Annotated in this window: 49 protein-coding genes and 2 pseudogenes (1 of these 51 only partly in view); 24 read left to right on the top strand and 27 right to left on the bottom strand. The window is 71.6% G+C overall.

Features of this window, described 5'->3' with window-relative positions:
* Together AB0A95_RS27455 and AB0A95_RS27450 are read right to left on the bottom strand one after the other, a co-directional pair.
* On the bottom strand, positions 1-471 hold the beginning of the coding sequence (locus AB0A95_RS27455) for a bifunctional FO biosynthesis protein CofGH (protein ID WP_357558622.1). Its footprint begins 2,073 nt before the window's first position; only the first 471 of its 2,544 coding nucleotides appear in the window; the start codon lies at positions 469-471; the stop codon falls past the left edge of the window.
* Positions 472-647: 176 nt separating this feature from the next.
* Positions 648-1,694 carry a hypothetical protein gene (locus tag AB0A95_RS27450; RefSeq protein ID WP_357558621.1) on the bottom strand — a complete coding sequence of 349 codons (1,047 nt, stop codon included), beginning with the start codon at positions 1,692-1,694 and terminating at the stop codon, positions 648-650.
* 98 nt (positions 1,695-1,792) lie between these two features.
* Here AB0A95_RS27450 and cofD point away from each other — a divergent pair, with 98 nt between their 5' ends.
* Both cofD and AB0A95_RS27440 read left to right on the top strand, forming a co-directional pair.
* Positions 1,793-2,794: a 2-phospho-L-lactate transferase gene (gene cofD / locus AB0A95_RS27445; RefSeq protein ID WP_357558620.1), complete on the top strand. Its 1,002-nt coding sequence runs from the start codon at positions 1,793-1,795 to the stop codon at positions 2,792-2,794.
* Positions 2,791-3,876 carry a coenzyme F420-0:L-glutamate ligase gene (locus AB0A95_RS27440; RefSeq protein WP_357558619.1) on the top strand — a complete coding sequence of 362 codons (1,086 nt, stop codon included), beginning with the start codon at positions 2,791-2,793 and terminating at the stop codon, positions 3,874-3,876. Before cofD ends, AB0A95_RS27440 begins: the two co-directional genes overlap by 4 nt.
* A gap of 206 nt (positions 3,877-4,082) precedes the next feature.
* On the opposite strand, the gene AB0A95_RS27435 is transcribed toward AB0A95_RS27440, so the two are convergent.
* Together AB0A95_RS27435 and AB0A95_RS27430 are read right to left on the bottom strand one after the other, a co-directional pair.
* A complete protein-coding gene (locus tag AB0A95_RS27435; protein WP_357558618.1) occupies positions 4,083-5,081 on the bottom strand; it encodes a winged helix-turn-helix domain-containing protein in 999 nt (332 codons plus the stop codon).
* 285 nt (positions 5,082-5,366) lie between these two features.
* Entirely contained in the window at positions 5,367-6,413 is a 1,047-nt protein-coding gene (locus tag AB0A95_RS27430) for a hypothetical protein (protein ID WP_357558617.1), read from the bottom strand.
* Positions 6,414-6,452: 39 nt separating this feature from the next.
* Here AB0A95_RS27430 and AB0A95_RS27425 point away from each other — a divergent pair, with 39 nt between their 5' ends.
* Entirely contained in the window at positions 6,453-7,061 is a 609-nt protein-coding gene (locus AB0A95_RS27425; protein WP_357558616.1) for an NUDIX domain-containing protein, read from the top strand.
* Here the strand turns inward: AB0A95_RS27425 and AB0A95_RS27420 are convergent.
* Both AB0A95_RS27420 and AB0A95_RS27415 read right to left on the bottom strand, forming a co-directional pair.
* Positions 7,030-8,121, bottom strand: a complete 1,092-nt coding sequence (locus AB0A95_RS27420; RefSeq protein ID WP_357558615.1) for a sugar phosphate nucleotidyltransferase — start codon at positions 8,119-8,121, stop codon at positions 7,030-7,032. The genes AB0A95_RS27425 and AB0A95_RS27420 overlap by 32 nt on opposite strands.
* A 61-nt stretch (positions 8,122-8,182) precedes the next feature.
* The gene (locus tag AB0A95_RS27415) at positions 8,183-9,328 is read right to left on the bottom strand and encodes a glycosyltransferase family 1 protein (protein WP_357558614.1); all 1,146 of its coding nucleotides are present in this window, start codon (positions 9,326-9,328) and stop codon (positions 8,183-8,185) included.
* 154 nt (positions 9,329-9,482) lie between these two features.
* On the opposite strand from AB0A95_RS27415, the gene AB0A95_RS27410 reads away from it, so the two are divergent.
* A complete protein-coding gene (locus AB0A95_RS27410) occupies positions 9,483-10,172 on the top strand; it encodes a TIGR03089 family protein (RefSeq protein ID WP_357558613.1) in 690 nt (229 codons plus the stop codon).
* Positions 10,173-10,387: 215 nt separating this feature from the next.
* Here the strand turns inward: AB0A95_RS27410 and AB0A95_RS27405 are convergent, their stop codons facing one another.
* Together AB0A95_RS27405 and AB0A95_RS27400 are read right to left on the bottom strand one after the other, a co-directional pair.
* Positions 10,388-12,388 (bottom strand): acetoacetate--CoA ligase, encoded by a 2,001-nt coding sequence (locus AB0A95_RS27405; protein WP_357558612.1) that lies wholly within the window; start codon positions 12,386-12,388, stop codon positions 10,388-10,390.
* Between the two features lie 141 nt (positions 12,389-12,529).
* Positions 12,530-13,048 carry a hotdog domain-containing protein gene (locus tag AB0A95_RS27400; RefSeq protein ID WP_357558611.1) on the bottom strand — a complete coding sequence of 173 codons (519 nt, stop codon included), beginning with the start codon at positions 13,046-13,048 and terminating at the stop codon, positions 12,530-12,532.
* 23 nt (positions 13,049-13,071) lie between these two features.
* Between AB0A95_RS27400 and AB0A95_RS27395 the strand changes: the two genes are divergently transcribed.
* Positions 13,072-13,746 carry a hypothetical protein gene (locus AB0A95_RS27395; protein ID WP_357558610.1) on the top strand — a complete coding sequence of 225 codons (675 nt, stop codon included), beginning with the start codon at positions 13,072-13,074 and terminating at the stop codon, positions 13,744-13,746.
* Positions 13,747-13,815: 69 nt separating this feature from the next.
* Here the strand turns inward: AB0A95_RS27395 and AB0A95_RS27390 are convergent, their stop codons facing one another.
* Complete coding sequence (locus AB0A95_RS27390) at positions 13,816-15,036, bottom strand: multidrug effflux MFS transporter (protein WP_357558636.1); 1,221 nt, start codon at positions 15,034-15,036, stop codon at positions 13,816-13,818.
* 317 nt (positions 15,037-15,353) lie between these two features.
* On the opposite strand from AB0A95_RS27390, the gene AB0A95_RS27385 reads away from it, so the two are divergent.
* From AB0A95_RS27385 to AB0A95_RS27360, 6 genes are all read left to right on the top strand, one after another.
* A complete protein-coding gene (locus AB0A95_RS27385) occupies positions 15,354-15,932 on the top strand; it encodes an RNA polymerase sigma factor (RefSeq protein ID WP_357558609.1) in 579 nt (192 codons plus the stop codon).
* The gene (locus AB0A95_RS27380; RefSeq protein ID WP_357558608.1) at positions 15,929-16,726 is read left to right on the top strand and encodes a hypothetical protein; all 798 of its coding nucleotides are present in this window, start codon (positions 15,929-15,931) and stop codon (positions 16,724-16,726) included. The genes AB0A95_RS27385 and AB0A95_RS27380 overlap by 4 nt, the downstream gene beginning before the upstream one ends.
* 40 nt (positions 16,727-16,766) lie before the next feature.
* Positions 16,767-17,567: an ABC transporter ATP-binding protein gene (locus tag AB0A95_RS27375; protein WP_357558635.1), complete on the top strand. Its 801-nt coding sequence runs from the start codon at positions 16,767-16,769 to the stop codon at positions 17,565-17,567.
* Positions 17,564-18,946, top strand: a complete 1,383-nt coding sequence (locus AB0A95_RS27370) for a hypothetical protein (protein WP_357558607.1) — start codon at positions 17,564-17,566, stop codon at positions 18,944-18,946. The genes AB0A95_RS27375 and AB0A95_RS27370 overlap by 4 nt, the downstream gene beginning before the upstream one ends.
* Positions 18,943-19,557 carry a hypothetical protein gene (locus tag AB0A95_RS27365; protein ID WP_357558606.1) on the top strand — a complete coding sequence of 205 codons (615 nt, stop codon included), beginning with the start codon at positions 18,943-18,945 and terminating at the stop codon, positions 19,555-19,557. The genes AB0A95_RS27370 and AB0A95_RS27365 overlap by 4 nt, the downstream gene beginning before the upstream one ends.
* Positions 19,558-19,944: 387 nt before the next feature.
* Positions 19,945-22,806, top strand: coding sequence for a BTAD domain-containing putative transcriptional regulator (locus AB0A95_RS27360; protein WP_357558605.1), 2,862 nt, complete (start codon positions 19,945-19,947; stop codon positions 22,804-22,806).
* A 79-nt stretch (positions 22,807-22,885) separates the two neighbouring features.
* On the opposite strand, the gene AB0A95_RS27355 is transcribed toward AB0A95_RS27360, so the two are convergent.
* Both AB0A95_RS27355 and AB0A95_RS27350 read right to left on the bottom strand, forming a co-directional pair.
* A complete protein-coding gene (locus tag AB0A95_RS27355) occupies positions 22,886-23,053 on the bottom strand; it encodes a hypothetical protein (protein ID WP_357558604.1) in 168 nt (55 codons plus the stop codon).
* Between the two features lie 47 nt (positions 23,054-23,100).
* The gene (locus tag AB0A95_RS27350; protein WP_357558603.1) at positions 23,101-24,978 is read right to left on the bottom strand and encodes a S9 family peptidase; all 1,878 of its coding nucleotides are present in this window, start codon (positions 24,976-24,978) and stop codon (positions 23,101-23,103) included.
* A 95-nt stretch (positions 24,979-25,073) separates the two neighbouring features.
* Between AB0A95_RS27350 and AB0A95_RS27345 the strand changes: the two genes are divergently transcribed.
* On the top strand, positions 25,074-26,054 hold the full coding sequence (locus AB0A95_RS27345) for a GNAT family N-acetyltransferase (protein ID WP_357558602.1): 981 nt from the start codon (positions 25,074-25,076) through the stop codon (positions 26,052-26,054).
* A gap of 171 nt (positions 26,055-26,225) precedes the next feature.
* A complete protein-coding gene (locus AB0A95_RS27340) occupies positions 26,226-27,176 on the top strand; it encodes a DUF5954 family protein (RefSeq protein ID WP_357558601.1) in 951 nt (316 codons plus the stop codon).
* 36 nt (positions 27,177-27,212) lie between these two features.
* Here the strand turns inward: AB0A95_RS27340 and AB0A95_RS27335 are convergent, their stop codons facing one another.
* Positions 27,213-28,031 (bottom strand): hypothetical protein, encoded by an 819-nt coding sequence (locus AB0A95_RS27335; protein ID WP_357558600.1) that lies wholly within the window; start codon positions 28,029-28,031, stop codon positions 27,213-27,215.
* 15 nt (positions 28,032-28,046) lie between these two features.
* The gene (locus AB0A95_RS27330; protein ID WP_357558599.1) at positions 28,047-28,454 is read right to left on the bottom strand and encodes a RidA family protein; all 408 of its coding nucleotides are present in this window, start codon (positions 28,452-28,454) and stop codon (positions 28,047-28,049) included.
* A 173-nt stretch (positions 28,455-28,627) separates the two neighbouring features.
* On the opposite strand from AB0A95_RS27330, the gene AB0A95_RS27325 reads away from it, so the two are divergent.
* Together AB0A95_RS27325 and AB0A95_RS27320 are read left to right on the top strand one after the other, a co-directional pair.
* Positions 28,628-29,482: an NAD(P)-dependent oxidoreductase gene (locus AB0A95_RS27325; RefSeq protein ID WP_357558598.1), complete on the top strand. Its 855-nt coding sequence runs from the start codon at positions 28,628-28,630 to the stop codon at positions 29,480-29,482.
* A 16-nt stretch (positions 29,483-29,498) separates the two neighbouring features.
* On the top strand, positions 29,499-30,452 hold the full coding sequence (locus AB0A95_RS27320) for a 3-oxoacyl-[acyl-carrier-protein] synthase III C-terminal domain-containing protein (RefSeq protein ID WP_357558597.1): 954 nt from the start codon (positions 29,499-29,501) through the stop codon (positions 30,450-30,452).
* Positions 30,453-31,075: 623 nt separating this feature from the next.
* Here AB0A95_RS27320 and AB0A95_RS27315 read toward each other — a convergent pair.
* The 13 genes and pseudogenes from AB0A95_RS27315 to AB0A95_RS27255 form a co-directional block, all read right to left on the bottom strand.
* Positions 31,076-31,459, bottom strand: a pseudogene (locus tag AB0A95_RS27315) (helix-turn-helix domain-containing protein); the annotation flags it as partial.
* Positions 31,460-31,464: 5 nt separating this feature from the next.
* Positions 31,465-32,517: a MupA/Atu3671 family FMN-dependent luciferase-like monooxygenase gene (locus tag AB0A95_RS27310; protein ID WP_357558596.1), complete on the bottom strand. Its 1,053-nt coding sequence runs from the start codon at positions 32,515-32,517 to the stop codon at positions 31,465-31,467.
* Between the two features lie 4 nt (positions 32,518-32,521).
* Complete coding sequence (locus AB0A95_RS27305) at positions 32,522-33,871, bottom strand: MFS transporter (RefSeq protein WP_357558595.1); 1,350 nt, start codon at positions 33,869-33,871, stop codon at positions 32,522-32,524.
* Complete coding sequence (locus AB0A95_RS27300) at positions 33,868-35,427, bottom strand: AMP-binding protein (protein WP_357558594.1); 1,560 nt, start codon at positions 35,425-35,427, stop codon at positions 33,868-33,870. The genes AB0A95_RS27305 and AB0A95_RS27300 overlap by 4 nt, the downstream gene beginning before the upstream one ends.
* Entirely contained in the window at positions 35,424-36,539 is a 1,116-nt protein-coding gene (locus AB0A95_RS27295; protein WP_357558593.1) for an HAD-IIIC family phosphatase, read from the bottom strand. Before AB0A95_RS27295 ends, AB0A95_RS27300 begins: the two co-directional genes overlap by 4 nt.
* Before the next feature lie 14 nt (positions 36,540-36,553).
* Positions 36,554-37,516, bottom strand: coding sequence for a 3-oxoacyl-[acyl-carrier-protein] synthase III C-terminal domain-containing protein (locus tag AB0A95_RS27290; RefSeq protein WP_357558592.1), 963 nt, complete (start codon positions 37,514-37,516; stop codon positions 36,554-36,556).
* The gene (locus tag AB0A95_RS27285; protein ID WP_357558591.1) at positions 37,513-38,622 is read right to left on the bottom strand and encodes an acyl-CoA dehydrogenase family protein; all 1,110 of its coding nucleotides are present in this window, start codon (positions 38,620-38,622) and stop codon (positions 37,513-37,515) included. Before AB0A95_RS27285 ends, AB0A95_RS27290 begins: the two co-directional genes overlap by 4 nt.
* Positions 38,615-38,896: an acyl carrier protein gene (locus AB0A95_RS27280; protein WP_357558590.1), complete on the bottom strand. Its 282-nt coding sequence runs from the start codon at positions 38,894-38,896 to the stop codon at positions 38,615-38,617. The genes AB0A95_RS27285 and AB0A95_RS27280 overlap by 8 nt, the downstream gene beginning before the upstream one ends.
* The gene (locus tag AB0A95_RS27275; protein WP_357558589.1) at positions 38,893-39,741 is read right to left on the bottom strand and encodes a 3-hydroxyacyl-CoA dehydrogenase family protein; all 849 of its coding nucleotides are present in this window, start codon (positions 39,739-39,741) and stop codon (positions 38,893-38,895) included. Before AB0A95_RS27275 ends, AB0A95_RS27280 begins: the two co-directional genes overlap by 4 nt.
* Positions 39,738-43,160, bottom strand: coding sequence for a thioester reductase domain-containing protein (locus AB0A95_RS27270; protein WP_357558588.1), 3,423 nt, complete (start codon positions 43,158-43,160; stop codon positions 39,738-39,740). Before AB0A95_RS27270 ends, AB0A95_RS27275 begins: the two co-directional genes overlap by 4 nt.
* Entirely contained in the window at positions 43,157-43,492 is a 336-nt protein-coding gene (locus tag AB0A95_RS27265; RefSeq protein ID WP_357558587.1) for an acyl carrier protein, read from the bottom strand. Before AB0A95_RS27265 ends, AB0A95_RS27270 begins: the two co-directional genes overlap by 4 nt.
* Positions 43,489-46,509, bottom strand: coding sequence for a condensation domain-containing protein (locus tag AB0A95_RS27260; protein WP_357558586.1), 3,021 nt, complete (start codon positions 46,507-46,509; stop codon positions 43,489-43,491). Before AB0A95_RS27260 ends, AB0A95_RS27265 begins: the two co-directional genes overlap by 4 nt.
* A gap of 80 nt (positions 46,510-46,589) precedes the next feature.
* Complete coding sequence (locus tag AB0A95_RS27255) at positions 46,590-48,467, bottom strand: non-ribosomal peptide synthetase (RefSeq protein WP_357558634.1); 1,878 nt, start codon at positions 48,465-48,467, stop codon at positions 46,590-46,592.
* Positions 48,468-48,946: 479 nt separating this feature from the next.
* Between AB0A95_RS27255 and AB0A95_RS27250 the strand changes: the two genes are divergently transcribed.
* The 4 genes and pseudogenes from AB0A95_RS27250 (at position 48,947) to AB0A95_RS27235 (ending at position 51,442) form a co-directional block, all read left to right on the top strand.
* Positions 48,947-49,444 (top strand): flavin reductase family protein, encoded by a 498-nt coding sequence (locus AB0A95_RS27250; protein WP_357558585.1) that lies wholly within the window; start codon positions 48,947-48,949, stop codon positions 49,442-49,444.
* A 194-nt stretch (positions 49,445-49,638) separates the two neighbouring features.
* Positions 49,639-50,640: a hypothetical protein gene (locus AB0A95_RS27245; protein WP_357558584.1), complete on the top strand. Its 1,002-nt coding sequence runs from the start codon at positions 49,639-49,641 to the stop codon at positions 50,638-50,640.
* Positions 50,641-51,061: 421 nt separating this feature from the next.
* Positions 51,062-51,268, top strand: a pseudogene (locus AB0A95_RS27240) (SAM-dependent methyltransferase); the annotation flags it as partial.
* Positions 51,245-51,442 carry an SAM-dependent methyltransferase gene (locus tag AB0A95_RS27235; protein WP_357558633.1) on the top strand — a complete coding sequence of 66 codons (198 nt, stop codon included), beginning with the start codon at positions 51,245-51,247 and terminating at the stop codon, positions 51,440-51,442. The pseudogene AB0A95_RS27240 and the gene AB0A95_RS27235, both read left to right, overlap by 24 nt.
* 311 nt (positions 51,443-51,753) lie before the next feature.
* On the opposite strand, the gene AB0A95_RS27230 is transcribed toward AB0A95_RS27235, so the two are convergent.
* A complete protein-coding gene (locus AB0A95_RS27230; RefSeq protein WP_357558583.1) occupies positions 51,754-52,728 on the bottom strand; it encodes a helix-turn-helix domain-containing protein in 975 nt (324 codons plus the stop codon).
* 70 nt (positions 52,729-52,798) lie between these two features.
* Between AB0A95_RS27230 and AB0A95_RS27225 the strand changes: the two genes are divergently transcribed.
* From AB0A95_RS27225 to AB0A95_RS27205, 5 genes are all read left to right on the top strand, one after another.
* Complete coding sequence (locus tag AB0A95_RS27225; RefSeq protein ID WP_357558582.1) at positions 52,799-53,779, top strand: NADP-dependent oxidoreductase; 981 nt, start codon at positions 52,799-52,801, stop codon at positions 53,777-53,779.
* Positions 53,780-54,121: 342 nt separating this feature from the next.
* A complete protein-coding gene (locus AB0A95_RS27220; RefSeq protein ID WP_357558632.1) occupies positions 54,122-54,958 on the top strand; it encodes an alpha/beta hydrolase in 837 nt (278 codons plus the stop codon).
* The gene (locus AB0A95_RS27215) at positions 54,951-55,541 is read left to right on the top strand and encodes a TetR/AcrR family transcriptional regulator (protein ID WP_357558581.1); all 591 of its coding nucleotides are present in this window, start codon (positions 54,951-54,953) and stop codon (positions 55,539-55,541) included. Before AB0A95_RS27220 ends, AB0A95_RS27215 begins: the two co-directional genes overlap by 8 nt.
* A 203-nt stretch (positions 55,542-55,744) precedes the next feature.
* Positions 55,745-56,644: a low temperature requirement protein A gene (locus AB0A95_RS27210; RefSeq protein ID WP_357558580.1), complete on the top strand. Its 900-nt coding sequence runs from the start codon at positions 55,745-55,747 to the stop codon at positions 56,642-56,644.
* A 272-nt stretch (positions 56,645-56,916) separates the two neighbouring features.
* Entirely contained in the window at positions 56,917-57,333 is a 417-nt protein-coding gene (locus AB0A95_RS27205; RefSeq protein WP_357558579.1) for a DUF998 domain-containing protein, read from the top strand.
* The last annotated feature ends 72 nt before the right edge of the window (positions 57,334-57,405 follow it).

Here is a 57,405-nt window from a genome sequence, read left to right as displayed (position 1 = left end):
CGCACAGGCCCGCAGGTAGTCCAGTGTGGAGTCGTAGCCACGCTCGTCCAACCAGCTCCGCGCCGCCGGCCAGCGCTCCTCCGGCCGGTCACCGAGCGTGAAGAGGGCCTCCTTGCAACCCTGGGCGGCGCCGGCCCGCGCGATGGCGAGCACCTCGTCGCGGTCCAGGAACGGCGCCGGCAGCCGGTGTGGCACTGTGGCGAACGTGCAGTAGTGGCAGCGGTCCCGGCAGAGCCGGGTCAGCGGGATGAAGACCTTCTTCGAGTACGTGACCACGCCCGGCCGCCCGACTTCGCGTAGCCCGGCGTCACGAATCCCACCGGCCACCCGGAGCAGTTCGTCGAGGGCGTCACCACGGGCGGACAGCAGCGCGGTCGCCTCGTCGACGTCCAGCGCCCGCCCGGTCGCGGCCCGGCCCAGGGCCCGCCGCACGCTAGCGTCGCTCGGACCGGATTGGGTGCGATCAACCATCCGCTCAGCCTATGCGCAGCGCGAGCCCGCTCGACCGACCAGTGCCCGCCCCGCGCAAAAGGGCCCACCTCGATTTTCCCCGTGGGCGCGATGATCAGGTGATGAAAAGTAGGTGGTAGGACCGCTTTTCGGCCTACTTTTCATCACCTGATCATGAAGTCAGCCCGGAGGCCGACTCAGCGGGGCTGGTCGGGCTGCTCGCCGGGCGTGATGTGCTGGGTGCGGTCGTCGTCCGGGTTGGCGGGCCGGGGAATCGCCTGGGTCGGATCGGCCGACGGACGCGGAATCGCCTCGGTCGGGTCCGCCGACGGACGCGGAATCGCCTCGGTCGGGTCCGCCGAGGGGCGTGGGATGGCCTGGGTTGGTTCGGCCGACGGGCGCGGGATGGCCTGGGTCGGGTCCGCCGACGGCGGCTGCCCGAACGGCGGCGCGGCGGGCGACGGCGGGGCCGACAGCGGGAACGGCGGCGCGGACTGCTGGTGCGGCGGCGCGGACTGCGGGGCCTGGAACGGCGGCGCTGACTGCTGGTGCGGCGGGGCCGACTGTGGGAACGGCGGCGCGGACTGCGGGTGGGACGGGGCCGACTGTGGGGCCTGGAACGGCGGGGACGGCTGGGCGTACTGGCCGGGAGCCGGCCACCCGCCCTGCGGCTGGCCACCAGGCTGCCCCGGGGCCGGCCAACCACCCTGCTGCTGCGGCCAACCTGCCTGCGGCTGGCCGTAGACGCCCGGCTGGGGCTTGGGCCGCGGCACGTAGTAGCGGGCACGCCAGATGGTGTAGACCACCCAGGCGGCGACCGCGAAGATCACCATCCAGGCGATCTGATCGAGCACACCGAGGAGCGCGTCGAGCACCCTGGCATCGGCCAGGCGGCCCACCGTCGAGATCAGCATGGTCAGCGTGCCGATCACCGCGCTGGCCGCGTACTCACCGAGGGCCACCTGCGTGATCAGCTTGGCCTTCGGCACCACCGGCGAGATGTGCGTGGCCAGCAGTACGGCCAGCAGCGGGAGGCCCACCGCCTCCAGCCCGACGAACGTGCCGAAGGCACCGCCCGCACGTTCGGTGAAGGAGCCGTTCGGGGCGATCAACCGGAGCAGACCCACGAAGAGGAACACGGCATTGGCGCCGAGCAACGCGAGCGCGGCGAGTTCGCGTAGTGGCTTGGTCAGCTGACGGGCCTGCGTCGCGTCGGAGGACGCGGGCTCGGCGGGGCTGGTCACGAGTTCCCCCTCGGGGCCGGAACGGACAGGGCGCACGTGAGCCTAGTCTCGTGGGCCACCGGCGGATCGGAGGCGTCACGTGCGCGAGGATGGTCGACATGCACATCGTGGTTCTGGCCGGCGGCATCGGCGGCGCCCGGTTCCTGCTCGGCGTCCGGGCGTACGCCCGCGAGGTCGGCGCGGACGTCACCGCCGTTGTCAACGTCGGCGACGACCTGTGGCTGCACGGGTTGAAGATCTGCCCCGACCTGGACAGCGTCATGTACACGCTCGGCGGTGGCGCGGACCCGGAGCGGGGCTGGGGCCGGGTCGGCGAGAGTTGGACGGTCAAGGGCGAGTTGGCCGCGTACGGGGCACAGCCGGACTGGTTCGGCCTCGGCGACAAGGACATCGCCACCCACCTGGTACGAAGCACCATGCTCAACGGCGGTTACCCGTTGAGCGCTGTCACCGAGGCGCTGTCCACCCGCTGGGAGCCGGGTGTGCGTCTGCTGCCGGCCACCGACGACCGCCTGGAAACCCACGCTGTCGTGAGCGGGAGGAGTGAGCTTGCGAGCCCCGCACCCGCGAACAGCGCCAGCACTGTCGAGGACGAGCAGGGCCAGCGGGCGATCCACTTCCAGGAGTGGTGGGTGCGCTACCGGGCCGACATCCGCACCCACCGCTTCGTCTTCGTCGGTGCGGAGACGGCGAAGCCGGCACCCGGTGTGCTGGACGCGATCGGCTCCGCCGACCTGGTGCTTGTCGCCCCCAGCAATCCGGTGGTGAGCGTCGCGCCGGTGCTGGCCGTACCGGGGCTGCGGGAGGCGGTGGCGGACGGTCCGGCGCCGGTGGTGGGTGTCTCGCCGATCATCGGCGGTGCTCCGGTGCGGGGGATGGCCGACCGCTGTCTCGACGTGCTGGGTGTCGAGTGCAGCGCCGCCGGGGTGGGCCGCCTCTACGGGGGCCGGTCGGAGGGCGGCCTGCTCGATGGCTGGCTGGTCGCCGAGGAGGACGCTGACACTGTGGTGCCCGGGGTGACGGTCCGCGCGGTGCCGCTGCGGATGACCGACGAGGCGGCGACGGCGGCCATGGTCCGCGCCGCGGTGGAGTTGACGTGAGGCTGGAGATCCTGCCGGTGCTCGGCATCGGCCACGTGACCGAGGGTGACGACCTGGCCGCGATGATCGCGACCGCTGCGCCGTGGCTGCGCAACGGCGACGTGCTCGTGGTCACCAGCAAGATCGTCTCGAAGTCGGAGGGGCGGCTGGTCGACGTCCCGGCGGACGGGCCCGAGCGGCTGGCCGCACGGGACGAGGTCCTGGCCGGCGAGACCGCCCGGGTGGTCGCCAGTCGGGGGCCCACCCGGATCGTGCAGACCCATCACGGTTTCGTGATGGCGTCCGCGGGGATCGACGCGTCGAACGTTGACAAGACCCAACTGGTGCTGCTGCCGGTCGACCCGGACGCATCGGCACTGGCGCTTCGCGACGCGTTACGGGAGCGCTACGACCTGGACGTGGCCGTGATCGTCAGTGACACCATGGGCCGACCCTGGCGCAACGGGCTCACCGACGTGGCGCTGGGCGTGGCCGGGATGCCCGCCATCCGCGACCACCGGGGCGAGGTCGACCCGTACGGCAACGAGCTTCAGTTGACCCAGATGGCCGTGGTGGACGAGCTGGCCGGTGCCGGCGAGCTGATCAAGGGCAAGTGCGATCAGGTCCCCGTCGCGGTCGTGCGCGGCTACCTCACCGCCACCACCCCGGACGACGCCGGCGGCGCGCGGGCGCTGATCCGCGACGCCGCACAGGATCTCTTCGCCCTCGGTACCGCCGAAGCCCGCGCCGCCGGGCTGGTCGACGCCGCCACCCTGGCCGACGGTCCCGGCCCCACGCCGGCCGACCTGACCGCGGTGCGACGGGCGATCGACGCGGTCGCCGAGGTGGTCGCCCCCGGCACGGTCTTCACCCTTGTCGACGAGGCCGAGGTACGCGCCGGACTGGTCGCCGAGATGCCCGGCTGGCCGGAGGGGGCCACCCTGCTGCTCGGCTCGGCCCCGACCCCCGTCGAGCCGATCGGCCTGGTGCGCTTCGGTGCCGACCTGCACCGACTGCGCGTCGCCCTGGCCGCCCAGGGCGTCGGCTCGACCCTGTTGCCGCCGCCGCCCGGCAGCCCGGCGAGCGCCGCGCTCGCGCTCTGAGAGCCAGCCGGGTCCCTCGGCCGGCGGGTACGGCGCTCGGAGAGACAGCCGGGTCACCCGGCCCGGCGAGCGCGGCGCACGCCCCGGAGGGACGGCCGGGTCACCCGGCCCGGCGAGCGCGGCGCACGCCCCGGAGGGACGGCCGGCGCACCCGCCCGACCGGCCCGGCACTCGCCCGACCGGCCCGGCACTCGCCCGGCGACGGGTCAGGCGTCCAGCATGGCCCGGCCGAGCGGAGTCAGCGTGTGCAGCACGCTGTTGCGGTCCCGGTGGCTGACCAGCAGGCCGGCGTTGCGCAGCACCGTGGCATGTTGGCTCGCCGCCGCCGGTGAGATGTTGAGCTGGCGGGCGACCTCACCGGTGGTGCAGCCCTCGTCGCTGGCCTCCAACACCGCAGCCCTGGTGCGGCCGAGCAGCGCGGCGAGCGACTCACGGGCAGCGGCGGAGCGGCTCGCTCCGGTGTCGTCGACCGACAGCAGCCCGCCGAGGCGATCCACCCGGTAGACCAGCACCGGCGGCAGGGCCGGGTCGAGCAGGGCGACAGGTGTGTCCGCACAGAAGAACGACGGCACCAGCAGCAGCCCCCGGCCGTCGAGGTGCAGCTCCCGGCTGTGCGGGTAGTTGCGGATTTCGAGCACCCCGCCGTCCCAGCGCATGGCCGGTCGGAGGCTGGTGAGCAGGCTCTCGACGCCGCCGTCGAGCAGCGCCCTGGCCCGACGCGCCCGGTCCGCCGCGACTGCCGCCTGAATCCGGCTCCAGTAGGGGTTGATCGCCAATGATCGATATTGCACCATCGAGTCCGCGAGGTGGTGCAGCACCGCCACCTCACCCCGGGCCAGCGCGGCGGCCGAGGGTGGCAGGTGGTTCTCGGCGGCGAGCACGCTCAGGTCTCGCCGGAGCATCCCGGTGGGGGTGCTGCGGAGCGCGTCCAGCCCGGCCTCGAAGCCGTCGACACTGGCGTACGGGGTGAGGAAGTCGGGAAAGTAGCCGCGCGGCGGGCTCAGCGCGAAGAGCAACCGGAGCTGCTCGGAGGCGACGTCCTGACGCAGCCCCTGGGACACGGTGCGCCGCCAGTGTGCCGTCAACGGGTCGCGGTTGCGGCCCTGCAACGCGTGCAGGCTGAGGACCAGCTCCCAGACCGGGTCCGCCGCCGGCGCCACCCGAGTCCGGAGAATGTCCTCCCCGGAAAAGTGGATCTTCAGCATGGAGCGCTCCAGTGTCGCCAGCAGGGGGATGCCGGGTGACCGTTCGACTCTACCCGGCCGGCACTAATCTCCATCTTTAAGCCTGGACTGAAAAACCTCGACGCCACCGAAGCGTTTCGACATGCTTCCAGTGCCCGAACACCGCGCCGGCGCGTCCTCGACGTGCCGGCCCGAGGGCACCGGGCCTGGGGAGGCCCCGGTGATCGGGCGGCACCACGAGGGTCTGCGGCCCTTGCTCCGCAGAGGTGCCGTCCGGTCATCCCGCCCCAGCGTCACCCATCCGACTCAACCGGCCCAGAGCGCGACCCGGTGATCCTCGTCCGTGACGTAGAACGGTCGCCCGTCCAACTCGGCCAGCCCCTCCACGTGGTGAAACGGCGCCAGATCCGCCACCGTCTCCCCGACCAGCCGGCACGCGTCGTCCGACCCGCCGCGCGGCAGCCGGAAGCGGACCTGCCGAGACGTGACGTCACCGCCGCCCGGATGGTCGTCGAGCAGCACGGATCCCTTGCCCAGCGCGTCGATCGAGCCGATCACTGCCGCGTACCCGCCGTCCGACGTCGGGGTGATCGCACGAAACCCGGTCAGCTTGCCCGCGGGGGTGACCCCGGTCAACGCGTACACCCGCAACGCCCGCGGCCACGCCGGCTCCGCCGTGAACATGTCCGGCACACCAGCCACCTCCACCAGGATCGGCTCGCCGGCCTCGGTGACCGGGAACCGCAGCCCGAGCAGCACCGTCGCGTCCGGGGTGAAGGCCGCAGCCTCCACGTTCACCGGCAGGTCGTCCGGGGCCAGCCGGCTCACCCAGCGCTTCTCCCGGGCGGTCCCCCTCGCCACCGTCTCGACGATGAACCGCGCCCGCACCCGTTTCCCCGGCGGCAACAGGGTCAGCGGCGAGCCGGCGAGAGCGTCGTTCACCGCCCGGTGCAGCCGGAACGAGTTGCGCACCACGTGCACCGGCACCGGGCTGGCCGCCGCGTCGTCCTCCCGGAAGCGGGCCACGAAGGCCCGCCGGGGGCGCAACGGGCCAGCCTTCGAGCCGAAGTGGGAGCCGAAGACGTACACCCAACCGTCGTGGTGGGCGAGCGCCTCACCATCCTCGGTCCGCCCGTTCTCCACGCCCGCGTCCGCCCGCACGTGCTCGGCCGTCCACTCGCCGTCGTCGCGTTCCAGCAGCAACACCAGGCACCGCTCCACCGGCCCCTCGTCCAGCACCGTCCAGAAGCCCCGCCGCGCACCGTACGCGCGCAGCAGCGCCGCCGACCGCACCGGCAGCAGATCACTGGCCTCGTTGCCGGCCACCACGAATTCGACGAGTCGCAGGGTCACCGCGCCAGCGTACGGAGCGCACGCTCGTACAGTGACAGGGTGCCCGACACCTCGCTCACCGCCCACCCGACCGACCCCGAGACGTACGCGCCGCTGCACTCCGACGCCGTCGCACTCCTCGAAGGCTGGCGGCCCACCAGCCCGGCGGCGGCCGCGGCGAGGGACCGGACCCTCGCGTTGCTCGACGCCGGGCCGATCGCGATGAGCCGGCAACACCGCCCCGGGCACATCACCGCGAGCACGCTGGTGCTGGACGCCACCGGCACACGGGTGTTGCTCTGTCTGCACATCAAGTTCGGGCGTTGGGTGCAGCTCGGCGGGCACTGCGAGCCGGTCGACCAGACCCTGGTGGCCGCCGCGCTTCGCGAGGCCACCGAGGAGTCCGGGATCGCCGACCTGCGCATCGACCCGGTGCCGATCGATGTCGACGTGCACGAGGTGCTCTGTCAGGGCGGCTCGCGTCACCACGACGTCCGGTTCGCCGTGGTGGCGCCGCCCGGTGCGGTGGAGCAGGTCAGCGACGAGGCCGAGGAGTTGGGCTGGTTCCCACCGGATCAGCTGCCCGAGCCGCTGGCCGGCGGGACCGCACACCTTGTCGCACCGGCCCTCGCAGCCCTCAGACGTAGCCCTCTTCGCCTCGCGCCTTGAGCTCGTCGACCAGGGCCTTGACGCCCTGGGCCCGGTCGCGTGGGCAGACCAGCACCGCGTCCGGGGTGTCCACCACGATCAGGTCACGCAGCCCGAGGACGGCCACCAGCCGACCGGACTGCGGCACCACCACCAGGTTGGCGCTGTCCCGCAGGAGCACACCGGGCTTGGCGTCGGTGCCGAGCACCACGTTGCCCGCCTCGTCGGCCGGCAGCACCTCACCGAGGGTGTGGAAGTCGCCGACGTCGTTCCAGCCGAAGTCACCAGGCACCGTCGCGACCCGACCCGCGGTGGCCGCGCCCTCCATCACCGCGTAGTCGACGGAGATCTTCGGCAGCGTCGGCCAGATCGCGCCGAGCACCTCGTCCTGCTCCGGGGTGCCCCAGGCGGCGGCGATCGCGGTGACGCCAGCGTGCAACGCCGGCTGCTGGCGGGCCAGCTCGGCGAGGAAGACGTCCACCCGCCACACGAACATGCTCGCGTTCCACAGGTACCGGCCCGAACGGACGTACGCCTCGGCCACCTCGGCGTCGGGCTTCTCCTTGAACTCGGTCACCGACCGCCACGGGGCGTCGCCGGTCTCCGCACCGGTCTCCAGGTAGCCGTAGCCGGTCTCCGCACGGGTCGGGGTGATCCCGACCGTCATCAGCTTCCCCTGCTCGGCCCCCCGGACCGCCTCCTGGACGGTACGAACCCAGCTCCCCGGGTCGCCGATCAGGTGGTCGGCCGCGAAGCTGCCCATCACCGCGTCCGGGTCGCGTACCGCGATCACCGCGGCGGCCAGCGCGATCGCCGCGCAGGAATCCCGTGGGGACGGCTCGACCAGGATGTTCTCCTCGGGCAGACCGGTCAGCTGCCGAGCCACCGCCGCGACGTGCGCCGCACCGGTGACCACAAGGGTCCGATCCGGTGTGGTCAGCGGCGCGAGCCGCTCCACGGTCGCCTGGAGGAGGGAGGAGCTGGTGCCGGTCAGCGGGTGGAGGAACTTGGGATGGCCGGCGCGGGACAACGGCCACAACCTCGTGCCGCTGCCACCTGCCGGAATGACCGCATAAAGCATCCGCACATCATGCCCGACGCACCTGCTGGCAGTGGCACGGGTCACCACCAGGGGCCCGGGGTCACGAACGGGCGCGACTCCAGGCGGTGATGTGCACCTCGGCGCTGGACTCCCAGGTGAACTCCTTGGCCCTGTCGAAACCGGCCTTCGCCAGCGACAACCGCCGCTGCTCGTCGTCGAGCAGCGCGGCCAGGTCGATGCCGATCTGCTCCGCGTCCTCCGAGGTGTACGCGACCGCGTCGCCGCCCACCTCGGGCAGCGAGAGCCGGGGCGTGGTCAGCACCGGGGCGGCGCACGCCATGGCCTCCAGGATCGGCAGCCCGAACCCCTCGCCGTAGGACGGATAGGCGGCGACGAGCGCGCCGCCGAGGAAACCGGGCAGGTCGGCGTAGCGCAGGTAGCCGGGGCGCAGCAGGCGCAGGTGCGACGGGACCTCGGCCACCGCCCGGTCGATGTCGTCGTCGTGCCCCTGGCCACCGGCGATCACCAGGGCCGGCGGGTCGACGCGGTCGGCCACCGCACGGGCCCAACCGCGGATCAGGTTGGGTACGTTCTTCCGCGGCTCCTTGGCCCCGAGGAACGCGACGTAGCTGCTGTTGCCCAGCCCCAGCCGGGCACGGACCCGGGCCTTCTCCTCCTCGGTGGGGGCGTGGAAGGCGGCCTGGTCGACACCGTGGTAGGCCACGTCGATCCGCGTCGGATCGGCGTCGAGCAGCCGGATCAGCTCGTCCCGGGTGGCCTTGCTGGGCACGATCACGCGGTCGGCGCGGCGCAGCGAGGTCTTGATGGCGCTGCGGAAGAACGTGCGGCGGGACTTGTCGTAGTGCTCCGGCTCGGTGAAGAACGTCGCGTCGTGCACTGTGACCGTGACCGGGCACCCGGCCCGCAGCGGGCAGGTGTAGAAGGGCGAGTGCAGCACGTCGGCGCCCACCTGCTGGGCGAGCAGCGGCAGGCCGGTCTGCTCCCACGCGAGCCGGGCCGGGCGGTGCGCCACGGCGGCCGGCGCCGGGATGATCTCCGCGCCGGGCAGCATCCGGGTGTAACGCTCCAGGTCGGTGCGGAGGCTGACCACCGCCAGATCCACCCCCGACCCGCACACCTTGCCGAGGGCACCGAGCAGACCATCGACATATCGACCGACACCACCACGGTCGGTGGGGACACTCGTGGCGTCGATGAGCACGCGGGGCGGGCGACCGGCGGTCACGGGGCGACTCCTTGCACTGGCGGGTCTGTGGGGAACAACACTCCGGGGGTCAAGCCTACGCCGGGACGCGGGGCCGACGCTGACTGCGACCCGACGGTACGCCGAGTTGTCATCGACATTCAGTACGGCCCGCACTGGCGTATCGTTCGCGCCGATGGCCGACAACATTGCCCGGGTGTTCGCCGACGCGATCGCGACCGACCCGACCCGACCGCTGCTCACCTGGTACGACGACGCCAGCGGTGACCGCACCGAACTCTCCGGCGCCACCCTGGCGAACTGGGTGGCGAAGACCGCCAACCTGCTCGTCGACGAGGTCGGCCTCGCACCCGGCACGCCGGCCGGTGTGCTGCTGCCGCCGCACTGGCAGACCGCGGCGGTGTTGCTGGGCTGCTGGTCGGCCAAGCTGAGCGTCGTCGACACACCGGCTGACGTGGACGTGCTCTTCGCCGCCGTCGACCGGCTGGACGAGGCCCAGTCCTGGCCGGCCGACGAACGTTACGCCCTCGGGTTGGCCCCGCTCGCCGTCCCGCTCCGGCAGGTGCCGCCCGGGTTCGCCGACTACGTGCTCGAGGTACGCCGGCACGGCGACCACTTCCACCCGCAGCCCGGTCCGGGCCCCACCGACGCGCACCTGCTGGCCCGCGCCGAGGCCCGCGCCACCGAGTTGGGCATCGAGCCTGGCGCGCGCGTTCTCATCGACGCCGGCCGCTACCCCGACCCGGTCGACTGGCTGCTGGCCCCCCTGACCCAAGCCGCGACAGTGGTCCTCAACGCCAACCTCGACCCGACCCGCCTAACCAACCGCCAAGCCAGCGAAAAGATCACCCAAACCCTCCAGTAACCCCCACCCCACCCCGCCCGCTGCCCGCCCCGCCCCGCCCCGCCCGCCCCGTCGATCATGGAGTTGTGGTGGGCAACTGCTGCGCCTATGCCCCTTTTGCGAGGCACCACAACTCCTTGATCGACGGGGCGGGGCGGACGGGCGGGGCGGGGCGGACGGGCCGGAGGGTGGGAGGGTGGGAGGGCGGGCGGCGGGGTTGGCGGGAGGGCGGGGTGTTAGGGGGTGGGGGTTCGGGACTTCGCCAGGGCCGCGAAGGCGGTCAGGGACTCGGGGTTGGCCAGAGCGCCCTTGGCCGCTGCCTCGTCGACCGGGGTGCCCGTCAGGATCTTCTTGACCGGGACCTCCAGCTTCTTCGCCGAGAGGGTGCGGGGCACCGCGCGTACCCGGTGGATCTCGTCGGGCACGTGCCGGGGGGACAGAGCGGTGCGCAGTTCACGGCTGATCTTGGCGCGCATCGGGTCGTCCAGTTCCAGGCCGTCCGCCAGCACCACGAAGAGCAGCAGCTCGCCGGCGCCGCCCTCGTCGTCCTCCAGGTGGACGACGACCGAGTCGAGCACCTCCTCCAGCCCCTCGACGACCGAGTAGAACTCGGCGGTGCCCAGCCGCACCCCGCCGCGGTTGAGGGTGGCGTCGGAGCGGCCGGTGATCACGCAGCCGCCCCGCTCGTTGATGGTGATCCAGTCGCCGTGCCGCCAGACGCCCGGGTAGACGTCGAAGTACGCCTCGAAGTAGCGGGAGCCGTCCGGGTCGTTCCAGAAGCCCACCGGCATGCTCGGCATCGGCTCGGTGATCACCAGCTCGCCCAGCTCGCCGATGACCGGCGTGCCGTCGGCGGAGCGGGCCTCCACCTTCGCGCCCAACGCGCGGCAGGCGATCTCACCCGCGTACACCGGCAGGAGCGGCACCCCGCCGACGAACCCGGTGCACACGTCGGTGCCGCCGGACAGCGACTGGAGCTGCACCTGGTCGCCGACGGTGTCGTACACCCAGTGAAAGCCCTCGGCGGGCAGCGGCGCGCCGGTGGAACCGACGCCGCGCAACGCGGACAGGTCGGCGATCTCGCGGGGCACCAGGCCAGCCTTGCGGCAGGCCAGCAGGAACGGCGCGGAGGTGCCGAAGTACGTGGTGCCGGTCTCGGCCGCCAGCCGCCACAGCTCACCCAGGTCGGGCTCGGCCGGCCGGCCGGGCTCCGCCCGAACCGCCGGGTTGCCGTCGAAGAGCACTATTGTCGCGCCCACGGCCGGACCGGAGACCAGGAAGTTCCACATCATCCAGCCGGTGGTGGTGAACCAGAAGAACCGGTCGGCCGGGCCCAGGTCGTGGTGCAGGGCGAGCATCTTCAGGTGCTCCAGCAGGATGCCCCCGTGGCCGTGCACGATCGGCTTGGGCAACCCGGTGGTGCCCGAGGAGTAGAGCACGTACAGCGGGTGGTCGAACGGCACCGGCGTGAACGTCAACGGCTCGTCGGTGGGCGCGGCCAACTCGGCCCAGCCCAGCGCGCCATCGGGCGCCGGGCCGGTCGGGTCGAGGTAGCCGATGGTGACGGTGTGCCGCAGCGACGGCAGGGCGGCCCGGATCGCGGCGACCTCGGCGCGCCGGTCCACCGCCTTGTCGCCGTACCGGTAGCCGTCGACGGCGACCAGGACTGTCGGCTCGATCTGCTGCCAGCGGTCGGTGACACTGCGGGTGCCGAACTCCGGCGCGCAGGACGAGAAGATCGCCCCCAGGCTGGCAGTGGCCAGCAGCAGGACGTACGTCTCGGCGATGTTCGGGGCGTACGCCGCCACCCGGTCACCTGCGGTGACGCCGAGCCGACGCAGCCCGGCCGACACCCGGCGGACCTGCTCGCGCAGCTCCCCCGCGGTCAGCGTGACCGGCGCGCGGGTCTGCCCGTGCGCGAGCACCACGGGGTCGTCGTCGGCGTGCCCCGGCATCCGCAGCACGTTCTGCGCGTAGTTGAGCGTGGCTCCGGGGAACCAGCGCGCCCCGGGCATCCCCCGCTCGGCGAGGGTGGCGGTCGGCGGGGTGTGCGCGACCACCTCGAAGTGGTCCCAGATCGAGCGCCAGAACCCGTCCAGGTCGGTGACCGACCAGCGCCACAGCGCGTCGTAGTCGGCGAAGTCCAGCCCGCGGTGCTCCCGCAGCCAGCGCAGGTAGCCGCCGATCCGGGACCGCTCGCGTACGTCCGCCGGCGGCGTCCACAGCACGTCACCCACTGTTCCACCCTCCCCCGGCCCGGCACGACACTGTGCGTGGCCGTGGCGCCATCTTGCCCTACCTCGAAGCGCCATTCTGCGCACCGGGTACGGCAACCGATGCGTGCCCGCCCCACACTCCAGCCCGGTACCTCGTGTGGGTCAGCCGGCGCGGTGGGCCTGGATGGCGCGACGGCGGGCGAGGCGGTGCGCGCGACGGATCTCGGCCTCCCGGTACCGGCGCTCGTCCTCCGCCGTCTCCGGCAGCACCGGACGGACCACCCGCGGGGCCCCGCCGACGTCCACACCGACGAAGACCAGGTACGCGGTAGCCACCCGGACCGGCGCGTCCTCGGCCGAGTCCCAGCGTTCGGCGACCACCCGCACGCCCACCTCCATCGAGGTCTGGCCGGTCCAGTTCACCTGCGCGTGCGCGTGCACCAGGTCGCCGACCCGGACCGCCTCGGAGAAGACGATCTCGTCGATCGCCGCGGTCACTGCCGTCCCGCCGCTGTGCCGGGCGGCCGCGGCCCCCGCCACGTCGTCGACGAACTTCATCAGAACCCCGCCGTGCACCGTGCCGTAGAGGTTCACGTCCACGGCAGTCATGATCTTGCTCAGCGTGACGCGCGAGTACGACGTCGGCTTGCCGATCGGTGCGGCGGAGAGGTGCTCAGTCATGTCGAAAACGGTACGGTGCGCGGATGCGACATCTCTGGAGCTTCCTCGCCGGGTTGGTGGTGGCGCCCATCACCTGGGTGCTCGTCACACTGGGGCAGGACGGGTCGAGCCGGACGGTCGACCGCTGGGTGGAGACCGGCACGTTCAACACCGCCAACCTGATCGAGCCAGCCGTGTACCTCGGTGTCGGCGGCGTCCTGCTGGGCCTGCTCGGCACGCTGCGCTTCTCGCCGCTCGGTCCGCTGGTGGCCGGGTTGCTGCTGGTCACCCCGTACGTCGGGATGTTCGTGGCGCCCTTCACCGTCCGGGACGCGATCCCGCACGGGTGGAAGGTGGCCGGCGATCCGTTGCCGTTGCGGCTGCCCGTGGAGAACGGCACCCTCTTCCTGATCGGCCTGCTGTTGCTGATGGCCACCTTCAGCGTGCAGCGGTGGCGGCAGTGGCCGCGCCCGGCCACCGAGTCGGCCGTGACGCCGGTCCCCGCGCCGGAGACCGCTCCCCGCAACGACGACTTCACGTTGACCGACTGGCCGTCCCCCGCGCCCGCGGAACGCGACACCGCGCCGCTCACTCTGGGTTACCCGGCCGACTCGACGCCGACCGAGCCGTTGCCGCGCCGGGTGGGTGGCGAGTCACCCTGGTCCGCCCCGCCGCGCGGCCAACCGCGCCCGGAGGACAACACCACGGAGATCCGCTGATCGCCGGGCGGGCCGGGCAACCGGCCCGCCCGCTCGTCTAGTACAGGGCGACCGGCCGCCCGCTCGTCTCTAGTGCAGGGCGACCGCCAGGTCGGGGTCGACAGCGGCGAGGCCGGCGCGGGGCACGACGAGGAGCATGACCGTCAGCGCGGCGGCCATGCCACCGGCGATGACGACAGCCATCGGTACGCTCCCGGTGCCGAACAGGCCCGCCAGGGGTGCCGAGAGCGCGCCGACACCGAACTGCACCGCGCCGAGCAGCGCCGCGGCGGTGCCCGCGGCCTCGCTGTGTCGGCTCATGGCCAGCGCCGGCGCGTTGGGCAGGGCCAGGCCCGCCGCGGCCAGCACCAGCCACAGTGCCGCGAGCAGGGTGCCCAGGCCACCGAAGCCGGTCGCCGCGAACAGGACGAGCAGCAGCCCCGCCGCAGTGCCGGCGAGCAGGGCGCTGACCAGGATCCGCTGCGGGCTGTAGCGGCGCAGCAACCGGACGTTGAACTGGGTGGCCCCGATCAGCCCGACGGCCCCGGCACCGAAGGCCAGGCCGAACTGCTGCTCGTCGAGGCCGTACTCCCGCTGGAGCACGAACGACGACCCGGAGACGTACGCGAACAGGGCCGCCATCGCCAGCCCGGCGACAAGCACCAGACCGACGAACGCCCGGTCGTTGAGCAGCCCCCGGTAGTCGCGCAGGGTGGCAGCGACTCCCCCGTGTCGACGACGCGTCACCGGGAGGGTCTCCGGGAGCCGGAGCGCGGCCACGACGATCAGCAACGCGCCGAGCACCGCCAGCGCCGCGAAGACACCCCGCCAGTCGGTCCAGCTCAGCAGGCCGCTGCCCAGGGTCGGCGCGAGGATGGGCGCCAGGCCCATGACGAGCATCAGCCGGGAGAAGATCCGGGCGAAGGAGGCACCGCTGAACAGGTCGCGGACGACGGCGGTCGCGACGACCGTGGCGGCCGCGACGCCCAGCCCCTGTAGGACGCGCAGCGCGCCGAGCACGGCGATGGTGGGTGCGAAGACGCACAGCACGGATGCCACGATGTGCGCGGCCAGCCCGGCCAGCAGCGGCAGACGCCGGCCGACCACGTCGGAGAGCGGCCCGACCAGCAACTGACCCAACGCGAGGCCGACGAGCGTGCCGGTCAGTGTCAACTGCACAGCCGTCTCGGTGGTCTGCAACCCTGCCGTGATGGCGGGCAGCGCGGGCAGGTACATGTCGATGGTCAACGGCCCGATGGCGATCAACGCGCCCAGCACGAGGACGAGTTGCGCCCGCTGACGGTTGGTCATCAGGTCACCGGGCAGCATGTCCTCGGTCGTACCCGGGTTGTCCGCGCGGGTGCCGGCTCCGGTCTTGTCCACCAACTGCGTCATCATCTCGATCTCTCTGCGGAAGCCTGTGCGTCGTCACGTCGTTCAGCGCGTCCACAGGTGCGGGGCACGATGTCCGGGGTGGCCGGACGAGTCGCTCACCCGGTGGTGATCCCGTCGCTCGCCAACGTCCGGAAGCCGTACGACGTTCCCGCTGTGGGGGGAGTCACGCCGGGTTGGTCCGCCCCGGACGCGGGTCGTGTAGTGACCGGGGTCACAGTCGCGGCAGAACCGGGATGGAGGTCCGCGTCGTCTTGCCTGTCGTGAGACGAAGTCTGGACGGCCTCGACGAGGCCGAGTTGCTCCGCCGCGTCGGCCGCGGCGACAGGCGTGCCTTCGACGCCCTGTACCGGCGTACCGCGCCGTGGTTGACCGCGCGGCTGCGGCGGCGCTGCGCCGACGAGGACGTGGTGGCCGAGGTGTTGCAGGAGACGTACCTGGCGGTGTGGCGGTCGGCCGGCAGCCAGGCGCAGTCCGCAGGCTCCGGCAGCGCGGTGGGCTGGTTGTGGACGATCGCCGCCCACCGGCTGATCGACGCGTTCCGCCACCGGGCCCGAAGAGAACGGATCCCGTCGGTGCAGACCTACGAGACAGTGGCTCCGGCGGCCGAGGAAGAGGCGCTGGCCGCCGGGTTGGACGCCAACCTGGAGCGGGCCCTACAGGCCCTGCCGGCGGAGTTGCGTCAGGTGCTGCGCGCGATGGTCCTCGACGGACTGACAGTGCGGGAGACCTCACTGCTGCTCGGCATGCCGGAAGGAACAGTGAAGACCCGCGCGCGGCGGGCCCGAATCGCGCTGCGGGAGGCGCTGTCATGACCACTCATCCCACCCCCACTCTGATCTCCGCGTACGCCTCGGGCGGGCACGGCGTCGACGACACGACCATCTGGGCGGTCGAGGCGCATCTGGAGTCCTGCGCCGCCTGCCGGGCGGTCCTGGCCGACACCGCCGACACCGCCACCCGCGACCTGCTGGACCGGGTGGCCGACGTCGTCGCCACCGGAATCGCCACCGGCCCCGCTCCGGTGCGTCGGCGGCGACTGCGGCGGACCGGGGTCGCCGCCCGGATCCTGCCGTGGCTGGCCACCGCCGCCGGCATGATGCTGGCCGCGGTGCTCTTCGAGACGACCTTCGACAACCTGCCGTCGCTGGTGCTGCTCGTCGCGCCGATGGCGCCGCTGCTGCCGGTGGCCGCGCTCTGGAGCCGGCGACTCGACCCGGCCTGGGAGCTGACGGCCACCATGCCGCGTGCCGGGTTGGCGCTGCTGCTGCGCCGCACGTTGGCGGTCCTGGTGTCGGTCATCCCGGTGCTGGCCGTGGCGGGCTGGGGCACCGGGCACTCCCCGGGTCTCTGGCTGCTGCCAGCGCTCGGCTTCACCGCCGGCGCCCTGGCGCTGGGCGGGCTGGTGGGGGTGGACCGCGCCGCCGCCGTACTGGCCCTCATCTGGTCCGCGGGTGTCGTGGCGCCGAGTCTGGCCGGCGGGCGACTCCCGGCCGTCCTCGCGGACAGCAGCTCGCCCTGGTGGGCCGCGAGCACCGTGGCGCTGGTGGCCGTGCTGCTCGTCCGGGCCCGACGGCGTCCGTTCGGAGGACTTTCCCGCACCTCGTGACGGATGACAACACGAACCACGAACCGAAGGAGAAGTAATGATGCGTATGGTCAGCGTGGCGGAGACCACGCCGTCCACCCATCCGTGGGCGGTACACACCGAGAAGTTGCAGGTCCGCGCCGGCAGGCACCTGGCGGTCAACGGGCTGGACCTGGCGTTGGGCACCGGCGTGCACGGGTTGCTCGGCCCCAACGGCGCCGGCAAGACGACGTTGATGCGCGCACTCGCCACAGTGGTGAAACCCGCCGACGGCCGGCTGCGCCTGCTCGGCGAGGACATCACCGCCAAAGCGGACCTCCGTCGGGTACGCCGTGGCCTGGGCTACCTGCCGCAGCACTTCGGCTTCTACCCGCGCTTCACGGTCCGGGAGTTCGTCGAATACATGGCCTGGCTCAAGGAGATGCCGAAGACGGTCATCCCGGGGGCTGTGCAACGGGCTGTCGAACGGGTCGGCCTCGCCGATCGCGCCGACTCCCGGATGAAGACGCTCTCCGGCGGGATGCTGCGCCGTGCCGGCATCGCCCAGGCGATCGTCAACGACCCGGAGGTGCTGCTGCTCGACGAGCCGACTGTCGGCCTGGACCCGGAGCAGCGCCTCGACTTCCGCGAGCTGTTGCGCGAGATCGGTCTGGACAGCTGCGTGCTCGTCTCCACCCACCTGGTCGAGGACGTCGCGGTGGCCTGCACCGACGTGGTGCTCGTCCACGAGGGTCGCCTCGTGTGGCAGGGCACCACGGGGCAGTTGGCCCAGCAGGGCGGCGCCGGCGACGCGGGCGACAGCGCCACCGAACGCGGCTACTCGGCGCTGCTGCGCTCCCACCGTGAGCAGGTGCCGGCATGATCGCGCGCATCCTCCGCATCGAGCTACGCCGGTCGGCTGCCCTGGGCGTCGCACTGCTGTTACTGGTTACCGGCGTGCCGTTGCTGCTGACCTCCACCACGTTCTTCGCCGGCCGGTGGATGCAACTGGCGGTCATCGCACGGTCGATTCTTGTGGTGCTGCTGCCGCTGGCGCTCGCCGGCGGGGCGTTGCTGGGCCGGCGCGACGCCCGTCACCGGGTTGACGAGTTGTTCACCAGCACCGCCCGCCCCCGGTGGCACCGCACCACGCTGACCGCCAGCGCGCTCGCGATCACCGTGGTGGCCGCGTACACCCTGCTGTGCCTCATCGCGGCGGGATGGGTGGCGCCGACGGCGCACTACTTCCCGAGCGCCGCCGTCGTCGTCGCCGCCGTCGGTGTTCCGGCACTCATCGCCGCCGGCTGGCTGGGCATGGCCGCCGGCCGGGCCGTGCCCCGGGTGATCACCGCACCCGTCGTCGCGGTGGCCGGGTTCGCCGTGCTCGGGCTCCTCCCCGAGCTCATGGCGCAGCCCGCTCCCGACGCGCCGGTCTTCCTCCCCGAACCCTCGGCGCTGCTGCTCGTCCCGGTCATCAGCGGACTCGACGACTTCCAGACGATCATGCCGCGGGTGAGCGCGCTCCAGGCGCTGTGGCTGGTGGCGCTCGCCGCCACCGGACTGCTGCTGTTGGGCACGGTCCGCCGCCGCGCCACCGCGCTGGCCGTACTCCCGGCGGTGCTCGGCGCCGCGGTGGCCGTGCCGCTGCTGCCCGTCGGCGGTACGCGCGGGGCGGCGGTCGTCGACCCGGTCGCCATCGAGCTGGTCTGTGACAACGCCGGCCCGCAGGTCTGCGTGACGCGGGTACACGCCGAGCTGCTGCCCGACGTCGTCGGCCCGGCACGCCAAGCCCTCGCCATGATGGCGGCCAAGTTGCCCAACGCACCGGTGCGGGCGGTGCAGACCCAGCAGGTCACCTACTGGGCACGGCTGGATCCGAACGCGGCACCGGCACCGCACTCCACCGACACCGTCGTCTTCGACACCCCCACGATCGACCGCCTCGGGCACGCCGACATGTCCGGCGACTACTTCCTGCCGTCCCTGCTGGAGGCCGCCTGGCAGCAGGAGTGCGCCGACCAGTCGGTTCTGGGCGACGAGTACCGGGCCCGGATCGTCGCCGCCGCCTGGCTGACCGGCCGACCACCGGCTCCGCAACCCGGCTGGGGCCCCACGGAGATGGAGGGGCTGGTGCGCGCGTACCAGGCGCTGGTCAGTCTCCCGGAGGCCGAGCAACGGCGTCGGATGGGAGCGGCACGCGAGGCGGCGCTGGCCTGCCAGGGCGACGGCCTCGCGGCGGTCATGCCCGAGGAGCAGCGGTGAGGTGGCTCCAGCTCTACCTCCGCTCCCGGCGGGTCCCTCTCGCGCTGACCACCGCGACCGCGTTGATCGCTGTGGCGTGGGCCCTGTCGCTGGCCTACACCGACGCGACGACCATCAACACCCGGACGGTCAGCCTCGTCATCATGCTGGCGGTGGTCGCGGCCGGCACCACCCTCAGCGGCGCCGACGACGCCCTCGACCGCACGGCGGCGGCCAACTGGCCGGTACGACGTGCCGGGCACCTGCTGCTCGCCGTCGCCACGATCACCGCCCTGCTCACCCTCAGCACGGTCAGCGACGCGCGCTTCGAACCGTTCGCCCTGGTGTTGCGCAACATCACGGGGCTGCTCGGGCTCACCGCCCTCGGTGCCGCCCTGTTCGGTGCCGCCCTGTCGTGGATCTCCCCGCTGACCTGGACCCTCGTCGCGGTCATGCCGTTCGTGGGCCCCAGCAGGGACCTGCGGATGCAGGTCGCCGGCTGGCTGGTTCAGCCCGCCGGCACCACCGCCGCCACGGTCTGCGCCGCCACCCTGGCGGTGGCCGGCCTGCTCGCGTACAGCCTGCGGGGTTGCCCCCTGCGACCCGCCAGCGAAACCGGACCTGACAGGTAGCAGACCTCGGTGGTGCCGTCGACGTGCCCGCGCTGGTCGTCGAGGGGCGTACGAACTCCGCGGTCGCTGCCGCGCCTCACCTTGCCGAGAGGACCGTCGACAAGAACGTCAGCAGCATCGTCACCAGCTCGGCCGCCCCCGTCCGATGACCCGCACCGGCGCGTCCTCGCCGCCCTGGCGTTTCCCCACAACCCGCGTTTCGCACGCCCCCGTCATCCAGCAACCGGTCGGCTGGTCGGCGTCACCACTCGGTGCGTTTCGTGCCGACCAACCGCCCCCGTATCGGTTGGTAGAAGAATCACGGACCGCCCATGCCGAATCCTTCCCGTATTCTTCCCATCACCGAAACACGTCAGTTCGACAGCCGTGGGCACCGGGAAGGTCGTGGTGGAGCTTCGGGTCCTGGGCCCGGTCGAGGTGTGGAACCGCGGCGTTTCGCTCCAGTTCGCTCGGCGTCAGCAACGGGTGCTCCTGGGCATCCTCGCGCTGGAGGCGAACCAACTGGTCACCGGCGACCGGCTGGTCGACCTCCTCTGGGGTGAGCGACCGCCCAGGCGGGCACGGGCGGTGCTCCAGACCCGGCTGTCCGAGGTCCGCGCGATCCTCGACCTGGCCGAGCAACCCGATCCGGCCGTGCTGTTGGAAACCACGGGCGGTGGTTACCTCCTGCGGGTGTCACCCGAGCAGGTCGACGCCCAGCTATTCAAAGCCCTGGTCAGCGATCAGCGGACGCGGGGCTCCGACGACGAGGCACGGTCGATTCTCCGGTCGGCGCTGGCCCTCTGGCGCGGGCCGGTCCTCGGCGGGTGGCTGCCGGACGAGGGGCAGGCGGACCTGACCCGGGGCCTGGACGCGTTGCGCCTGACCGCGACCGAGGACCTCTTCGACGTCGAGCTCCGGCTCGGCAACCACCGGGACATCGTCGACGAGGTCGTCGAGTTGGCCGGCCGGCACCCGACCCGGGAGCGGCTGGCCGGCCAGATGATGCGAGCCCTCACCCGGTCGGGACGGGGCCCTGAGGCGCTGACGTCGTTCGACAGGTGGCGGCGGTGGTTGCGGGACGAGTTGGGCACCGACCCGTCCGCCGAGCTACAGGCGATCCACCTCGCCGTGCTGCGGGGCGTCGCCGATCAGCCGGACACCGACGGCAGCGGGACGGCGGTGGTCTCCACCCAGCCGCCGCACCCTCCGGACGGGCAGCAACGCGGCTCTCCAGCCGGGTTCCAACTCAGCACGCCGCGGCACCTGCCCGCCGACATCGCCGACTTCTCCGGGCGGCAGCCGGAGCTGGCCAGGATCGAGAAGATCCTGCTCCGTCCGGGCACCGGCGCCCGGATCGCTGTGGTCTCGGGGCCTGCCGGTGTCGGCAAGACCGCGTTCTCCATCCACGTCGCGCACCGGCTGGCCGGCTCCTTTCCGGACGGACAGCTCTACGTCAACCTGCGCGGTGCGGACAGCGACCGGGGCCTGACCCCGTACGAGGTGCTGGGTCGGTTCCTTCGCGCCCTCGGCGTCGACGGGCTGCACCTGCCCGCGACGCTGGACGAGCGGACGGACCTCTATCGGGACCTGCTCGCCGATCGGCGGCTGTTGGTCCTGTTGGACAATGCGGCCGCTGACGACCAGTTGTCGGCCCTCATCCCCGGCGGCACGTCGTGCGGAGTCCTGGTCACCAGCCGTGCCCGGCTGGGTGCCATCCTCGGCGCACAGACCGTGGCGCTCGCGGTGATGGACGCGACGGATGCGGCGCTCCTGCTGTCCCGGATCGCCGGCCCGGGCGCGGTGCTCGACGAGGCGTCCGCAACCGCCCTGCTCAGCCGCTGTGCGTACCTGCCGCTGGCGATCCGGATCGTCGGCGCGAAACTGGCCGCGAAACCGCACTGGACCGTCGACCGGCTCGTGCAGTTGCTCGACGACGAGCGCCGCCGACTGGACCGGCTCTCGCACGGTCACCTCGACGTCCGTGCCAGCCTCGCACTCAGCTACCAGGTGCTGAGCCCGGCGGCGCGCACGCTGCTGCGCCGACTCGGCGACATCGAGATCGCCGAGGTCAGCGACTGGCTCGCCGCCGCGCTGCTCGACACGACCGCCGATCGGGCACAGGAGTTGCTGGAGCAGCTCATCGACGCCCAACTGCTGGACTTCTCCGGCCACTACCCGGCCGGTCAGCCGCGCTACCGCCTGCACGACCTCGTGCGCCTCTTCGGCAGGGAACGGGCGTTGTCGGAAGCCAGTCCCGGGGAGCTGGGCGCGGCACGTGGCCGGGCCTTCGGTGCCGCCCTGAGCATCATCGAGCGGCTCCTGCACGCGCTGTACGGCGGCCGCACCCTCACCATGCGGGGTGGGACTCCACGATGGGAGGTCGACGAGCTTCTCGTCGGGTCGTCGGCGACCGACCTGCTCGGATGGTTCGACGTGGAACGCCCCACCATCGTGTCGCTCGTCAAACGTGCGGCTCGGGACGGGCTTGGCGAAACGGCCTGGGATCTCGCCTGCGCCGCGTCCCCGCTGTTTCCGATGCGCCGGCAGTACGACGACTGGCAGCACGTCCTCGATGTCGCCTGGGAGAGCGCACTGGCGACGAACGACATCCGGGGACAGGCGGCGATTTCCTACCGACTGGGGATGGTGACAGTCGACCGCCAGGAATTCGACAGGGCCGATGAACACTTCCAGCGAGCCAGGCGAATCTTCGACAAGATGGATGACCCGTACGGTGTTGCGGTCGTGGATGCGTACCTCGCCATGGTGTCGCGTTTCCGGGGTCAGCCGGGCGCCGCGCTGCGACGGTACTCGTCGGCGCTGACCGTCCTGCGGGACACCGACGTCGGCGGTGCCGCCTTCGTCCTGCGGGGCATGGGGCAGGCCCACCTGGATCTTGGCGACCAGGAGGGCGCCAAGGCGCACCTCGATGAGTCAATCGCGTTGTACGACACGATCGGCTCCCCGCCGATGGGACGCGGGCAAGCGCTGTTCTGGCAGGGTATGCGCCTCCTGGCGGCGGGCCGACACGATCAGGCGGCCCCGCTGTTCGACCACGTCCTGACGATCACCGCCGTGCTGGGAGACCGGCACGGGCAGGCCCAGGCGCTGCGCGGACTCGGCATCTGCCAGCACCGGGCGGGCCGGATCCCGCAGGCGCGGGCGACGCTCGACGAGGCACTGCGGCTGGTCCGACAACCAACACCCACGATCGTGGAATCGTTTGTGCGTCGAACCGTCCGCGACCTCTTCGGCGATGATTGTTGATCGTCAAGGATAAATGCCCACACGGCGGAGGACCCCGACGTTAGGATCCTGTCGTCCATCGGAACATCGGCACTGGAGGTCAGTTGTTGAGGAAGCACATCGCTGCCGTGGTAGCTGCTCTAGCCGTCGCTCTGCCCGTCACCGCCTCCCAGACGACCTCGACACCGTCGGCGAGAACAACGTCCGCCGCCGGCCTGGTGACGGGCTGCGACTGGTGCGCGCCGGAGAACTGAGAAGTCTCACGCACGACGACGGCCCTCGATGCGCCAGCGGGCCTCTCCGAGTGGGTACGGGTCACGCCCGATGACCCGGTCGGTCGACGGTCGCACCTCCCGGGGCGACCGTCGACCGTCCATTCCCGCGTCCGGTGCCGAGATGCTTGACCAGAAACTCGCCCGCGTCCGCGAATGCCTTGGCCTGATTCTCCCGGCGGAGTAGGCCGTGCCCCTCGTCCTCGAAGATCTCGTACCGCACATCCACTCCACGCGACCGCAGCCGCTGCACGATCTGATCGCTCTCCCGCTGGGGCACCCGGGGATCGTTGGCCCCCTGGATGACGAGCAACGGGGCCCGGATCTGGTCCGCGTGGGTCACTGGTGAGCGGGCCATCAGGCGGTCCGCATCCGCCTCCGGGTCGCCGATCACCGCCGCCACGAGTGAACGCCACGTCGGAGGCGACGCCTTCGCCAGCGTGACGAGGTTGCTCGGTCCGTACAGGTCCACGCCGGCCGCCCAGTTCACCTCCGGCAGCCGGCTGAGGCAGGACAGCACGGCGAACCCGCCGTACGAGGCGCCCATGACCCCGATCCGGGCCGGATCGACCCACTCCTGGGTGCGCAGGAAGGCGACAGCGTCGGCGAGGTCGGTCAGGTCTCCGCCGCCCCAGTCACGATTCACCAGGTCCGAGTACGCGCGGCCATATCCGAGAGAGCCGCGGATGTTCGGGGCGAAGACGCCGATCCCGTGCGCGAGCAGGTACTGGTAGAAGCCGTCGTACATGTAGACCGGCAACTCCTGCCAGGCCGGGCCACCGTGCACCGAGATCAGGACTCCGGCGGGCTCACCGTGCTCGGGACGGTAGAGGTAGCCGGGAATCCGACGGCCGTCGCCTGCCGGATAGCGGACCAACGCCGGCTCGACGAAGGTGCCAGGATCCGCCGCGACCGGCCGGGCGTCGCTGAGCCACCGGAGCTCTCCGGTCTCGAGGTCGATCAGGAGAATGTTCCACGGCTGGGTCGCCGTGGAGAACCGCAGCACGACGAAGCGCCCGTCAGCGGAGACGGTGAGGCCGGTCGCCGCCCCGGCGGGCAGCTCCGGCACGCGGAGGTCGGCACCGGTGCCGAGGTCACGACCGCGCAGTTGGCAGAAGCCGTCGACATTCACGTTCCACACCAGCACCCGTCCGTCAGCGGAGAGGGCGACCTCCTGCACATCCCAGTCCGGGGTGTCCAGCCAGGTGAGGGCGCCGGTGTCCGCGTCCATCGCCGCCAGACCGGTGAACTCCCGATCGGCGTTCGACAGGACCAGGAAAGCGCTGCCGTCCGGCAGCCACGGGCCCAACCAGTACGTCGCCACGCCGTCCGGCGACGTCAGCGAACGCGGCTCGGCGTCGTCCAGGGACGCGACGTACACGAGGTGGTCGCTGTTGGTGGTCCTCCACTCGGCGACGGTGAGCCTGGTCCCGTCGGGAGACCAGTAGCCGGGGTACGTCCGCCCACCGCCGTCGTACACCCGGCGCACCTCGCCGGACGACAGGTCGAGAATCAGCACGTCCTGATCGGCGGGTGTCCGATCGTTGCCGCAGTAGGCGACGAACCTGCCGTCGGGGGAGAACGGATCGCCCTCGGCCGCGGAGAACTGCACGTCCGGTGTGTCGGTCAGTCGCACCGGGGTCCCGCCCTCGGCGGCAATCCGGTGCAGCTGCGTGTTCTCGTTACCGTTGTCATCGGCCAGGAACAACAGCCACTCGCCGCTGGGGTGCCAGGCAGCCCGGCGGACTGTCGAGTCGGTGCTGGCGGTCAACCGACGGGTGCGGCCATCCGACAGTGATTGGGTGACCAGGTTGAACTGGCCGTTCCGGTCGTCAACGTACGCGATCTGGCTGCCGTCGGGGGCGATGACCAGCGTCGGCAGGAATCTCAGGCCTGACTGAAAGTCGCGGTATCCGGGCATGTAGGAGATCCTAGGCACTCGATGTCCCGAGTTACTGGACCGATATACGGCGGCCGATCCCTGTCCCGAGCGCGGCACGGATAGGATTCCCATCGATGAAGGTCCTCACCTGGATCCCTGCCACACCAGAGGATGCCGTGCCGCTGGCCGCTCTCTTCCGGCACGCCGAGGCGATCGCGCCGGTCGGCCTGGAGCAACGCGCCGAGGACGTCCGCACACGCCTGGCGGGGCTGGGTCCGGACCTCGCTCGGCACAGCCGTGTCGGCCTGGACGACGACGGGGCCGTCGCCGCGTACGCGGAAGTCGCGGACATGGGAGTGGCGGACGGCGTACTCCGGATCCGGTTGACCGGTGTGGCGCATCCCGAGCTGGCGGGTGACGCCCGCGCGGAGCTGTACCGGTGGCTCACCGACCGGGCCGAGCGGTTGCGGCGGGCCGGAGGAGCGGCACAGGCGGCCGTGCTCGGCACCCGGTGCGCCGAGACCGACACGGCCGGGTGCCGGCTGCTGACCGAGAACGGCTTCACGCTGGTCCGGCACGAACGAGACCTCGTCCTGGCGGTGTCGGAGCTGCCACCCGCCGTGGCGTTGCCGCCCGGCCTGGCGCTGGCACCCGTCGGCGAGCGCCACCAGGAGCTCGCGCGGCTGGCCCACAACGAGGCCTACGCCCAGAGCCCGTCGGCCCTCCGGCCGGACCAGCGCACCTGGCCGCAACACGCCACCGCACACCCGCGGTTGCTGCCCGACCTCTCCTGCCTGCTGCTCGCCGAGGTGAGCCGAGACGAGAACCCGGTCGCGGCCTTCCTGTTCGCGTTGGCCGACGACGACGCGGACGAACCGACGGCGATACTGCACTGCCTCGGCACCCGGCCTTCCTGGCGCCGCCGCGGCCTGGCTACCGCGATGATCGTGCGCGCCCTGCACCGGGCACGGTCGGCGGGCTTCCGCCGACTGCGACTCCAGGTGAGCGACACCAACCAGCCGGCGCTTGCGCTCTACCAGCGGCTCGGCTTCACCGAATCGGGACGCGGGTACGCGGTGCTGATGCGCCAGCTCGACGGTCCGACAGCCGAGTGACGGCGACCCTCGGTCAGCCCTGACGCAGACGTCCTCGCGTATCCTCCGCGTCCCGGTGCTGGTCCTCGGTGACCGGGCGCGGGAGAACTCCGCGAGCCTGATTCAAGCCAGGCCGCGCGGTGAAGGCGCGCCGCCGTGACACAGGCCGTCAGCCGTCACACAATTGATGGCGTGAGTGACGGAGTGCAGCCGCCGGTAGTCCTTCGGGTGCAGCAGCCCACCGACCCAGTCGGCGCGGTCACGGAGGACGACGCGGCACGACGAGCGGCGGCCTACCCGAAGATCCGCATCGGCGCCCCACTGTTCGGCCACGCCGTGCAGGCAGATGGTGGGCGGTGGCAGGTCTACGCGGTCGTCTCGGACACGCCGCAGGCCGCGCGGGACGACCTCGCGCACCACCTCATGGAGCAGCTCGACGAGACCACCGACCCCTCGTTGGCTGCGGAGTTGACCACAGTGCTCGCCGTCCTGGAGCTGGAGAAGGTAGACGAGGTGGTGGTCGCCGGCCGTGTGCACCGCATCGTGCGGGTGGACACGTTCGCGCGGTTCGGCCCGGACGGGCCGGAACCGCCCCGACCCACCGACCGCGACCCCCGCGACGCCGAGGACAACGACAGCTTCCTCGCCCCAGAGATCGTCATCGACCCGGACGCGGCGACCGGCCTGAGCGAGGCGATGCTGCGGGTGGAGCTGACGACCGCGCACTACCCCCGCGCCCAGGCGCCCGCCGACGCGTACGCCGACAGCGTCGCCGCCGTCACCTCCCATCCGGTCGGGGTCATCCTGCCGACCCGCTACGCCGCCGCCGAATCCGTCGGCGGGTCGTGGCGGCCCTACAGTCGCGCGGTGGCCACACCGCAGTTGGCCCGCGACGAGATCGCGTTCGGTCTGCGCCACATCGAACCGCGCCTGCTGAGGCTGACCGACGACCAGACGACCGCCTACCAACAGGCCGCAGACGCCCTCGACATCAACCCCGTCGACAACGTCACGGTGCTCGGGCGCCAATTCCGGGTCACCCGCATCGAGACCCTGCTCCGCATGGGCTCCGGCGGCCCCGAAATGCCCCGCCCATCGGATCCCGACCCGGACCAGCCACCGGGCGCCGACCGCCAACGCTGAAGTCGGCCCTTCGGCAGCTCACGCGCCCGAGGCAGGTCAGAAGAGCCGGGCCTGTTCCTCGGCGGCCTCTCGCAACGCCGCCGAATATTTCACGGTGCCGCCGGAGGTGCCGTAGTCGAGGCGGTTGACCCCGCTCGTGCGACGGAGCATCGTGACGCTGTTCTGCGTCAGCTTGTGCGATTCCAGCAGATTGACCATCTCCAGTTCTCCTGGATTCGACTGCTGAAACCGACGCAGGTAGCGCAGAATTGCCTCACCCTCCGGATAGGTCATGAGGTAATGCATCAACAACACGCCGCCGTCGGGGTTGATGCGCTCCCAGAAGTGCTCGAAGAAATAGAGGCACTCCCAGGCGTCGACCCAGGCGAGGTCGATGACGTCGAAGTCGGCCGGCAGTTTGTCAGCGCACTCCCGAACGTCGGAGTTGACCACGGTGACCAATTCGTCGACGGACATCTCCCGAAGCACCTCGAGCACCCGACTGGCGGAGGAGAACGGGTTTGACAGATCGTCGACGGCGACCAGGCGGGGATCGTACGGGCGCAGGTGGAAGGCCGGCGCGGCCAGCGCCGGTTCCTCGTTGAGCCACTCGTCGTGCAGACCACCGGCGAGGTGCCGCCCGGTCTTCGCCGCGAGCCCGCGGGCCTCGGCGGCGACCTGATCGCGCACGTCGGCGAGCGCCGCGACGAGGAAGGGGGTGGTGTAACCCATGCCCACCTCGATCACCCGGGTCGGCCGCAGCAGGTGGACCAGGTTGACCAGCAGCGGGGCCACCACGTCGGTGCCCATCTCCGGAACCCGAATGCCGGCGACGGCGCGCTGGAACTCCGGGCTGACGGTGCGATCCACGCGCATTCGAAGCTCCACCGCTCAGTTGGCGCCGACGACGGCGGTGACCTCGATCTCGATCAGCGCGTCGTCGCGGAACAGCTTCGACACCTCGACCGTCGTGCTGGTCGGAAGATCACCGGTGAAGTACTTCCCGCGCACCGCCGCGTACTCGGCGCGGTGGGCCATGTCGGTGAGGTAGGTCCGGATGTTGATCACATCGGCGAAGGTCGCGCCGTGCGCGGCGAGCAGCTGACCGATGATCTCCAGGGTCCGCTCGGCCTGCGCCGTCATGTCGCCCGGCCCGATGATCTCGCGGTTGTCGTCGTCGAGGGCGACCTGACCGGAGAGGACGAGCAGCGTGGTGTCGCCGAGACGCACCTCGGCGACCTGGGAGTAGGGCCCCGCCGGGGCGGGCGCTCCGCTCGGGTTCACCAGTCTCATCTGCATTGTCTGCTACCTCGCACCGGGATCCGGAGAAACACCTTCGTCAACCTACGGACGCCGGGGACGTTACCACAATCAGTGGTGAACGCCATTCCCCTGCTTGAATCGGTGAGTCACAAGTAGTTGTGGTAATTGCCGCGTTGTCCCATCGTCAGATCGACGGTTACACTTCCTCAATGCAGCTCCGAATCGCATTCCTCGGGCTCGGCCGGATGGGCCTGCCCATGGCGATCCGGCTGGCCCGCGCGGGTCACGACCTCGCCGTCTGGAACCGGACCGCCGACCGGGCGGAGGAGGCCGTCGCCGCTGGCGCCCACAGTGCCGCCAGCGCCCAGGAGGCGGTCGTCGGCCGGCAGCTCGTGATCACGATGCTCAGCGACCCCGGCGCGGTGCTCGGTCTCCTCGACGGGCTCACCCTCGACCCGGGCACCGCCCTGGTCGAGATGTCCACCATCGGGCCGGACACGGTGGCCGAGCTGCGCAAGCGGCTGCCCGCGGAGGTGACGCTCGTCGACGCGCCGGTGCTGGGCAGTGTCCCCCAGGCGCAGAGCGGCGCGTTGCACATCTTCGCCGGCGGGTCGGCGGAGGACGTGGCCCGCTGCGCACCGGTGCTGTCCGAGCTGGGCGCAGTGGAGCACGTTGGCGCCCTGGGCGACGGGGCCGCCGTCAAGCTCGTGGTCAACGTCGCCACCATCAACTCGGCAGTGCTCCTCGGCGAGGCACTGGGCCTGGCCGCCCGGCTGGGCATCGCCCGGGAGACCGCCTTCGACGCGCTCGGCCGCACCACGCTGGCTCCGATCACCGGGGTGATGCGTCCCCGGCTGGCCGCCTCCCACCAGCCGACGCTCTTCGCGTTGGGGCACGCCGAGAAGGACCTGCGTCTGGCGCTGGAGGCCGGTGCCCGCCCCGACGGCGTGATCGCTGCGGCACAACGGGCCCTGGCCGAGGGCCGCGACGCCGGTCTGGCTGACGAGGACGTGAGCGCGATCATCAGGACCCTCGCCGAGGGGTCCACCCGTCAGGCGGGTTGAGCGGGAGGAGTGTGGCGTGGCGGCAATCGTCGACTTCGAGGTGCGGCTGCCCTCCGGGCACGCCGACGTACGGGACATGCAGCAGGCTTCCGGGTTGGCCCTGGCCGAGATCCTGGAGATCACCCACGCCGAGCGTTTCCCCGTCCTGGGCGAGTACGAGACCGCCTGGGAGCTCGCCGCGGAGGCCGCCGGCTCGGTGCTCAAACGCAGCGGTGTCCCGCCGGCCGACGTCGACCTGGTGCTCTACGCCGGCTCCGGCGAGTGGGACCGACCGTTCTGGTCACCGGCGGCGCGGGTCGCCGCCGAACTGGGCATCGAACGGGCACACTGCTTCGAGGTGTCCAACTTCTGCAACGCCGCGATGACGGCCGTGCAGCTCGCGGCCGACAAGGTCAGCCTCGGGCGAGCCAGGCACGCCCTGGTCCTCATCGGAGACCGGTTGAGTCAACTGGTCGACTACCACGACCCCGAGTCGAAGGCGCTGTTCAACTTCGGCGACGCTCCCGCCGCCGTCCTCGTCGGCCGCGACGGGCCTCTCGAACTGCTGCACTCGCAGATGCGCACGGATCCGGAGTGGGCCGACTACTACTCCGGCGACATCGAGGACGACCGCGTCGTGATGCGTCGGCGGGGCCACCGCAAAGGGCTTGGCGACGCATACCTGCGCAACTTCGTGGAGCTGACCAACGACACACTGTCGACACTGGACCTGGCCCCGGGCGACGTGCGCTACCTGCTCATCAACCAGGGCGACCGCAACATGCACGAACGCGTTCTCGATGCGTTGGGCATGGCCGCGCGACAGTCGGTGTTCAACTACCACCGCTACGGGCACATGGGCGGCTCGGACCCGTTCATCGCCCTCGGCCAGCTCACGGACGAGGGACGGCTCTCGCCGGGTGACGTGGTGCTGGTGGCGAGCAGCGGGATGGGCTTCACCTGGGGCGTGACCGCGCTGCGCCGCAGCTGAGCCGGCTCCGCACCCGACCGGCGCTGACGGCCTGACGCCGCCTCCCCCGGAGACGACGGAAACCAGACGACCGGCTCGCCGGACCAGGTGCCCACCACTGTCGCCAACCCGTTCAGGTCACGGGGCCGTTCGAGCCACCCCGCCCACCGTTCCAGCAGCCGGTGCCAGCTCTCCGCCGCCGGCACCGGATGCAGCTGGAACCGAGGGTGGGCGCTCAGCCAGGCACGGACGGCCGGGTGTTCGCGGGCGGTCTGCCCGACGCAGGCGACGTGCACGTCCCATTCGAGCGGCACCCGCGCGTCGAGTGCACAGAAGAAGTCGAGCACCTCCTCGGGGGCCGCGCCGGGGGTCAGGGAGGCCGGAGTCACGGGCATGGCGCGGATCACGTCGAGCAGGCGCTGGTGCCGGGGGCTACCGGCGGCCCGGGTGGCAAAGGAGCGGCGGCCGGGGCCCGGCCCAGGCTGGCCTCGTTCCGCCGCCAGCGCCAGAATCCGGTCACCAGCCGCGATCCGCAGCCCGGCCACCGAACGGACCGCCTCCGCGAAGCATGGATCCTGGAAGAGCCGCCAGGTGGCCACCTGGTGGGGACGCAGGCCCGCCGCCCGCCAGAGCCGGGAGACAGCGGTCTGGTTGAGCCCCGCCACCGTCGCCATGGCCCGTGTCGACCAGAGCCCGGCCCCGGCCGGCGGTGCCGCCTGGAGCGTCCAGGTCACCACCGCGTCGATCTGCGCCGCGGAGATCCGCCGGCCGGCTCCTGGGCGCGGCCCGTCGAGCAGACCGGCGAGCCGCTTGTCGACGAAGCGGGCCCGCCACTTGCCCGCCGTGTGCGGCCCCACCTCCACCTTCGTGGCGACATCCTTGTTGGACAGCCCCTCCGCGCTGGCCAGCACGATCCGCGCGCGCAGGGCCAGGCGACCCCCGCTCGTCAGTGTCGCCCACTCCTCCAGCGTCCGGCGCTCGCGCGCGGAGAGGATCAGCTCGGCCTTCGGTCGCCCCCGTGCGGCCATGTCGGTCAGCCGGCGGCAGTGGCGAACCGCAACCGGAGCTCGTTGAGCTGGTCCAGCCCGGCCAACACCGTCTTGTCCGGCAACCCGAAGTCGATCAGGCAGGCCACCTCGTCCACCCCGATCTCGCGCAGCCGGCTCGCCACCCCGTACGCCTTGTCCACGGTGCCCAGCAGACCCCCCTCGTCGAAGTACCGCTGGAACGACCGTTCGACCAGGAAGTCCAGCTCGTCCGGGGGCAGGCGGGCCGGGTCGATGCCGCGTTTGCCGTCCAGCCGGGAGCCGAGGATCAGGTGCAGCGAACTGCGGATGTAGTCACTCAACGCGGGGCGTACGAGATCCCGCGTCTCGTCCTCGTCGTCGCCGAGGTGGGTGTGGACCATGAGGGCCACGTGGCCGGGCCAGTCGCCGGGCCGGGCCGCGACAGCCTCCCGGTACACGGCGATCTTCCCGGCCAGCTCGTCGAGATCCTGGCCGAGCAGGTGGGTCAGCAGGCCCGCGCCGAGCTGACCGGCGGTGCGGAAGGTCTCCACCGCGCCGCCGCTGGTCAGCCAGATCGGCAGCTCCGCCTGCACCGGCGGCGGGAACACGCGTACCTCGCGGGTCTCCCCGACCCCGTCGGTGGCGGTGATCGACTCGCCCCGCCACAGCGCCCGGACCTGCTCGGCGTACTCCGCCAGGAGGGCGCGGCGGTCGGCGTACGTCTCCGGCCGGAGCACGAAGTCGGCCGCGTGCCAGCCCGAGGCGAAGGAGACGCCGACCCGGCCGTTGGAGAGGTTGTCCACCATGGCCCACTCCTCGGCGATGCGCAGCGGGTGGTGCAGCGGCGCGACGACGCTGCCCGCGCGGATCGCCACCCGGCTGGTCACCGCGGCGACAGCCGCGCTGGTGACAGAGGGGTTCGGGTACAGGCCGCCGAACGGGTGGAAGTGCCGTTCCGGCGTCCAGACGGCGGCGAAGTCGTTGGCGTCGGCGAAGCGCGCGCCCTCCAGCAGCACGCGGTACCTGTCGCTCTGCCCGAGGCGGCTGTCGTTGGCGAAGTAGAAGAGGCTGAAGTCCATCCGGTCAGCTCCTGTCGATCGAGAGGGGATCACCGGCCGGCTCGTCGCCGGCCACCGTCGTCGGCTCGTCCGCCGCGGACCTGGTGTCGGGCACCGTGGCCGGCTCGTCCGCCGCCGAGACGCCGCTGCGGGTCGCGTCCTTCTGCGCCGCGCGCACCACGGCGGGAGCGAGCAGGCCGGCGGCGCACATGACCGCGCCGAAGATGAGCCAGCCGGGCCAGCCGAACCCGATGATGAGCACCGTCGCGGCGAACGGGGTGATGGTGGAGCCGAGTTGCGTGGACATGCCGAACAGGCCCTGGTACTGGCCGTGGCTGCCCTCGGGGGCCAACCCGTACGCCAACGACCAGGCTCCCGAGCTGTGCAGCATCTCGCCGAGCACGTGCACGAGGGCGCCGGCGAGCAGGGCCGCCGCCGCGGCCCAGAGGGGCAGGCCACCGGCGAGGGCGAAGAGCACGCAGCAGGCGGCGAGCACCAGGCCGGCCCGCTGCCAGGCCCGGGCGCCACCGTCGAGGCGCTCCGCTCCCCGGCTGACCCGCACCTGTAGCAGCACCACGCAGATCGTGTTGATCACGAGGATGACGGGGTAGAGCGCGGTGGGGGCCTCGGTGCGTTGCGCGATCCAGATGGGCAGCGCCACCGTCAGCAACGGCCCGTTCATCACCAGCAGCGCGTTGAGCACGACGAACGCCGCGTAGGGCCGGTCCCGCAGTACGACGAGGCTGGGCCGTGCCTCGGTGTCGCGGGTCGGCGGCACGGTCGGCACGCGCAGGTAGGCCAGCCCGGCGACCGCGAACAGCACACCCGCGAGCAGCAGCAGCGTCCGGTAGCCCTCCTGGGAGTCGAAGTAGAGCCCGATCCCACCGATCACCGCGCCGAGGGTGACGCCCAGGTTGGCCACGGCGCGGAAGTATGACCAGGCCCGAACCCGTTCCTCCGGCGGCACCACGCCAGCGACAAGCGCCCCCCGGGACGCGTCGGTGGCGGACTCGCCGGCCAGCACCAGGCAGGCGACGGCGGTCAACCACCAGAAGCTGGTGACGAAGGCGTAGCCGCAGGTGACCAGCCCGAGGGCCAGCATGGCGAGCACCGTGGCGTTGCGCGGCCCGAAGATGTCGGCCGCGTGACCGGCCGGCACCGCGACAAGCATGCCGACCGCCGCCCCGATGGTCAGCGCCAGGCCGACCTTGGTCGCCGAAATGCCGATCGACGTGGTGAAGTAGAGCACGCTGACCGACATGATGATGCCGTGCGCGGCGGTCTTGGCCAGGTTGCTCAGCGACACCACCCGCACCACGCCGGCGGGTGGGACGAGTTCCGCCGTGGCGGCACGCAGCCGGGCGGCCGCCGTCACGCCGGGCCCGCCGTCGCCAGTTCTGCCACGGAGTCCCGCAGCGCCCCCCGGTCGATCTTGCCGTTGGCGTTCAGTGGCAGAGCGGGCAGGTGGTTGAGCACCCGGGGCACCATGTGCAGCGGCACCTGCTGGCGCAGCCAACGACGCAGCTGCGGCACCTCAACGCCCGTGTAGAAGCCGATCAATTCCGTCTCTCCTGTTCGGTTGACCGCGACGACGACGGCCTGGGTCACGCCGTCGTGCCGGCGCAGCGCCGCCTCGATCTCACCGAGTTCGATCCGGTACCCGCGCACCTTCACCTGGTTGTCCAACCGGCCGAGGTGGACGAGGTGGCCGTCCTCGATCCGCACCCGGTCCCCGGTCCGGTAGTAGTGCTCGTCGGTGAGACCACCGCCCTCGTACGGTTCGGCGCCGTCGGGACCATACGTCAGGAATCTACCGACATCATCGCCGGAGTCCAGATATCCGACGAACTTCTGCACCCCCCGTACACACAGCTCGCCCTCGTCGGCGGAGCGGCCGTCCGCACCGACGATCACGTGGTCGAGGAAGTCGTAGACCGGTCCGATCGGCACCGTGTCGTTGGAGGTCACCGGCCATCGCAGCGGGTCGAGGTCCAGCCGGAACTCGGTGCAGGCCACGGTCAGCTCGGTCGGGCCGTACACGTTGGTGACCACGGCCCCCGGGGCGATCTCCTGCCACCGCTCGGCCTGCCGGTAGGTGAGCGGCTCACCGATGAAGATGCTGTATCGCAGGTCGGTGACCTGCCCGGTGGGCAGGGTGCCCAGTTCGTCGCCGACCGAGACCACCGACGGTACGGAGAACCAGTGCGTGATCCGCCGGTCCCGTAGGTAGTCCACCGGGTTGAGCAGTTCCGCCCGGCGGGGCACGGCCAGGGTCGCGCCACCGGCCCAGGTCACGAAGAGGTCGAACACCGACGGGTCGAAGGTGAGATCGAAGGTGTGCGACACCCGCGCCCCCGGGCCGACGGCGAAGCGGGCGACGTTGTGGCGGACGTACGCCACCGCCGCGCGCTGCGGGATCGGCACCCCCTTGGGGCGCCCGGTCGACCCGGAGGTGAACAGGACGTAGGCCACATCGTCCGGGCCCCCGTGATGGTCCGCGAGACCGGCGCCGGTGCCGGCGAGCGCGCGCACCCGGTCGTCGTCGAGCGCCAGCAGCGTCGGGGCGGCGTCGCCGAGACCGCCGTCGAGCTGCGGCGCGCCGGAGTCGTCGGCGACCAGCACGTCCACGCGGGCGAGGTCGCACACCCGCCGGTTGCGCAGCACCGGGTAGCCCGGGTTCAGGGGGGTCACCGCCGCGCCGAGGCGCTGCGCGGCAAGGTAGCCGGCGAAGGCGGTGACGCTGCGCTGGGCGAGCAGCGCCACCCGGGCCGGCACGCCGCCGTGCCGGTCGACGATGTTCTCGGCCAGCCCGAGGGCGCAGCGGTGCAGCTCCGCGTAGGAGAGCGGGCCGCTCTCCAGCTCGACGGCGACCGCGTCCGGAGCACGGGTGACGGAGGCGGCGAACAGCTCGTAGAGGGTCTCCCCGCTCATGCCGGCACCACCTCCGACCAGTCCCGCAGCCGGGTGTCGGACTCGCTCAGCGCCGGGGCGCGCAACCGCAGCGAGGTCGGTCCGCAGGTGCGCTCGGGACGCAGGTGCAGCAGTTGCACCCCGTCCTCCGTCGCCAGGCTGAGGTCGGCGAGGCACGCGCACCCGTCGTCGGCGAAGCCGGCGAACCGGTAGGCAACCTCCATGATCCGGTTGCGGTTCGTCGGCCGGAAGTCCGCGGCGAGGTGTACGCCGGCACGCGCGGCCTGGTCACCGATCCACCGCAGGATGATCGAGCCGGCCCCGAAGGACACCACCCGGCAGGAGGTGGCGAGCAACTTCAGGTGCCAGACCCCGGGGTGGCGTGCCAACAGCACCACCCCGACCGCGCCGTGCGGGCCGAACCTGTCGGTCATGCTGACCACCAGCACCTCGTGGTGCGGATCGTCGAGCAGGCCACGCAGGGTGGCGTCGGAGTAGTGAACGCCGGTGGCGTTCATCTGGCTGGTGCGCAGGGTGAGTTCCTCCAGGCGGGAGATGTCCTCGTCCCGTGCCCGGTCGATGACCATCTCCAGCTCCAGGCTGCGCAGGAACTCCTCGTCCGGGCCCTGGAAGCCCTCCCTCGCGGTGTCTCGGCGGAACTTCGCCTGGTACATCTGCCGGCGTCGGCGGGAGTCCACTGTGACGGCCCCCGGGCTGAACTCGGGCAGGCCGGCCAGCGCCCCGGCCTGCTCGGCCGGGTAGCACCGGACCTCGGGCAGCTGGTGGTCGATCTCGGCGAGCTCGGCCGGCTGGTCGTCGATGAAGGCGATCGTGTTCAGGGCGAACTGCAACTCGTCGGCGATCGCCCGGATGGAGTCGGGCTTGCGTCCCCACCCGATCTGCGGGACCACGAAATAGTCGGCCACGCCGAGTTCCACAAGCCGAGCCCACGCGTGCTCGTGGTCGTTGCGGCTGGCGACCGACAGCAGGATCCCACGGGCGTCCAGGGCGACGATGGTTTCCCGCACCTCGTCCGGCAGGGTCACCTCGCCGTCCTCCAGCAGAGTGCCGCGCCACAGGGTGTTGTCCAGGTCCCAGACGAGACACTTCACCGTCGGCGGTGTCTGGCTCACGGTCGTTCCCTTCGTCAGATCTGCCAGACCGTGGCCGCCCAGGCCGCCACGGGGCTGTTGTTGAGAACCAGGACGTGGTCGCCGGGGCCGACGTCGCCGTCGGCGAGCAGCCGGTCCAGGTTGAGCACGACGTCCATCGCGCCGAGGTGGCCGTACCGGGTCAGCTGCCGCTGGCAGACCGGGTGGATGGGCAGCCCGAGCAGGGATTGGTAGAAGCCGTAGGCGCTCGCTGTCACGTTCTGCATCAGCGTCGCGGCGACTTCGGCCTTGGTGATCCCGGCGTCGGCGAGCACTGTCTCGACCATCCGGCCGAGCCGCTGCCGGCTGTGCAGCGCCAGCTCGAACCGGTACCGGTCGGGTGACTCGCACTCCTCACGCCACTCGTACCAGGGGGATTGCTTGTAGTCCACCTGGAACAGGTCGTGGAACGTGCCGTCACTCTCCTGCCGGTGCGCCACCAGGGCCGGCCGGCCGTCCCGGACGATGGTCATCGCGTACGCGCCGTCGCCGATGACGGTCACCGGGAAGCGCACCCGGTCCACACCGGTGGGGCGGCTGGCGTGCGCGATCAGCACGCTCTGCCGGGTCGGGTCAGCGACCAGGAGATCCCGGGCCAGCGCCCAGGCGGCGCTGGAGCCGGTGCAGCCGAGACTGTCGAGCGTGAAGGCGAAGGCTCTGTCGAAGCCGCCGTGCAGCTGCAACCGCCCCGCGTCGGAGCCGAGCAGGACGTCCGGCGCGCGCGACCCCACCATGATCAGCACATCCGGGTCCAGCGGCGTCGCCTTGCCCAGCTCCTGACAGGCCTGGACGGCGAAGTCCGTGGTCGGGGCGTCCGGGAACACGCCGACGCGGTCGACCCCGCAGGTGGCGACGAACTCGCGCTCCTCGGTCCGCAGCGAGTCGACCTCGGGCAGCGCGGTGACGGCGGTGAAATCCTCCGGCAGGACGCAGCGGATCGCCCCGATGCCCACGGTCATGACCAGGCCGCCAGCGCGTGGTCGGCCAGCATCAGCTGGGACATCTCGTTGCTCCCCTCGATGAGCTCCATCAGCTTGGCGTCCCGGTACGCGCGGGCCACCGGGTGCCCGTCGCGACTGCCGGCGGACGCGAGGACCTGCACCGCCGTGCTCGCCCCCTCGGCGGCCCGGGTCGCGGCGAAGTGCTTGGCCAGCACGGCGGCCATGACCAGGTCGGGTGTGCGGGCGTCCCAACACCTGCTGACGTGCTCGCACAGCCTGGTCGCGGCCTGCTCGGCGACCGTCAACTCCGCCAGGTGACGCCGCACGAGCTGGTGGGACGAGAGCGTGGCCCCGCCCTGGGCCCGGGAGCCGGCGTGCCGCGCGGCTTCGGTCAGGCAACTGCGGAGGATCCCCACACAACCCCAGGCCACCGAGACCCGGCCGTACGTCAGTGCCGTGGTGGCGATCAGGCCCAGTGGCATGGCCGCCCCGCCGAGCACCGCGTCCCTCGGCAGGCGTACCCCGTCGAAGTGGACGTCGGCGTGGCCGGCGGCCCGGCAGCCGAGCGGGTCGGCCACCCGCTCGACGCGCACGCCCGGCGCGTCCGTCGGCACCAGCACCGCCGCCGCATCGTCGCCGAACCGGCCGAAGACCACCAGCAGGTCGGCGTAGGCGCCAACGGTGATCCACACCTTCCGCCCGTCGATCCTGAGGCCGGAGCCGTCCTCGCTGATCCGGGTGCTCATCGCGGAGAGGTCACTGCCCGCCTGGGGCTCGCTGAAGGCGACCCCGGCGAGGCTGCCACTTGTCAACGCGGCCAGGTGGGCACGCCGTTGGGCCGCCGAGCCGAGGCGCAGGACGGTCCACGCCGCCATGCCCTGCGAGGTGAGGACGCTCCGCAGCGAGCTGCACCGGGCCCCGGTGGCGGCGGTCAGCTCGCCGTTGTCCAGGCTGGACAGGCCGAGGCCGCCGTACTCCTGGGGGATCTGCGCGCAGAGCACCCCCTTGGTGCCCAGCTCGCGCAGGGTTTCCAGCGGAATGCGGCCGGTGCGGTCCCAGGTCTCCGCGCGATCGCCGACGGCGGCGGCGACCAGCGCCGCCGCCTCGGACCACCGCTCAGTCATCGGACTCCCCACGCAGCCGCAGGACCAGCTCGGTCATCCGGTCGACAGTCCGGAAGTTGTCCAGCCGGAGGTCGGGGCCGCCGATGGTGACGTCGAACGTCGACTCGATGTGCACCACCAGCTCCAGCGCGAACAGCGACGAGACCAGGCCGGCGGCGAAGATGTCGAGGTCCGGCTCGATGTCCCGTTTGGTCTGCCGCTCCAGGAAGGTGGTGAGCTGGCCGCGGATCGATCCCGGGCTGAGGATGTGCTGGTTGGTGGTGGATGAGCTCACTTGGTCCCCCTGTGCTCGTAGAAGCCACGCCCGGTCTTGCGACCGAAGTCACCGTCGGCGACCTTGGAAAGCAGCAGCGCGGATGGCTCGTAACCCTGGTCGCCAGTGCGATCGCGGAGCACCCGTAGCGAGTCGACGACGTTGTCCAGGCCGATCAGGTCTGCCGTGGCCAGCGGCCCGGTGCGGTGCCCGAGGCAGCCGGTGAAGAGCAGGTCGATCTCCTCGGGCGTGGCGAGCCCCTCGTCCGCGATGCGGGCCGCCTCGTTGATCATCCGCTGTAGCACCCGGTTGATCACGAATCCCGGCCCGTCTCCGACCACCACGACCTCCCGGCCCATGTCGGCCAGGAAGTCGCGGGCCACGTCCAGCGCGGCGGCGGAACTGCGCGGCCCGCGAATCACCTCCACCGTCTTGATCAGGTACGGCGGGTTCATGAAGTGGGCACCGACGGTGCGCTCGGGATGGGCGACCGCCCCGGCCAGCTCGTCCACCGGGATGGCGGAGGTGTTGGTGAGCACCAGCGCCTCCGGGCCGATGAGCGCGGAGACCTCGGCGAGCACCTTGGCCTTGACGTCGGCGAGTTCGGTGACGGCCTCGACGACCACATCGGCGTCGGCGACGTTGTCGAGTTCCACTGTGGTACGCAGCTCGCCCACGTCAGTACCGGTCAGCGCCCCCATCAGCCGGGCCAGCCTCAGGTGGCGGGTGACCTCGTCCCGGGCCCGGTCCAGCACGGCCTGGTCGACGTCGACCAGGGTGACCGGCAGGCCGTGCCCGACGGCGAGGGCGGCGATGGCGCTGCCCATCACGCCCGCGCCCAGCACTGTGACATGTCGCTGCTTCATACCCGCTCCTCGATCGCGTTGACGTCATCGCCCCGCCGCCCGGCAAGCTCGGGCAGGAGCGCGGCGAACTCCTCGTGGCGTTCGGCCAGGAAGACCAGGCCCCGGCGCAGCTGCTCGGGGGTGATGGCGGCGGAGAGGCCGTGTTTGCGCAGCCAGGGCTGCCAGCCCCGGACCTGCACGTCGTCCTCGGCCAGCTCGTGCCCCTCCAGCTCGTAGAGGGCCACTGCCGACATGACCTCGCTGCCGCCGTCCAGCGCCCGTTCGGCCACCCGCCGTTGCCACTGCGGCAGCGGCAGCGGCTCGGTCGCCAGGCCGGCCCGGCCGAGCATGTCGAACAGCTCCCGGGTGCTGACGGAACGCTCGTCGGCCAGGTGGTAGACCCTGCCGACCGAGGAGGGCGACAGCGCCAGGGACACGATCGCCCGGGCGATCACGTCGACCGGGGAGACCGGTTCGGCGCGCTCGTCGGTGGGGTGGGCGCCGATGGCGAGGCCACTGGCGAGCATCCGCCAGACCAGGTCCTTGTTGTTGCAGGCACCGGTCTCCCGGGCCGACATGATCAGACCGGGCCGGAACACCCGGCCGCGTACGCCGGCCTCCTCGGCCTTCTCCAACAGCCGCTCGCCGACCCACTTGCTGACCCCGTAGCCGCCGAGGTCGGAGTGCAGGGGCTGCTTGCGGGTCTCCAGCCGGGTGCCCGCCGTGCCCGACCCCGCGCCTGTCGCGGCCAACGTCGACACGTAGCTGAAGTCGCGGATGCCGTGCCGGCACATCCAGTTCAGTAGGCCCGCCATCGGCAGGACGTTGTCCTCCCGCAGCGTCCGGTACGGCTCGGTGAAGACCACCCGGGCCGCGCAGTGCAGCACGTGCCCGACCTGGTCGGCAAGCTCGCCGTCGAGGTCCACGGCACCGGTGCCGGCGAAGGCCCGCAGGTCCGCCGGGACGACCCGGACCAGGTCGGGGTCCGGCTCCGGCAGGGCCAACCGGGCGGCGGTCTCGCGCAACCGCCGCATACCCGCCCGCTCGTCCGACGCCCGCACCACGCAGTGGACGCGTCGGCCGGCGCGCTGCAACTCGTGCAGGAGGAAGGCACCGAGATAGCCCGCGGCTCCGGTGAGCAGCACGTCCCGGCCCGGTGCTCGGCGCTCCGCCATCGGTCCGATAGACAACGCCAGGTCCGCGTCGATCAGCTCGCCGTCCCGGTCGGCCGCGCTCTGCCGGTCGGGGGTGACGCCGGCCCGGACGATCTCGGCGAGCCGGCGCACCGTGGCCCGGCTGCCGCCGGCGCGGTGCAGGTTGATCAGTACGCCGTACTGCTGCTGGATCCGTAGCACCATCTGCACCGACAGCAGCGACGTGCCGCCCAGCGTGCCGAACTCGTCGTCCAGCCCGACGTCGCCCCGGTCGAACAGCTCCCGCCAGATGCCGGCGATGCTCTCCTCCATCGAGTCCCCCGCCGTCGCCCGCTCCGCACCGACGGGCACGGGTGCCGGCTGCCGGCGGAACACGTCGAGGTGGTCCAGTGGCCAGTACCGCTTGCGCTGGAACGGGTACGTCGGCAGGCGAAGCCGCCGCCCCCGGCCGCCGCTGACCGCCTCCCAGTCGACCGGCACGCCGTGCAGCCAGGCGGTGCTCAACGCCTCATCCCAGCCGTCGTCCCCGGCGGGCACCAGGACCCCCCGCGAGTCGGCCAGGTCTGGTTCGCCACCGGCTCCCGCCAGCACCACCGCGTACCGCTCACCGGCGAGGTCGAGCCGGTCGACCACTGCCGAGCCGGGCAGCGCGGCCCGCAGCGCGGCCAGCCTCGCGGGCGCCGCCTGCTCCCCCGCCACGATGACGGCGGTGCGGAGGGCGGCCCGGACCGTGCGGACAGCCGGTGGGCGGGGCAACCGCAGCGCCGCCGCGAGCCGGTCGGCCGGGGCGGTCACCACCCGCCGCTCGTCGAAGACCGCCCGCCCGACCCGCAGGGTGTACGCGACGTCCGCCGCCTGCGCGGGGTCGCTGTCCAGCCGGTCGGCCAGCGCCCGGCACAGGTGATCCAGCTCCACCCGGTTGCGGGCGGAGACGTTCAGCCGGACGACGGGGGCCGACGGCGCGGCCGGCCGGATCGGCGCGGGCGGGGCGGCCACCACCATCGTGGCGTTGGTGCCGCCCACGCCCATCGAGTTGACCAGCACCAACCGCTCCGGTTCGGGACACTCGCGGCGGGTGGTGGTGACGAAGAACGGGCTCTTCTCCAGCTCCGCCGGGTCGCGGGCCACGTCGAACGTCGGGTGCGGGGGCAGCGAGCCGGTGCCGGCCACGTGGACCGCCTTGATCAACCCGGCGATGCCGGCGGCCGGACCGAGGTGCCCGATGTTGGACATCACCGAGCCGAGGCCGCAGTAGCCCACCTCGTCGGTGCTGCGCCGGAACGCCTCGGTCAGGGCCAGCAGCTCGATGTGGTCGCCCAGCGGCGTACCGGTGCCGTGGGCCTCGACGTACCGGACCGCGTCGGCGGAGACGCCCGCGACCGACAGCGCCGCCGCGATCACGTCGGCCACCCCGTCGAGGTTCGGGGCGGCGTAGCCGAGGCGCGCGCCGCCGTCGTTGCCGACCGCCGAGCCGCGCAGCACGGCCAGCACGGGGTTACCGTCGGCGAGCGCGTCGGCGAGCCGGCGCAGGGCCACCACCCCGACCCCGGAGCCGTACGTGGTGCCGCTGCTGCTCGCGTCGAAGGACCTGATGTAGCCGTCCTCGGACACCCACGCCCCGGGGATCGGCTGGTAGCCGAGCAGCGGCTCCACGACTGTCGCGCCACCGGCGAGCACCACGTCGCACTCCCCGGCGAGCAGACTCAGCATGCCGTAGTGCACCGCGTACAACGACGAGGAGCAGCCCGTCTGGACGCTGACGGACGGCCCACGCAGGCCGAGCTTGTAGGCCGTCCGCGAGGTCATGAAGTCGGCCTGCCCCCCGACGGTGAGGTCGAGGTCCCCGATCGCGGCCGCCAGCCCGTGGTCACGGACCTTGGCGGCGAAGACCGCCGCGGAGTAGTTACCGGCGGCGCTGCTGGCGAAGACGCCGGTCACCAGGCGGTCCGCGCCCGGTGCCAGCCCCGCCGACTCCAGCGCCTCCCAGCAGGACTCCAGGAAGATGCGCTGCTGCGGGTCGATGGCGTCGACCTCCCGGGGGACGTACCCGAAGAAGTCGGCGGCGAAGTCGGCCACGCCCGGCAGTGTCGCGCCGACCCGGACGAAGCCCGGCTGGCGCGTTTCCTCCTCGCTGTGGCCGGCCGCGCGCAGTTGCTCGTCGGTCAGTTCCCGCATGGACACCACGCCGGTGTCGATGTTGCGCCAGTACTGCTCGGGGTTCCACGCGTCGGGGAAGCGGCAGGCCGTCCCCACTACGGCGATGTCCGTGTCGGATATCTCGGTCATGACGGGCGAGGCACCTCCGCCGTACGGGCCCGGCCGAGCAGGGCGCGGCGCTGGCTGGCGCCGGTCACCTGTGGCCGCACCTCCTCGCCGACGCCGGCCAGCAGCCTGGCCTGCGCCCGGATCGTGGCGTGCTGGAACAGGTCGGCCACCCGCAACGACCGCTCGGTGAGTTCGTGCAGGTCCTCCCAGAGCATGATGAGCAGCAGTGAACTGCCGCCGGCCTCCAGGAAGTTCTGGTCCGGGTCGAGGCGCTCCGGGTCGTCGACGTCGAGGACCTCGGCCCAGGCGGCCCTGACCCGATCGAACAGTTGCTCCTCCGTCAGGGTGCTCAATGTCCCTCCAGTGGTCGCGCAGTGGGCTGCCGGATGACGTCGTCCGCCGCGGTGACGACCGCGTGCAGAACGGCTTGTGCGGTGACGCTGTCGAACAGGGCGGCGGAGTACAGCAACTCCCACCGCAGGTCCTGCCGCCGATCGACGACGGAGAATTCGATCTCGTACTTGAGGTGCAGTGGATCGAGCGGGCGGATCGTGGCGCTGACGTCCGGCCCAAGGTCCGGGGCCGACAGCTCGCCGTCCTCGGCGCTGAGGTAGACCGGCGTCACCGGCGGTCGACCGAGGTCGCGGTCGGGATGCAAGGCGGCGGCGACCGCGTCGAACGGCGCCGCGGAGTGTCGGAAGCTGAGGTTGGCCGCGTCCCGCACCCGGGCCAGCAACTCCGGCCAGGTCGGCTCGCCACTGGCGTCGGCGCGCAGCACGAGCGTGTCGATGAACAGACCCACCGCGTCGGCGCTGCGCGCCCCCGTCCGCTGCGACCAGGGGAAGGCGAACAGGAAGTCCCGCTGGCCGCCGACGCGGGCCAGCGCCACCGCCAGCAGCGCCGCCGAGACCATGAACATGGTGCAGCCGGCGTCCGCCGCGACCTTGCGCAACCGGTCGGCGCGGGTCGGGTCGAGGTCGTACGTCAGTCGGCCCGCCCGGGTCTCCTGGGTGTCGCTCCGGCCCCTGTCGTACGGCAGGATCACGTCCACCGGCGCACCGGCGAGCGCCTGCACCACCGCCCGGGTATCGGCCTGCGCGGTGTCGTCGGGGTCGGTGTGGCCGGTCCCGGCCACCGGCTCGGGCAGCCCCTCGCCCCGGTACGCCGCCGCGATCTGTCGCATCAGCAGATGCCGCGACCAGCCGTCGAAGACGATGTGGTGGACGACGACGACGAGGGTGACGTCCCGCCCGCCCCGGTCCAGCAGATGCGCCCGGGCGGGGGCGGCGCGCGCCAGGTCGAAGCCGGCCCAGCTCCACTCCGCCACGGCCTCGCGCACCTGCTCGTCGGTCCAACCGGCGGCGTCCACCACCGTGACCTCACCCGCGGGGCCGTCGGTGCGGTAGTAGACCCGCCGCTGCCGGCGGTCGAGCTCGAAGCGGGCCCGCAGCGCCGGATGCCGGGCGAGCACGGTCTCGACGGCGGCGCGCAGCCGCTCGACGTCGACCTCACCGGCGAAGTCCACAACTGTGGGGACCAGGTACGCCTGCCGCAGCCACGGCAGGCGGTCGATGGACCAGAAGCGTTGCTGCGCCGGGCTGGTGACCTGCCTGCCGTCACTGTCCGCCGGCGTCGCGACGGCCACCCGGGGCGGAGCCACGAACAGCCGGGCCAGCCCGGCCACCGTCGGGTCGGCCAGGAAATCCCGCGCCGACAGGACAATGCCGTGCTGTCGCTCGATCCGGCGCAGCATGGTGACGACCAGCAGGGAGTGGCCGCCGATGGCGAAGAAGTCGGTCGCCGGGGTCAACCCGGCCGCGATCACCTCCGGGGGCTCCTCGACGAGGTCGGTCATCGCCGTGGCGAAACACTCGGCGGCCCGGCGCACCGCCGCTTCCGGCACCGGGGACACCGTGGCCGTCGCGGGTGCCGGCGCCGCCGTCGTCCAGGCCGGGTCCGGACCGAACCGGACCAGCTCCGCCAGGGGTACGGAAAATCGCTCCGTCACGGCCCCGAGCAATCCGAGGTACGCCTCGGCCAGCGCCGCCACCACCGTCCGGGGATAGCGGGCCCTGTCGTACTCCCAGCGGGCGTACCAGCCGTCGGCCCGCTCCTCGACGGTGAGCATCAGGTCGAACTTGGCGGTGCCGTTGGGCAGCACCTCGGGCAGCGCCCACCGCACCGGCACCTCCGGGCCGGGCACGGGAAAATTTTGCAGGGCGAAGGCGACCTCGACCAGCTCGGTGCGCGCCGCGGCGGTGAGCTGGTGATACGGCAGGCGTTGGTAGAGCAGTGTGCGGAACGCCTCGCCCCGCGCCTGGGCGCACAACCGCGCGAAGTCGTCCGCCTCGCCCAGGCGGGCCCGCAGCGGCACGGTGTTGGCGAAGAAGCCGACCACGTCGTCGGCCTCGGGACCGGGCCGGTTGGCGGCGATCACCCCGTACCGGAAGCTGTCCCGCCCGGACCAGAGGCTCAGCAACACCTGGAACCCGGTGCCGAACAGCACGAACGGTGTGAGGCGGTGTTCGGCGGCCAGTTCGGTGACGCGGTCCCACAGCCCTGCCGGGAGGGCGGTGACCACCTCGTCGCCCGCCCGCACCACCGCGCGCCCTGATGTGCCGGGCAGCGCGCCGGCCAGGGTGAGCCCGGGCCCGGCGGCGAGGAGTTCCGCCGCCCGCTCCGCCACCGCGGCGCGCGCGTCGGGCCGGTGCCCGGCCTCCCGGTCGCGCCGCGCCAGCTCGACGAAGCGGGCCGCAACGGGAGGCAGGTCAGGCCGCCGGCCGTCGACGCCGGCCGCGTACGCCGTCGCGAGGTCGGCGCAGAGCCGCCCCATCGACCAGCCGTCGAAGGCGATGTGGTGCAGGACCAGCAGCACCGCGTCGCCACCGGTGAGGCCGGTGAACGCGGCGCAGCGCAGCACCTGGCCGGTGGACAGGTCGAGCGGCGCGGCGCAAACTTGGCGTACCTCGTCCTCGACGTCGGCCCAGGACCTACCGGGGGCCCGAACGACTCGGACCGCCACGTCGGCCGCCGGGCCGACGAACTGCTCCGGCTCGTCGCCGCGCAGCCGGTAGCCGGTCCGCAGGGTTTCGTGCCGGGCCATCACCGCTGTCAACGCGGCACCGAGCACCGCCAGGTCGACCTGGCCCTGCCAGCGCAGCAGCACCGGAACGAGGTACGTGGCCGCGTCGGGGGCGGCGACGTCGATCAGCCACAACCGCTCCTGCGCGTACGACAGCGGGCCGCACTCCGGTCGGTCGGTCTGCGGGCTGGCGGCCGGTGGGATGTCGGCCGGTGGGATGTCGGCCGGTGGGATGTCGGCCGGTGGGATGTCGGTTTCGGGCACCGACAGGGGCGCTCGGGTGTCCATTCGTGTTCCTCCCGTTACCTGCGCTCGCCGAGGTCGCCGCAGCGACCGGCTCCGCACGTCCGCGTGCTCCGGATGGTCGATCAGCGCGTGCGCTCGAGCGCGACCCTGATCTGGTCGGCGAGGTGGGCGAACGAGTCGGCGAGCAGCACGTCGTGCGGCTCGGATCGGACGCCGAGGCGGTCCTGGACCCGCCCGGCGAGCTGGACCGCCATGATGGAGTTGCCGCCCATCTCCAGGAAGTTGCGGGTCGCGGTGGGCTCGCTGCCGACCACGTCCCGCCAGATCACCCGCAGGGCGGCGGTCACCGGATCGGTCTCCGGCCCGACGGCGGCGTCCGGGCCGGCCGGACCGGAGGCCGTGGCGTCCGGGCCGGACTCCGCCAACAGCCGGGCGATCGCGGCCCGGTCCACCTTGCCGGTCGGGCCGATCGGCGGTCGACGGTCGAGCGGAACCCACCGGGAGGGCACCATGTAGTCGGGGACCTGCTCGGCCAACCGCCGGGCCAACTCGGTGAGATCCAGTTCCTCGGTCGCCGGCATGACAGCCACGGCGAGCAGCGCCTGCGGCCCGTCGCCGAGTTTCTCCGCGTACGCCGCGTCGGCCAGGCCGGTGGCGGTGACGGCCAGCTCGATCTCGTCCAGCTCGATCCGGAAGCCACGCACCTTCACCTGCCGATCACGCCGGCCCAGCACCTCGAAGACACCACCGGGAAGCTGGCGGGCTAGGTCGCCGGAGCAGTAGACCCGCTCGTCGGTGCCCGGCCGGGTGACGAACCGCTCGGCGGTCAGGTCGGGACGGCCCAGGTAGCCCAGGGCGACGCCGGGACCGCCGATGTACAGCTCGCCGACCTCGCCCGGCGGGACCTCGGTGAGGTCCGGGCCGAGCACATGCAGGCTGGTGTGCTGGAGGGGACGACCCACCGGGACCCGGTCCCGGCCGGCCAGGCTCTCCGGGGTGCAGTCGTGGAACGCGGCGAAGGTGGTGGTCTCGGTCGGGCCATACCCGTTGACCAGCCGCGCGGGCGGCGAGCCGGCGAGCAACCGCCGTACGACGGACAGGTCGAGCTGCTCACCGCCGACGAGGACGGTGCCGACGGTCCGCAGTGCGGCCGGACGTTCCCGGGCGATCATGTGGAACAACGAGGTGGTCAGGAACAGCACATCGACCGACAGGCCGTCCAGATGCGTCGTCCACTCCTCGAGAGGCAGGTCGGTCACCGCGGGCAGGGGCACCACGCAGCCGCCGGCGGCAAGCGCGCCCCAGACCTCGAAGGTGCTGGCGTCGAATGCCGGATTCGAGGTGTGGGCCACACGATCACCGGGCGCGACGGTGCAGAACAGCGGCTCGACCACCAGCCGGCTCACCGCCCGGTGCGGAACCACGACCCCCTTCGGCTCGCCGGTCGAGCCGGAGGTGAACATGACGTAGATCGGGTCGTCCGCGTCGATCAGGTCCGGAACCGGGCCGGGTGCGGTCGGATCGTCGGCTGCCGCCGGGTCGACACGCCGGGCGGCACCGAGCCACGGCTCGTCCTGATCGGCGATCACGACGGAGACGCCCGCACTGTCGAGTGTCCGTCGCACCCGGTCCACCGGTGCCGCACTGTCGACCGGCAGGTATGCCGCGCCGGCACGCGCCACCGCGAGCATCGCCACGATCAACGAAACACCGCGCGGCAGGGAAAGGGCGACCACCTCGCCCCGGCCCACGCCCAGCCGGCGAAGGTGGGCGGCCAGCGCGCCGGAGGATCGCCACAATTGCGCGTAGCTCGTCGTTTCTTCACAACTCGGGTCGAAAATGGCCGGGCTATCCGGTCGACTCTGGACCCAGCTCTCCACGAGTGACGGCACCGCTCGCGAACATTCTGCTGGCAACACATTCCCCCCTGAATGCGCTAGCGACAATGAGCAGGGGCAGCACAGATGACAATGTCTCCCCGCAGGAGTCCCGCGCCACATTACCAAGACAACACCGAGCGCAATAGTGATCCACGTCACATCAATCAAGCGGGGCGGGCGACTTCGCCCGGGTGGAAAAATGGTGACATTGCACCCCTTACGATTACCTGGAGTGAAACAGTAGCGGCACTGCGCATCGCGGCGGCCACAGGCGCCGACGCGCCACAAAGCGGCGCCACCTCAGCCATGACCTGCAATTTTTCGACAAAGCGACATCCCCGTCCGGACATCTGAGAACAATCCGCCGACCCGCATCACGGAAAGTAGCCATCCCCCACGTCAGGGTCGAAGTCCGTTATCATCTCGAACGTTTCAACCTTGAAACGACCCTGACACCGACAATTCCGGACCATCCTCGAAATCTCTGTCGCCTACCAGCATTCATGCTGGCCACACCCAATGTCGCCCACGTTGATTTCATTCATTTCGGTCAACTGGTCGATCGTGGGCCGGCGGCGACCGGAACGGAGGACAGACTCGTGAACCCACCCGCGTCAACTGTGGAACCCGACCAGTTCCGCCACATCCTGGGCCATTTCGGCACAGGCGTCACGACGGTGACGGCCCTCGACCCCGCGACCAACCGGCCGGTCGGCCTGACAGTGAACTCGTTCGCGTCCGTCTCGCTTCGCCCGCCGCTGGTCTCCTTCTGCGTCAGCCGGGACAGCGGGAGTTGGCCGGTCATGCGCGCCGCCGACCGGCTCTGCGTGAACATCCTCTGCGTCGAACAGCAGGGCGTCTGCGAACGCATGGCCGCGGACCGGGCGGACCGCTTCCGAGGCCTCGACTGGGAACTGTCCCCCGGTGGCGCACCGGTACTGGCCGGCGTGGTGGCCTGGGTGGAGGGCACAGTGGAAGCCGAACATGCCGCCGGCGACCACGTCATAGTCGTGCTGCGGGTGCACCACCTGCACGGTCGGACGGACGGGCAGCCCCTGCTGTTCCTCCGCGGTCGCTACGGCCGCTTCGCCTACTGAGCGCGACGAGATGCCACCCCTTGTCCGGTGGGCCCGCCGCCGGGGCGGGAGACGGAGGTCGTCACCGGGCGGAGCGGTGGGTGGTACGCGGACGCCACCGGAAACCCCGGCGGTCGTTGAACAGTCGACAGCAGGTTCGTCAACGCCTGCCATCGCCCGGGACGAGCGGTGACCGGTGCGGGTAGAGGAGTGATATGCGCGCGGTCGGCAAAGGGCTCACCGTGCTGGCGGCCCTGGCCGTCACGGCCGCCTGCGCGGACACCGGCAGGATCGCCGAGCCACCAGCTGACAAGCCGCGGGGGCGGCCCTTCCCGACCGTGACCGGCACTCCGGCCGTTCAGCGGGCTTGGACCTCCTGCGACACCGACGCGCCCATGGAGTTCGGCCGGCCACCGCTGGAGACTCTCGCCCTGCCGCGCCTCGACACCGGTTTCGCGGCCACCGTCGCCGTCCACTGCCAACTCGAACCGAAACGACGCGCCGACCGTGGTGAGGACCTGGTCCTGACCGAGGGCCGGGCCACCGACCTGACCGCTCTGCTCGCCGCACTGCGGCTGCCCGACGAGACGGTCATCCCCGACCTCTGCACCACGGATATGCCCTGGGTGCCGAACCTGCTGCTCCTCGACGCCCACGGCCGCTGGATCCGGCCGGGGCTCCCCGCGACCGGCTGCGGCAAGGCACGTGTCGAGATAGCGAACGCCGTACACGCCCTGCGGCTGACCATCGTCAGAGAGAAGGTCGTACGGGAGATCCTGTCGTCCGGGGCCGCCGTCTCCGGCTGCACCCAGGACTGGCGAGACATGGTGGCCGCCGAAACCAGCGGCCCGACGCCCAGTGCGCTACCGGGCCACATATCGCTTCCGTTCGAGCCCACCGCAGAGCTGCGGCTGTGCGTGTTCCGGGTACCGGCCGATCGGCAGGGAACACGCGACGTCGCCGGAACCTTCGACAGCGGTCTGCTCCTTTCGGAGCAGCGGCGCGAGGTCATCGTGCGGACGTTGGCCTCGATGCCCCCGGCACAGGAGTGCTCGGCCCCGGCAGACCGGTTCGCCGTACTGCGGGCCGCCGATAACACCGGCGGCGAGATCTACGTCGAACTCGACCACTGCCGGCGAATCCTGACAAGACCGATGTCCGGCCCCCCGACCCTGGCGCAGGCCGACCGCACGCTCATCGAACTACTCGGAAGATGACCGCCGGAGCCTCCGGGTGCGGGCGTGGGGCTGCCACAACAGCCCCGGATCGGCCCTTCAGCAGCGACCGCGCCATGACGATCCGCTGCACCTGGTTCGCACCCTGGTAGATCGAGGAAATGGTATCTGAGCTAAAAGAATTCATTAGTTCACGACCTACCCCAGGATTTCCCAGAGCCCTCGCGGGGGTACGTCTGCGACAACGGCTCTCGGTGCGTGACCTCGTCAGCGTGGCACCAACCAACGAGGTTCCGCGCCGATCAGCAGAGCGCCACAATTACACCTCGGCACCCCGGCGCTTCCCGGGCCACTGACGAGGCCAGCGCTCCCCACAGCAACCGCCGAGTCGATGCGGCCCTTCAGCTTGCCTCGCCGTGCGGGCACTTGCGTCACCGAGCCTTCCGTGCGGAAGAATGCCCTCATGACCGAGGACCGGGAGTTCCCGTCAGGCTCCAAACTGGACACCACGGTTCCGCACTCGGCGCGGATCTGGAACTACTGGCTCGGCGGCAAGGACAACTTCGCGGTCGACCGGGCCGCCGGCGACGAGGTGATCGCACACATCCCGGATATCCCCATCGCCGCGGAGATCCACGGCGAACCGATGCTGCGCGTCATGCGGGAAACCACCAAGCGCGGCGGCACCCCAATCCGCACCAGGACAAAGACCGAGCTCGAACGCTTCTTCGACCGGCTGGACCTGCTCGAACCCGGCATCGTTACCTGCTCCCGCTGGCGCCCCCACCCCGAGTCCAACGAGCCGGAGGTCTACCTGTTCGGCGGCGTCGCCCGCATCAACTGAGCTGAGCCTCTCGACGCCCGTCACACACGAGGGCAACCCATTCGCGGACCCGGGAAGGCGACCCGGTAGATCAACGACCACGGGTCCGTTCGCGGCAACGAGCCCCGCAGCGATCTTCATCGAGGAATCCGCCATCTTTGGGGAAAAGCCAGGCCGCCACACCCGCTGATCAGACACCGACAAGCGCCAGGTCAGCAGACGTTGCCGCCGTCAGAACCGATAGCAACCTACACGCACTGGCCGTGGACGCTCACGTTCGTTGCGAACCGTCCGCCCTCGTCCCGTAGCCGCCGTCGGCTCGGCTTCGCCGGTCAGGCCCTCGGGACCGGGGCCTGAAACGTGCGTCGGTACTGCTGCGGCGTGACCCTCAGCGCCGCGTGCATGTGTTGTCGTAACAGGGTGGCGCTGCCGAAGCCTGCCTGGATGGCGATCCGTTCCACGGGCAGGTCGGTGCTCTCCAGCAGGGTCCGGGCGCGGTCGATGCGCCGGGCAATCAGCCACTGCAACGGTGTCACGCCGATCTCGGCGACGAAGCGTCGGCTGAAGGTCCGCTTCGTCATGGTGGCGTGCTCGGCCAGGTCGGCCAGGGAAAGTGGCTGGTCCAGCCGGGCCAGTGCCCACGCCCGGGTCGGGCCGGTTCCCGCCGACGACGCGGGCAGAGTCGGATGGGCGATGAACTGGGCTTGGCCGCCGTCTCGCCAAGGGGCCACGACGCAGCGGCGGGCAGCTTCGTTGGCGATCGACGCGCCGTGGTCGGTGCGCACGATGTGCAGAAACAGGTCGATACCGGCTGCCGCTCCCGCCGAGGTCAGGACACGACCGGCGTCTACGAACAGCACATCCGGGCGTACCTCGACGGCCGGGAACAGCGCGGCGAACCGGTCGCTCAGCGCCCAATGGGTGGTCGCGGCGAGCCCGTCGAGAAGGCCGGCGGCGGCGAGGATGAACGCCGATGTGCAGGTGCTCACCACGCGGGTGGCCGGCTCCAAGGTGTGCAGCAGTTCGGCGACCCGGGGGTCGAGCTTGCCGGCGGTGAGCATGGCGGTGGACGGCTCCTGGGTGGCGACCACGATCGTGGCGGCCTGGGTGAGTGCGTCGCGGTCGTGCTGCACCTGGATCGTGAATCCGGCGTTGGTGCTGACCGGCGTGCCGTCGAGGGAGCAGGTGACGATGTCGTAGAGCGGCCGGCCGGCCGCGTCGTGCGCCTCGTTGAGAACCCGGGCCGGGATGCCGAGATCGAAGGGGATGACGCCGTCGAGGGCGAGCACGGCAACGCGATGGGGCATGGCACGAATCTTACGCACGACGTCGTTAAGGACACTGTTGACGGGCGGCCGCGGTATTCAGACTGGGATCATGAGCGAAAACGACACCATGAACGCGGTCCGTCAGCACACCTTCGGCGGTCCCGAGGTCCTGTCCGTCGAACGCGTCGAGCGCCCCGTCCCCCTGCCCACCGAGGTGTTGGTCCGGGTGCACGCCGCCGGTATCAACCCGGTCGACTGGAAGACCCGCGGTGGCACGGGCATGGCGGGGGTGCTCGGCGCGCCGCCGTTCGTCCTGGGCTGGGACGTCGCCGGTGCGGTCGAGGAGGTCGGCTTCGGCGTCACCACCCTGGCCCCGGGCGACCGGGTCTACGGGATGCCCTGGTTCCCGCGGGCCGGCGGCGGCTACGCCGAGTACGTCACTGCGCCGTCGCGCCAGTTCGCCCGGATGCCCGCCGGCAGCACGTTCGAGCAGGCGGCCGCTGTGCCCTTGGCCGGGCTGACCGCGTGGCAGGCGCTGGTGGACACCGCCGGCGTGCGGCCGGGGCAGCGGGTCTTGATCACCGCTGCTGCCGGTGGGGTGGGGCACCTCGCGGTGCAGTTCGCCAAGCACCTGGGCGCACACGTGATCGCGGTGGCCGGCCCACGCAACCAGCAGTGGCTCGCCGAACTGGGTGCCGACCAGGTCGTCGACTACACCACCGGCCGCTTCGAGAAGGAGGTCAGGGACGTCGACGTGGTGCTCGACCTGGTCGGTGACGCGTACGACGCCACCAGCACCCGGTCGGTCGAGACGCTGCGTCCGGGCGGGCTGTTGGTGGCCGTGCCGGCCGGGGTCTCGCCCGAGCTGGCCACGGCCGCGGCCGCCGCCGGAGTCCGCGTCACCGGCTTCCTGGTCGAGCCGGACGGTCCGGCGTTGGCGCGGATCGCCACGCTGATCGAGCAGGGCACCGTCACCGTCGAGGTCGCCAAGGTCCTTGCGCTGGCCGAGGTCGCGACCGCCCACCGCGCAGGCGAGCAGGGTCACACCAGGGGAAAGATCGTGCTCCGCGTCGCCGACGACCGGGCATAACCCTTCCTCGACGCAACCACATCGACGGCGGTGCCTGGTAGCCGAGCACTGCGGCGAGTTTCTGCTGCGGCCCAGGGCCTCCGACGCAAGCCGGCGGGGCCATCGGCCGCCGCCCCGGTACCGAAGCTGGCGCCGGTGAGGACCAGCGGTGCGCAACTTCGGTACCGGGGTGGCCTAGATCGACTGCCGCCATAACCGGGCTGAGCAGGCGGTCAGCGCTTAGCGCGGGATTCACTGCCGTTGGTGCTCAGGGGCCGAGCCGTCGAGGAAGACCGCTTGACGCATGTAGTTAATGCAGTTAACCTACAGTCAACGCGGTTAACCAATCTGGTGGAGGTCGCTGTGACCGAGTACTTGAGCGTCGCCGGTAAGACCCTCGCCTATGAGGTGTCGGGGCGGGGCCCTCTGGTCGTCCTGGCGCACGGCATCGGTGACAGTCGGCACTCCTATCGTTTCCTCGCTCCGGCCCTGGCCGACGCCGGGTACCGAGTTGCCAACGTCGACATCCGCGGCTGCGGCGACTCCAGCCTGGGCTGGGACGGCTACAGCCGCACCGACATCGCGGGCGACCTGGTCGCCGTCGTGCGCCACCTCGGCGGCCCGGCCGTGATCATCGGCCAGTCGATCAGCGGCGGCGCGGCGACCATCGCGGCAACCACCGCACCCGATCTGATCAACGGCGTCATCGAGCTGGCGCCGTTCACCCGCGTACAACCCTTCGACCTCGGCGGGCTGATGCGGGTGAAGCGCTTCCGGACCGGTTACAGCCAGATGGCGCAGGTCATGGCCCTCGGAAGACTGGCAAGCTGGAAGAAGTACCTCGACGCGGCGTACCCGGTCAAGCCCGCCGACTGGGACGCCGAACTGAGGCGTATCGAGGCGAAGCTGACGGAGCCCGGCCGGATGAAGGTTCTGCAGGCCATGTGCAAGACCAGCCCGACCGACGCCGGCGCGCAGCTGGCCAACGTCACCTGCCCGGTCCTGGTCATCGAGGGCAGCCTCGACCCCGACTGGGCCGACCCCCGCGCCGAGGGCGAGAAGATCATCGCCGATCTGCCCAGGGGCCTCGGTGAGCTCGCCGTCATCGAGGGTGCCGGTCACTACCCGCACGCCCAGACACCGGATCAGGTCCTTGCGCTGGCCCGGCCTTTCCTGAACAAGACGCTGGCGAATGCCTAGGGCCGGGCTCACCGCGCTGTCGGTCACCGAGGCCGGGGCGGCCCTGGTCGACGAGGTCGGCTTCCAGAACCTCAGCATGGGCCTGGTCGCCGAACGGCTGGGGGTCAAGACCCCGGCGCTCTACAAACATGTCACCAGCCAGGCCGATCTGGCCCACCGGATAGCTGTCCTGGCCATGGGCGAGTTCGCTGACGCCATTCGCGACGCCATCCAGGGCCGGGCCGGCAGCGATGCCCTCGCCGCCGGCGCGCAGGCGATGCGGGCCTACGTGCGGGAACACCCGGGCCGGTACGCGGCCGGCGATGCTGCTTCCCGCCCGACCGGGCCCGACGACCCGATCATCCCCGCCGTCGAACGGGTCATCGCCTCCTGGGCGGCGATGCTGCGCGGCTACCACCTGGATCCCGGTCAGGAAATCCACGCCCTGCGGATGCTCCGCAGCGTCCTGCACGGGTTCTCGACCCTGGAAGCCGCCGGCGGGTTCCAGATCGACGCGTCTGTCGACGACAGCTTCACCTGGATGATCGACTTCCTCGACCGCGGCCTGCGCGACATCACTACGAGCAGCGCCCCCGCCAGCTGACGGATCGTCGACGAACCGACCCGACCACCTCATCCCGGAGGACCGACATCAGCATCACCCGGGCACGCACGATCTCCGCGACCCCACCACGCGGCGGCCACTGACGGTGGACATCGACGAAGAGCCCCAGGACACCCGGATCGAGCGGCACGCGAGCTGGGCCGAGCGTCTACGGATCCAAATCGTGGCAACGCGGCGCGGTATTGCTGGACTTCCCGGTGGTGCAGTACTCGGCGGGCCTGCTGCCCTGGTTCGCGTCGCTCTGGGCCGACGAACACTGGAGACTCGCGCTCTGGGCGGCCGGAGTCGGCATCGACCTGCTGCTGATCCTGGTCCTGTCCGGCAGCAGGATCCTCCAGCGCGTCCAGTCGTACCTCACGGCCCAAAAAACTACTCGGCGTCGGCCACGATCCGGAGTCCGCCCCGACGGCAGGGGACCAGTCATTCACGGAGCGTCGGTCGACCCGGCCCACCTCTCCGAGCGGCTGGGGCTCTTCGTCATCATCGTGCTGGGCGAATCGGTGGTGCAGATCGTCGCCGCCGCAAGCGACGCACGGTACGACATCGGCCTGCTGGCCACCGCAATCGCGTCCTTCGTTCTGCTGGCCGGCATGTTCGGCCTGTCCGTCGTCTTCGGATACGCCGGCCTCCCGCACCTGCGCGCCGGCCGGATCCCCATCCGCGCCGCCCTCGGCCTGCACTGCCTGGTCACCGGCGTCGTCGCCACCATCGCCGTACCGCTCGCACTGGTGGTCCAGCACGGCTCCGACCCACTGCCCGAGCAAGGTCGCTGGTTGCTGTGCGGCGCCGTCGCGGCCTACCTCACCCTCGGCGTGGTCACCGGCGTCGCCAGCCACAGCTCCGACCTGCCCAGGACCATCTCACGAGTCACCACAGGCATCGCCGCCCCGCTCCTGCTGGGCCTGCTCGCCACCGCCGTCAGCGGCCGAACGCTCGTGGTCTTCCTGGCCCTGATAGTCCTCGCCCACCTCTGGTTCGAACGACGACTGACGCCGATTCAGGCCGCTCCTACTGATGAAGCGCCACCGGCCCGCGCCGGGCGACTCATGAACCCTTCCGGTGAACCAACCCGTCGCACCTGAAGTGCCCGTACCGGCGCAACCCGATCATTCGGCGGGGCAGCTCGTCGGCTTGACGTCCGGCGCCGACCCCGAAGCCGTGCAGCGCTTCATCGCTTACGGACAATTGTGTCCCCTCATCGTCCAGGCGGGGCCATACGGGCGCGACACCTCCTGGGCACACCCTCACCCGCGACATCCGCCACCGCCAAAACCGCCGTGACTCGCCCTCCGAACACATCTCTCCCCCCAAATATGACTGACCAATCAGTCACCCAGACGGATTGGGGCACATCATGAAACTGCTCCGCCCCTTCGCCGCTGCCACCTTCCTCCTGGGCGCGGTGATCTATCTCGCCGCCGAAGGGATCACAGCCGCGGCGTGGAAATCGCCCAGCTACAGCTATGCCGACAACTGGATCAGCGATCTCGGGTCGGCAACGGCCGGGGTGTTCCAAGGCCGCGAACTCGACTCGCCGCTGCACGTCGTCATGAACTCGGGATTCATCGTTCAGGGCCTCCTCTTCGGGATCGCCACAGCACTGCTCTCCCGCACGATCAGCGGGCGGTCCCGTTTCACCGCCGTGACGGGGATCGTGACCCTGATCGGCTACGTCCTTGTCGGAACCTTCCACGGGTCCCTCCAGGCACAGCAGAACGGCACGCTTCCCCTGCACTTCACCGGAGCAACGCTACAGAGGTTGAAAGGCTGACGTCCGTCGGCGTGTCGGCGTGATCTGGGGCGATGGGTTCGGTAGGCCGGAGGTATGAGGTATCCGGCTGGT

Origin of the sequence: Micromonospora sp. NPDC049230 (assembly GCF_040647875.1) — a bacterium.
GTDB lineage: Bacteria > Actinomycetota > Actinomycetes > Mycobacteriales > Micromonosporaceae > Micromonospora.
The sequence above is the reverse complement of the archived record's forward strand: the minus strand, read 5'-3'. Positions and strand labels throughout refer to the sequence as shown.

What these genes read in the sequence shown, in the direction of transcription:
- cofD (WP_357558620.1), top strand. Translation starts at nt 1,793, where the DNA reads ATGCACATCGTGGTTCTGGCCGGCGGCATCGGCGGCGCCCGGTTCCTG.
- AB0A95_RS27435 (WP_357558618.1), bottom strand. Translation starts at nt 5,081, where the DNA reads ATGCTGAAGATCCACTTTTCCGGGGAGGACATTCTCCGGACTCGGGTG.
- AB0A95_RS27420 (WP_357558615.1), bottom strand. Translation starts at nt 8,121, where the DNA reads ATGCTTTATGCGGTCATTCCGGCAGGTGGCAGCGGCACGAGGTTGTGG.
- AB0A95_RS27410 (WP_357558613.1), top strand. Translation starts at nt 9,483, where the DNA reads ATGGCCGACAACATTGCCCGGGTGTTCGCCGACGCGATCGCGACCGAC.
- AB0A95_RS27400 (WP_357558611.1), bottom strand. Translation starts at nt 13,048, where the DNA reads ATGACTGAGCACCTCTCCGCCGCACCGATCGGCAAGCCGACGTCGTAC.
- AB0A95_RS27395 (WP_357558610.1), top strand. Translation starts at nt 13,072, where the DNA reads ATGCGACATCTCTGGAGCTTCCTCGCCGGGTTGGTGGTGGCGCCCATC.
- AB0A95_RS27390 (WP_357558636.1), bottom strand. Translation starts at nt 15,036, where the DNA reads ATGACCAACCGTCAGCGGGCGCAACTCGTCCTCGTGCTGGGCGCGTTG.
- AB0A95_RS27385 (WP_357558609.1), top strand. Translation starts at nt 15,354, where the DNA reads ATGGAGGTCCGCGTCGTCTTGCCTGTCGTGAGACGAAGTCTGGACGGC.
- AB0A95_RS27380 (WP_357558608.1), top strand. Translation starts at nt 15,929, where the DNA reads ATGACCACTCATCCCACCCCCACTCTGATCTCCGCGTACGCCTCGGGC.
- AB0A95_RS27375 (WP_357558635.1), top strand. Translation starts at nt 16,767, where the DNA reads ATGCGTATGGTCAGCGTGGCGGAGACCACGCCGTCCACCCATCCGTGG.
- AB0A95_RS27370 (WP_357558607.1), top strand. Translation starts at nt 17,564, where the DNA reads ATGATCGCGCGCATCCTCCGCATCGAGCTACGCCGGTCGGCTGCCCTG.
- AB0A95_RS27350 (WP_357558603.1), bottom strand. Translation starts at nt 24,978, where the DNA reads ATGCCCGGATACCGCGACTTTCAGTCAGGCCTGAGATTCCTGCCGACG.
- AB0A95_RS27345 (WP_357558602.1), top strand. Translation starts at nt 25,074, where the DNA reads ATGAAGGTCCTCACCTGGATCCCTGCCACACCAGAGGATGCCGTGCCG.
- AB0A95_RS27335 (WP_357558600.1), bottom strand. Translation starts at nt 28,031, where the DNA reads ATGCGCGTGGATCGCACCGTCAGCCCGGAGTTCCAGCGCGCCGTCGCC.
- AB0A95_RS27330 (WP_357558599.1), bottom strand. Translation starts at nt 28,454, where the DNA reads ATGCAGATGAGACTGGTGAACCCGAGCGGAGCGCCCGCCCCGGCGGGG.
- AB0A95_RS27325 (WP_357558598.1), top strand. Translation starts at nt 28,628, where the DNA reads ATGCAGCTCCGAATCGCATTCCTCGGGCTCGGCCGGATGGGCCTGCCC.
- AB0A95_RS27310 (WP_357558596.1), bottom strand. Translation starts at nt 32,517, where the DNA reads ATGGACTTCAGCCTCTTCTACTTCGCCAACGACAGCCGCCTCGGGCAG.
- AB0A95_RS27300 (WP_357558594.1), bottom strand. Translation starts at nt 35,427, where the DNA reads ATGAGCGGGGAGACCCTCTACGAGCTGTTCGCCGCCTCCGTCACCCGT.
- AB0A95_RS27290 (WP_357558592.1), bottom strand. Translation starts at nt 37,516, where the DNA reads ATGACCGTGGGCATCGGGGCGATCCGCTGCGTCCTGCCGGAGGATTTC.
- AB0A95_RS27285 (WP_357558591.1), bottom strand. Translation starts at nt 38,622, where the DNA reads ATGACTGAGCGGTGGTCCGAGGCGGCGGCGCTGGTCGCCGCCGCCGTC.
- AB0A95_RS27275 (WP_357558589.1), bottom strand. Translation starts at nt 39,741, where the DNA reads ATGAAGCAGCGACATGTCACAGTGCTGGGCGCGGGCGTGATGGGCAGC.
- AB0A95_RS27270 (WP_357558588.1), bottom strand. Translation starts at nt 43,160, where the DNA reads ATGACCGAGATATCCGACACGGACATCGCCGTAGTGGGGACGGCCTGC.
- AB0A95_RS27260 (WP_357558586.1), bottom strand. Translation starts at nt 46,509, where the DNA reads ATGGACACCCGAGCGCCCCTGTCGGTGCCCGAAACCGACATCCCACCG.
- AB0A95_RS27255 (WP_357558634.1), bottom strand. Translation starts at nt 48,467, where the DNA reads ATGTGGCGCGGGACTCCTGCGGGGAGACATTGTCATCTGTGCTGCCCC.
- AB0A95_RS27245 (WP_357558584.1), top strand. Translation starts at nt 49,639, where the DNA reads ATGCGCGCGGTCGGCAAAGGGCTCACCGTGCTGGCGGCCCTGGCCGTC.
- AB0A95_RS27235 (WP_357558633.1), top strand. Translation starts at nt 51,245, where the DNA reads ATGCTGCGCGTCATGCGGGAAACCACCAAGCGCGGCGGCACCCCAATC.
- AB0A95_RS27230 (WP_357558583.1), bottom strand. Translation starts at nt 52,728, where the DNA reads ATGCCCCATCGCGTTGCCGTGCTCGCCCTCGACGGCGTCATCCCCTTC.
- AB0A95_RS27225 (WP_357558582.1), top strand. Translation starts at nt 52,799, where the DNA reads ATGAGCGAAAACGACACCATGAACGCGGTCCGTCAGCACACCTTCGGC.
- AB0A95_RS27215 (WP_357558581.1), top strand. Translation starts at nt 54,951, where the DNA reads ATGCCTAGGGCCGGGCTCACCGCGCTGTCGGTCACCGAGGCCGGGGCG.
- AB0A95_RS27205 (WP_357558579.1), top strand. Translation starts at nt 56,917, where the DNA reads ATGAAACTGCTCCGCCCCTTCGCCGCTGCCACCTTCCTCCTGGGCGCG.